At 66.8% G+C, this 57,671-nt stretch carries 40 protein-coding genes and 6 pseudogenes (1 of these 46 running past the window's edge); 18 read left to right on the top strand and 28 right to left on the bottom strand.

The window, feature by feature from the left end:
* Together FUT88_RS19645 and FUT88_RS19640 are read right to left on the bottom strand one after the other, a co-directional pair.
* A protein-coding gene (locus FUT88_RS19645) for a filamentous hemagglutinin N-terminal domain-containing protein (protein WP_147217626.1) crosses the window boundary here: on the bottom strand, positions 1 to 5,849 show its 5' portion. Its footprint begins 514 nt before the window's first position; 5,849 of the gene's 6,363 nt are visible here — the first part of the coding sequence; it begins with the start codon at positions 5,847 to 5,849; its stop codon lies off the left edge, out of view.
* Positions 5,850 to 5,861: 12 nt separating this feature from the next.
* Complete coding sequence (locus tag FUT88_RS19640; RefSeq protein WP_261797223.1) at positions 5,862 to 7,745, bottom strand: ShlB/FhaC/HecB family hemolysin secretion/activation protein; 1,884 nt, start codon at positions 7,743 to 7,745, stop codon at positions 5,862 to 5,864.
* 364 nt (positions 7,746 to 8,109) lie between these two features.
* Between FUT88_RS19640 and FUT88_RS19635 the strand changes: the two genes are divergently transcribed.
* Complete coding sequence (locus FUT88_RS19635) at positions 8,110 to 9,039, top strand: hypothetical protein (protein WP_147217624.1); 930 nt, start codon at positions 8,110 to 8,112, stop codon at positions 9,037 to 9,039.
* Positions 9,040 to 9,042: 3 nt separating this feature from the next.
* On the opposite strand, the pseudogene FUT88_RS19630 reads toward FUT88_RS19635, so the two are convergent.
* From FUT88_RS19630 to FUT88_RS19615, 4 genes and pseudogenes are all read right to left on the bottom strand, one after another.
* Positions 9,043 to 10,487, bottom strand: a pseudogene (locus FUT88_RS19630) (efflux transporter outer membrane subunit).
* Complete coding sequence (locus tag FUT88_RS19625; protein ID WP_147217622.1) at positions 10,484 to 11,785, bottom strand: efflux RND transporter periplasmic adaptor subunit; 1,302 nt, start codon at positions 11,783 to 11,785, stop codon at positions 10,484 to 10,486. The pseudogene FUT88_RS19630 and the gene FUT88_RS19625 overlap by 4 nt, the downstream one beginning before the upstream one ends.
* A complete protein-coding gene (locus FUT88_RS19620; RefSeq protein WP_147217620.1) occupies positions 11,778 to 14,984 on the bottom strand; it encodes an efflux RND transporter permease subunit in 3,207 nt (1,068 codons plus the stop codon). Before FUT88_RS19620 ends, FUT88_RS19625 begins: the two co-directional genes overlap by 8 nt.
* A 171-nt stretch (positions 14,985 to 15,155) precedes the next feature.
* Positions 15,156 to 15,629 (bottom strand): MarR family winged helix-turn-helix transcriptional regulator, encoded by a 474-nt coding sequence (locus tag FUT88_RS19615; RefSeq protein WP_147217618.1) that lies wholly within the window; start codon positions 15,627 to 15,629, stop codon positions 15,156 to 15,158.
* Positions 15,630 to 15,816: 187 nt separating this feature from the next.
* Between FUT88_RS19615 and FUT88_RS19610 the strand changes: the two genes are divergently transcribed.
* The 6 genes from FUT88_RS19610 (at position 15,817) to FUT88_RS19585 (ending at position 24,449) form a co-directional block, all read left to right on the top strand.
* A complete protein-coding gene (locus tag FUT88_RS19610; RefSeq protein ID WP_027679713.1) occupies positions 15,817 to 16,650 on the top strand; it encodes a p-hydroxycinnamoyl CoA hydratase/lyase in 834 nt (277 codons plus the stop codon).
* Positions 16,651 to 16,688: 38 nt separating this feature from the next.
* A complete protein-coding gene (locus FUT88_RS19605; RefSeq protein WP_147217616.1) occupies positions 16,689 to 18,152 on the top strand; it encodes an aldehyde dehydrogenase in 1,464 nt (487 codons plus the stop codon).
* A gap of 81 nt (positions 18,153 to 18,233) precedes the next feature.
* A complete protein-coding gene (locus FUT88_RS19600; RefSeq protein ID WP_147217632.1) occupies positions 18,234 to 20,138 on the top strand; it encodes a feruloyl-CoA synthase in 1,905 nt (634 codons plus the stop codon).
* Positions 20,139 to 20,198: 60 nt separating this feature from the next.
* The gene (locus tag FUT88_RS19595; protein ID WP_147217614.1) at positions 20,199 to 21,947 is read left to right on the top strand and encodes a tannase/feruloyl esterase family alpha/beta hydrolase; all 1,749 of its coding nucleotides are present in this window, start codon (positions 20,199 to 20,201) and stop codon (positions 21,945 to 21,947) included.
* 29 nt (positions 21,948 to 21,976) lie between these two features.
* Complete coding sequence (mhpT, locus tag FUT88_RS19590) at positions 21,977 to 23,197, top strand: 3-(3-hydroxy-phenyl)propionate transporter MhpT (RefSeq protein WP_147217612.1); 1,221 nt, start codon at positions 21,977 to 21,979, stop codon at positions 23,195 to 23,197.
* Positions 23,198 to 23,312: 115 nt separating this feature from the next.
* The gene (locus tag FUT88_RS19585) at positions 23,313 to 24,449 is read left to right on the top strand and encodes a porin (RefSeq protein ID WP_147217610.1); all 1,137 of its coding nucleotides are present in this window, start codon (positions 23,313 to 23,315) and stop codon (positions 24,447 to 24,449) included.
* Positions 24,450 to 24,470: 21 nt separating this feature from the next.
* Here FUT88_RS19585 and FUT88_RS19580 read toward each other — a convergent pair.
* Positions 24,471 to 25,159: pseudogene (locus FUT88_RS19580) on the bottom strand (SDR family oxidoreductase).
* A gap of 327 nt (positions 25,160 to 25,486) precedes the next feature.
* Between FUT88_RS19580 and FUT88_RS19575 the strand changes: the two are divergent.
* The 6 genes from FUT88_RS19575 to FUT88_RS19550 all read left to right on the top strand — a co-directional run bounded on the left by FUT88_RS19575 (position 25,487) and on the right by FUT88_RS19550 (position 30,553).
* Entirely contained in the window at positions 25,487 to 25,978 is a 492-nt protein-coding gene (locus FUT88_RS19575; protein WP_147217608.1) for a DUF421 domain-containing protein, read from the top strand.
* Positions 25,979 to 26,013: 35 nt separating this feature from the next.
* Positions 26,014 to 26,280, top strand: a complete 267-nt coding sequence (locus FUT88_RS19570; protein WP_147217606.1) for a hypothetical protein — start codon at positions 26,014 to 26,016, stop codon at positions 26,278 to 26,280.
* A gap of 7 nt (positions 26,281 to 26,287) precedes the next feature.
* The gene (locus tag FUT88_RS19565; RefSeq protein ID WP_147217604.1) at positions 26,288 to 27,559 is read left to right on the top strand and encodes an Nramp family divalent metal transporter; all 1,272 of its coding nucleotides are present in this window, start codon (positions 26,288 to 26,290) and stop codon (positions 27,557 to 27,559) included.
* Between the two features lie 96 nt (positions 27,560 to 27,655).
* Positions 27,656 to 28,927 carry a zinc-dependent alcohol dehydrogenase gene (locus tag FUT88_RS19560; protein WP_147217601.1) on the top strand — a complete coding sequence of 424 codons (1,272 nt, stop codon included), beginning with the start codon at positions 27,656 to 27,658 and terminating at the stop codon, positions 28,925 to 28,927.
* Positions 28,924 to 29,646 (top strand): PIG-L deacetylase family protein, encoded by a 723-nt coding sequence (locus FUT88_RS19555; RefSeq protein WP_147217599.1) that lies wholly within the window; start codon positions 28,924 to 28,926, stop codon positions 29,644 to 29,646. The genes FUT88_RS19560 and FUT88_RS19555 overlap by 4 nt, the downstream gene beginning before the upstream one ends.
* Positions 29,630 to 30,553, top strand: a complete 924-nt coding sequence (locus FUT88_RS19550) for a glycosyltransferase family 2 protein (protein ID WP_147217597.1) — start codon at positions 29,630 to 29,632, stop codon at positions 30,551 to 30,553. The genes FUT88_RS19555 and FUT88_RS19550 overlap by 17 nt, the downstream gene beginning before the upstream one ends.
* A gap of 25 nt (positions 30,554 to 30,578) precedes the next feature.
* Here FUT88_RS19550 and FUT88_RS19545 read toward each other — a convergent pair whose 3' ends face one another.
* The 13 genes and pseudogenes from FUT88_RS19545 to FUT88_RS26845 form a co-directional block, all read right to left on the bottom strand.
* Positions 30,579 to 31,601, bottom strand: a complete 1,023-nt coding sequence (locus FUT88_RS19545) for a UDP-glucuronic acid decarboxylase family protein (RefSeq protein ID WP_186829343.1) — start codon at positions 31,599 to 31,601, stop codon at positions 30,579 to 30,581.
* Positions 31,598 to 32,590, bottom strand: coding sequence for a glycosyltransferase (locus tag FUT88_RS19540; protein WP_147217595.1), 993 nt, complete (start codon positions 32,588 to 32,590; stop codon positions 31,598 to 31,600). The genes FUT88_RS19545 and FUT88_RS19540 overlap by 4 nt, the downstream gene beginning before the upstream one ends.
* Positions 32,587 to 33,123, bottom strand: coding sequence for a glycosyltransferase family 9 protein (locus tag FUT88_RS26860; RefSeq protein ID WP_261797222.1), 537 nt, complete (start codon positions 33,121 to 33,123; stop codon positions 32,587 to 32,589). The genes FUT88_RS19540 and FUT88_RS26860 overlap by 4 nt, the downstream gene beginning before the upstream one ends.
* A complete protein-coding gene (locus tag FUT88_RS26855) occupies positions 33,048 to 33,731 on the bottom strand; it encodes a glycosyltransferase family 9 protein (protein ID WP_261797221.1) in 684 nt (227 codons plus the stop codon). Before FUT88_RS26855 ends, FUT88_RS26860 begins: the two co-directional genes overlap by 76 nt.
* Positions 33,728 to 34,779: pseudogene (locus FUT88_RS19530) on the bottom strand (glycosyltransferase family 2 protein). The gene FUT88_RS26855 and the pseudogene FUT88_RS19530 overlap by 4 nt, the downstream one beginning before the upstream one ends.
* Positions 34,776 to 36,601: pseudogene (locus tag FUT88_RS19525) on the bottom strand (carbamoyltransferase). Before FUT88_RS19525 ends, FUT88_RS19530 begins: the two co-directional pseudogenes overlap by 4 nt.
* Before the next feature lie 48 nt (positions 36,602 to 36,649).
* Positions 36,650 to 37,861 (bottom strand): lipopolysaccharide heptosyltransferase II, encoded by a 1,212-nt coding sequence (gene waaF, locus FUT88_RS19520; RefSeq protein WP_147217593.1) that lies wholly within the window; start codon positions 37,859 to 37,861, stop codon positions 36,650 to 36,652.
* Positions 37,858 to 38,481 carry a D-glycero-alpha-D-manno-heptose-1,7-bisphosphate 7-phosphatase gene (locus FUT88_RS19515; RefSeq protein WP_147217591.1) on the bottom strand — a complete coding sequence of 208 codons (624 nt, stop codon included), beginning with the start codon at positions 38,479 to 38,481 and terminating at the stop codon, positions 37,858 to 37,860. The genes waaF and FUT88_RS19515 overlap by 4 nt, the downstream gene beginning before the upstream one ends.
* Positions 38,472 to 39,233 (bottom strand): SDR family oxidoreductase, encoded by a 762-nt coding sequence (locus FUT88_RS19510; RefSeq protein WP_147217589.1) that lies wholly within the window; start codon positions 39,231 to 39,233, stop codon positions 38,472 to 38,474. The genes FUT88_RS19515 and FUT88_RS19510 overlap by 10 nt, the downstream gene beginning before the upstream one ends.
* 35 nt (positions 39,234 to 39,268) lie before the next feature.
* Positions 39,269 to 40,582: a glycosyltransferase family 4 protein gene (locus FUT88_RS19505; RefSeq protein WP_147217587.1), complete on the bottom strand. Its 1,314-nt coding sequence runs from the start codon at positions 40,580 to 40,582 to the stop codon at positions 39,269 to 39,271.
* A 345-nt stretch (positions 40,583 to 40,927) separates the two neighbouring features.
* Positions 40,928 to 41,497: a hypothetical protein gene (locus FUT88_RS19500; RefSeq protein ID WP_147217585.1), complete on the bottom strand. Its 570-nt coding sequence runs from the start codon at positions 41,495 to 41,497 to the stop codon at positions 40,928 to 40,930.
* Between the two features lie 2 nt (positions 41,498 to 41,499).
* Positions 41,500 to 42,084, bottom strand: a complete 585-nt coding sequence (locus FUT88_RS26850) for a response regulator (protein ID WP_261797220.1) — start codon at positions 42,082 to 42,084, stop codon at positions 41,500 to 41,502.
* Between the two features lie 895 nt (positions 42,085 to 42,979).
* A pseudogene (locus tag FUT88_RS26845) lies at positions 42,980 to 44,314 on the bottom strand (ABC transporter transmembrane domain-containing protein); the annotation flags it as partial.
* 332 nt (positions 44,315 to 44,646) lie between these two features.
* Between FUT88_RS26845 and FUT88_RS19490 the strand changes: the two are divergent.
* The gene (locus FUT88_RS19490; protein ID WP_147217583.1) at positions 44,647 to 45,882 is read left to right on the top strand and encodes a cystathionine gamma-synthase family protein; all 1,236 of its coding nucleotides are present in this window, start codon (positions 44,647 to 44,649) and stop codon (positions 45,880 to 45,882) included.
* A 517-nt stretch (positions 45,883 to 46,399) separates the two neighbouring features.
* On the opposite strand, the gene FUT88_RS19485 is transcribed toward FUT88_RS19490, so the two are convergent.
* The 7 genes from FUT88_RS19485 to FUT88_RS19455 form a co-directional block, all read right to left on the bottom strand.
* Complete coding sequence (locus tag FUT88_RS19485) at positions 46,400 to 46,726, bottom strand: cytochrome C oxidase subunit IV family protein (protein WP_147217581.1); 327 nt, start codon at positions 46,724 to 46,726, stop codon at positions 46,400 to 46,402.
* 8 nt (positions 46,727 to 46,734) lie between these two features.
* Positions 46,735 to 47,433: a heme-copper oxidase subunit III family protein gene (locus FUT88_RS19480; RefSeq protein ID WP_147217579.1), complete on the bottom strand. Its 699-nt coding sequence runs from the start codon at positions 47,431 to 47,433 to the stop codon at positions 46,735 to 46,737.
* Positions 47,430 to 48,041, bottom strand: a complete 612-nt coding sequence (locus FUT88_RS19475) for a cytochrome c oxidase subunit 3 (RefSeq protein ID WP_147217577.1) — start codon at positions 48,039 to 48,041, stop codon at positions 47,430 to 47,432. Before FUT88_RS19475 ends, FUT88_RS19480 begins: the two co-directional genes overlap by 4 nt.
* Complete coding sequence (gene ctaD / locus FUT88_RS19470) at positions 48,038 to 49,834, bottom strand: cytochrome c oxidase subunit I (protein WP_147217575.1); 1,797 nt, start codon at positions 49,832 to 49,834, stop codon at positions 48,038 to 48,040. Before ctaD ends, FUT88_RS19475 begins: the two co-directional genes overlap by 4 nt.
* 12 nt (positions 49,835 to 49,846) lie before the next feature.
* Positions 49,847 to 51,004, bottom strand: a complete 1,158-nt coding sequence (locus FUT88_RS19465) for a cytochrome c oxidase subunit II (RefSeq protein WP_147217573.1) — start codon at positions 51,002 to 51,004, stop codon at positions 49,847 to 49,849.
* Between the two features lie 234 nt (positions 51,005 to 51,238).
* Entirely contained in the window at positions 51,239 to 51,751 is a 513-nt protein-coding gene (locus FUT88_RS19460) for a hypothetical protein (protein WP_147217571.1), read from the bottom strand.
* A gap of 97 nt (positions 51,752 to 51,848) precedes the next feature.
* On the bottom strand, positions 51,849 to 52,307 hold the full coding sequence (locus FUT88_RS19455) for a DUF3293 domain-containing protein (protein WP_147217570.1): 459 nt from the start codon (positions 52,305 to 52,307) through the stop codon (positions 51,849 to 51,851).
* 137 nt (positions 52,308 to 52,444) lie between these two features.
* Here FUT88_RS19455 and FUT88_RS19450 point away from each other — a divergent pair, with 137 nt between their 5' ends.
* Both FUT88_RS19450 and FUT88_RS19445 read left to right on the top strand, forming a co-directional pair.
* Positions 52,445 to 52,900 (top strand): universal stress protein, encoded by a 456-nt coding sequence (locus tag FUT88_RS19450; protein WP_147217568.1) that lies wholly within the window; start codon positions 52,445 to 52,447, stop codon positions 52,898 to 52,900.
* A 106-nt stretch (positions 52,901 to 53,006) separates the two neighbouring features.
* On the top strand, positions 53,007 to 53,705 hold the full coding sequence (locus FUT88_RS19445) for a YceH family protein (protein WP_147217567.1): 699 nt from the start codon (positions 53,007 to 53,009) through the stop codon (positions 53,703 to 53,705).
* Between the two features lie 48 nt (positions 53,706 to 53,753).
* Here the strand turns inward: FUT88_RS19445 and edd are convergent.
* A pseudogene (gene edd, locus FUT88_RS19440) lies at positions 53,754 to 55,582 on the bottom strand (phosphogluconate dehydratase).
* A 321-nt stretch (positions 55,583 to 55,903) separates the two neighbouring features.
* Between edd and zwf the strand changes: the two are divergent.
* Both zwf and FUT88_RS19430 read left to right on the top strand, forming a co-directional pair.
* Complete coding sequence (gene zwf / locus FUT88_RS19435; protein ID WP_147217566.1) at positions 55,904 to 57,373, top strand: glucose-6-phosphate dehydrogenase; 1,470 nt, start codon at positions 55,904 to 55,906, stop codon at positions 57,371 to 57,373.
* Positions 57,373 to 57,671: 6-phosphogluconolactonase (locus FUT88_RS19430; protein ID WP_186829342.1), on the top strand; the 299-nt coding region annotated here is incomplete at its 3' end. The genes zwf and FUT88_RS19430, both read left to right, overlap by 1 nt.

Below are 57,671 nucleotides of genomic sequence, written 5' to 3'. Positions count from 1 at the left end.
TTAATCTTCTTAGCGGCGGTGTCGACCGACCGCACCGCCGGATACACCGTGTCTTGCGTTTGCCAGCCGCTATCGGGAACAAATGAACCGGGGATATTCGTGGTGACGGTGGTGGGTCCTCCATCGGAGACCGTGAGGTTCGCGGTTTGGTACGCCGCTCCACACCCGCGCGCCATTGCGTATCCGTAGCCGTTCGCGCAGAACCAGTATTTCTCGCGTTTCTTCTTCACCTCTTCCGTGCTGCTCACCGGGTCGGTGGTGAACTGCACATTGGCGCGGCGGTTCTGCACATCCGCCGCGGCCACCTCAAGGTTCTGATCGGCCTCGATGGTGGAGCCCTCATTGACGACACTCTGCGTCTTGTTGACGAGCCGGCCGTTGCCATCGCGCATGCCGTCTGCAGCGATGTTCATGTTGCCCAGGCTGTAGAGCGTCGCCCCATTGGTGTTGGTGAGCGACTGCCGCGCGTACACGTTGAGTGTGTCCACTGCCGCTGCGATGGCGGCAGCGCCATCGTTGCTGATCTGGCGCGCCGATAGCGTGACCGCGTTGCCGATGATCGTGCCCGTATTGGCCAGCGTGTCGCTGGTGGTATTGACGGTGTTGCCCTCCAGGCGTCCGCTGTTGGCAATGATGCCGGCCGCGCTGAGCGTCGTGGTATCGGCGTTGAAGTGTCCGGCGTTGACGATGTGCGTCGCACCTGCGGTGAGGTTGCGCACTGCCAGCAGCTCGCCCTGGTTGCTGAACGTACCGGTGGTGTTGAAGGCCAGATCCCGATTTGCCTGGATTACGTTGCCTGCAACGTTGGTGTAATCGCCTTGCAACGCGATGGCTGCATCCTGTCCGGCGACGATGCGGCCCGCTCCGCCGACGGTTTGAGCATTCAGTGACAGATTGCCGTCCGACAGGATTCGCCCGCCGGTGTTCGTGAGCACGCCGGCCATCGCGGCCTGCACATTGCCGCCCGAGCGCGCCGTGTTGCCGATCTGCCCGCGCGTGTTGTCAAGCGTTGCCACGTTCAGCACGATGTTGCCCGACGCCTGGATTGCGCCATCGGTGTTGTTCAGCGCCGTGCCGGCCTGGTTGAGCGTCAGCCCCGTGCTGCCGACAAGCTTGCCGCCAGCGTTGCTCAGACTCTGGTCGATGTTCAGGTCGAGCGCCTGCCCCGCGAGCACCTGACCGCCCGCGGTGTTGGCCAGCCGATGCGCGGTGAGTGTCACTGCACCGTTGCCGCCCAGCGTGCCCATGCCGGCAACGCCGCCCGCATTGCTGTTCAGGATCTGCGCACCGCCGTCGACGTTGGTGTCCCCTGTGCCGGCGTTGGAGATGCGGCCGGCCGTGTTGTCGATGGAGGCGGCCCTGACGTCCAGCACGGCGGTGGCGCCGTTGGTCTCGATCCGGCCGCCGGTGTTGTCAAGTGCACCCGTGGCACGAGCTTGCACTGCACGGTTTGCCGAAAGCGTACCGCTCCGGTTGACCACGGAATTGGCGGACTGCACCGCCAGCATGTCGCCGGAGGACACGGTGCCATCGCTGTTGTCTACGTTGCCCGCCGCAACCGTGACCAGTCCATTGCCGGCGATGAGCCCGCGTGCGGTGTTCGACAGCGTTTGCGTGGCCGAAACCGTGAGCGCTTCGGTGCCGAGGTTCTGCACCGTGCCGCCCGCGTTGGACACCGTATTGGCGGAAACCGTGGTGCCGTGAGAAGCATCGATCAGCCCGCCATCATTTGTGAGCGCGCCGCCCGCGGTGGCTTGCAACGTGTCTGCCGACAGGGTTCCGGCGGTGTTGTCGAGGTCCGCGTCTGCACGCACCGTGGCTTGACCGATGGCGCTGACCATGCCGCCATGGTTGGCAAGCGACGCTGCATGCAGATCCAGCGTGCCATTGGTCTGCAGTTTGCCGTTGACGTTGGAAAGGGCGCCGGCCTGTACTTTGAACTGCCCAGTGCCGGCGTGGACGAGCGCGCCGCCGTCGTTCGTCAACGCAGCGGCGGTGACGTTGGCATTGGCGCCTGCGCTCTGCACCCGGCCGGCAGTGTTGTCGAGCGTGCCCGCTACGTTGATGGCTGTTTGCCCCGCCGCAGACACCACGCCGTCGCGGTTGACCAGGGATGCTGCATTCAGGCCGAGCGTACCGCTGCTTCGCAGCGTGCCGCCGGTGTTGTCCAGGGCTTGGGTGGCCTGCACGGTTGCCGCTGCACCGGAAGATATGACACCGCTCCGGTTGTCGATCGGCCCCGCCTGCAAGTCCAGGGTGCCGTTGGTCTGCAGTGCGCCGCCCGTGTTCGAGACGGCCCCTGCCTGGACGCTGAGCGTGCCTGTGCCGATATGGGCGATGGCACCTCCGTCGTTGGTGAACGTGGCGGCATGCAGGCTTGCATCGGTACCGGCGCTTTCCATGCGGCCACGGGTGTTGTCCAGTGCGCCTGTGATGTTGACGCTGCTTTGGCCGGCCGCAGATACCAGGCCATGCTGGTTGTTGAGCGACGCTGCGCGCAAGTCCAGCGCGCCGCCGGTTTGCAACACACCGCCCGTGCTATCCACCGCCTGGTCTACATGAACCGTAGCAGCGCCGGCGGCCGAAATGGTTCCAGCCTGATTGCCGAGCGCCGCGGACTGCAGATTAAGCGCGCCGTTGGTCTGCAACTTGCCGCCCGCGTTCGACAGCGTTCCGGTTTGTACATTCAGTGTGCCGCTGCCTACATGCGCCAGCTCACCGCCGTCGTTGGTGAGCGATCCGGCATTGACGGTGGCATCTGCGCCGCCGCTTTCCATGCGTCCGCCGGTGTTGTCGAGCGCGCCCATAACATTGATCGTGCTACGCCCTGCGGAAGAGACCAACCCCTGCTGGTTGCTGAGCGAGATGGCGAGCAGGTCGAGCTTGCCGCGGGTTTGCAGCGTGCCGCCGTTGTTGTTCAGAGCTTGGGCAATGCGCACGGTTGCCGGGCCGGAGGCCCACACCGTGCCAGCCTGGTTGCCAAACGATGTGGCCTGCAGATCCAGTGCGCCGTTGGTCTGCACCTTGCCGCCTGCATTGGACAGCATGCCGGTTTGCACGTTGAAGGTGCCAGCGCCGATATGGGCGAGCGTGCCACCGTCGTTGGTCAATGACGCGGCAGTGATGGTGGCATCGGCGCCCCCGCTTTCGATTCGGCCAGCTGCGTTGTCCAGTACATGCGTGGCTGCAACGGTTGCCTGGCCGCCCGCAGACACCAGACCACCCTGATTGGTAACGGTCCGCGCTTGCAGATCGAGCGCTCCATCGGTTTGCAGGGTGCCGTTGCTGTTGTCGAGCGTTTCATCGGCGAGCACATTCGCCTGCACGGCTGCAGAAACTGTCCCGCCCTGATTGCGGAGGGATGCGGCATGCAGATCCAGTCTCCCATTGGTCTGCAACGTACCGCCGGCATTGGAAAGCGCGCCGGTTTGAAGGCTCAGCGCGCCCGTGCCCACGTGGGCGAGCGCACCTCCGTCGTTGGTGAACGAGCCGGCGTTGATGAGCGCGTTGGCGCCAGCGCTTTCCACGCGGCCGGCCGTGTTGTCCAGCGCCCCGGCAACGTTGATCGTGCTCTGCCCGGCGGAAGACACCAGACCATGCTGGTTGACGAGTGAGCCCGCATGCATGTCGAGGCTGGCGTTGGTGCGCAGCGTGCCGCCGCTGTTATCCAGGGCCTGATCGGCCTGAATCGTTGCTTGCCCGATGGAGGAGATGACGCCGTGATTGCTGCCAGACACCGTGTGCAGGTCCAGCGTGCCGTTCGTCTGCAGCTTGCCACCGGTGTTCGACAGGGCGCCCGTGCGCACCGTCAACGCGCCGGTGCCCGCGTGAGCCACGGCACCTCCGTCGTTGGTGAGGGCCCCGGCAGTGATGCTGGCATTGGAGCCGGCGTTTTCCATGCGGCCGGACGTATTGTCCAAGGCGCCGGTCACGGCAATCGTGGTTTGCCCAGCGGCCGACACAAGGCCGTTCCCGTTTGTCAGGGTGCCCGCTTGCAGGTTGAGGCTGCCATCGGCATGCAGCGTGCCGCCCGTGCTGTCCAACGCCGAGTCTGCCCGCACGGTGGCATCTTGCGCAGCGGAAATCGTGCCGCCCTGGTTGGCCAACGTGGTCGCATGCAGGTCCAGCGCGCCATTGGTCTGCAACTTGCCATTGGCGTTCGATAGGGCACCCGTCTGCAGGCTCAGGGAACCGTTGCCTGCGTGGCCCAGCGTGCCGCCATCATTGACGAGAGATGCTGCGGTGACTGCGGTGTCCGTGGCGGCGGTTTCCAGTTTGCCGCCCGTGTTGTCGATGGTGCCCGATACGTTCACGCTGGTGGCGCCGCTACCGCTTTGCGACAGGGTACCGCCGCGGTTGGACAGCCCGCCAGCGGTAACTGCCAGCAGGCTGGCCGCAACCGTGCCGCCGTCGTTGCGGACCGTTCCGCCTGCACTGAACGTAGCGCTGCCGCCGGCTTGCAGATTGCCACCGGTGTGGTCGATGTCACCTTGCGTGGCCGTGGCATTCACGTTGGCGCCGGTACTCGTGCGCGCACCGGCAAGGCTCACGCTGGCGCCGGATACGTTGATGTCGCTGGTGGCGAAGTTCTGGCCGTTCAGGCTGGTCATGCCGGTGGCCGTGGCGTTGAGCGTCTTGCCCGCGTTGGCCGCGGCGCCGTTGGCGTCCACGCCCGCAGCCAGCGTGCCGGACGATTGCACCTGCTGGCCCGAGACGGAGACGTTGCCGAGCGCAGCCACCGTGCCCGCGTTTGTGGTCGCGCCGCCTGATGTGAGCTCCACGTTTTGCTGACCGTATAGCGTGCCAGTGTTAGCGACGCCTTGTGCACCGCCCACACGCAGCGCGCCGGTGGCATTGATGGTGCCGGCCAGCGTGACGCGACCAGCGCTGTCAATGGCCAGGTCACCGGCCTGCGCCGCGATGGTGCCTGCGCTGTTGACGCCCACGCCGGATTCCGTGCCGATCAGCTTGATCTTGCCGGCGTACAGGCCCCCGAGGTTGCCCACGTCGATGGCCACTGTCGGACGGTTGGCGTCGCTGGCGATCACCTGCACGCCCAGGTCGGCATAGTTGACGGTGTTGGTGCCGGCCACGACGTTCGCGTTGTTGGCCCACAGCTTGCCGTTGACCTGCACGGATCGCGCGATCAGATCCACCTGGTCCAGATTGCTGGCGTTCAGGCCATTGCCCTGGACCTGGATCGAGCCGCCCGTGACGCGAAACGCGTCAAGGCTGCCGCCGATGCCCATGATCGGTGTACCTGTGGTGAGCGTGAAGCGGTCGCTGTTGATCACGCCGCAGCCATCGCACGCCAGGCCGTTGGGGTTGGCGATTACCACCTGTGCGCGTTGCCCGGCCACCTCCAGATAGCCCCGCAGGCTCGACGCCTGGTTGCCAGTGACCTCGTTCAGGATGATGCGTGCCGAGCCGCCCGCGAGGTTCGGGTTGCCGGCAACGTAACCAGCCAACTGTGTCTGCGTGAGCGTTTGCGCGTTGTTGAGAATGGCGCCGCCCGGGCCGGTATTGAACTGCTGATACTGGTTGCGTGACACGCCTGCCGCAGACGGCGCCGTGATCTGCACGATGGGCGTCCCGTTAGCCGCCTGGTCGATGGTTGGACGGTGCGCGCCGGCGTTAGGATCTGCAACGATTTGCGCATACGGCGTCAGATGAAACGCACCCAGTACCGCCGCCACACTCACTGCCCCGGGTCGCAACCGGAACGTGCCAGACACGCCGCGTTCGCCGGTGCGTCCCTTGCCGTGCTGCGTTGAGGAAACGGTTTCCGCTACGGCCATCAATGCGCCGCGTACACGATTGAAAACAATACGATAGAGGTGCTTGTTCATGGGGAAACCGCGTCAGTATTGGTAGGTGAGCGAGAAACCGGCGGCCGGCGCGCGCGTAGTGAAACCTTCGGGCTTATGGAGCGCCCAGCCGAGGAACACGTCGTAGAAGAGGCCGCGGAACGGGCTGCCGCGCAGGCCGATGGCCGACCCCACCAGCGTTCTGCCCGCGAGTGCGTTGGCACTGGGGCCTGCGACTGTGCCCGCATCCAGGCCCACGTACACGCTGTGTCCGGAGTTGCCGATCGGCGCTTCGAGCTCGTTGCGCCAGTAGGCGCCGCGCTCGGCAGCCAGGGTGAGTTCGCCATCAAAGCCGCGCACGGTCCATCGGTTGCCGATGGAGAGAAAATCCGCAGCGAAGAGGGCACCCTTTGAGAATTGTCCGCGCACGGTGGCCGTGTAACGCAGTGGAAGGCCGTCCTTCGCCATCGTTGTGGGCAGCGGCAGCGTGAACGGCACCGTGAATACCGCATCGAGGGTGGTGATGCGGTAGAGGAACTTGTCGCGTTCGCCCGGGGCGCTCGGATCAAAGCGGTTCAGTTCGGATTGGCCGCCCATCCATGGCACACCAAAGCGCCATGCGGCGTTCAGGTCCAGCTGCGCGGGGCCGAAGTAGTGCTTGTGCAGCCAGCCGATCTCGCCAAAGGTCGTGGCGCGCTGCTGAACGCCAATTGCCGTGTCGTCGATATAGGCGTGGTTCCATCGGCGCACCAAACGCAGTTGCAGCGAGTTCTTCTGCACGCGATCGCGCTGGAAGAGGTACTGCGCGCGTACTTCCAAATTCTTGGAGTTGCCGGCAGAGACGAATGATTCGTTGGCCCCCGCGATCTGCTGGAAGTAGTTGTATGCGCCAGCCGACAGCGTGAAAGTCCAATATCCCCAAGGCACCGAATAGTAGGCATTGGCTCCCTTGGTGCCGCGGTCGTGCTCGTTGACGTTCAGGTCGTGCACCACCCCGACGTTGAGCAGATCGTTCAGGCCGAGCGGGTTATCCAATGCGGCGCTCACATTGCCTTGCAGCTTGCCGGAACTCTTTGAGCCGCTGTCGTCCACTGACGCGATGACCTTCCAGGGACGGCTCCGGGCGACCTTGATGACGACGTCGGATTCTCCGGGAAGCTCGCCGGGAACGATCTCCATATCGACATCTTGGGTCGTGACCCGCTTCATCTGCTCCAGTCCCTGCTCGAGGTCACGCAGGTTGAGCAGTTCACCAGCGCCCGTAGGGAAGGCACTGCGCCAGGTGCCCCAGATGGACTCATCCGCAAAGCGAATACGGCGAATTACGCCTGGAAAGAGGGCGATCTTTAGCGTGCCGCTGGACAGATCCTGCTCGGGTACTGCAACACGCGTGGTCGTGTATCCGCGCTCCAGCAGCATCCCCGAGGCGCGATGCACGATGAGGTTCAATCCCTTCGGGCCGATGCAGCGGCTGGCGTACGCGTCCAGTGCGTCTTGCAGGAACCGAAAAGGGTCCTGGGGGAGTTGGCTAGCGCCGATGGCACGTATTGCCCCAGGGAGCGCTGTGGGAACGAACACCGAAACGCGTTCGATCTTGAAGCAGGGTTGCTCCGCCGGCAGCGAGCTTGTTTTCAAGTCGGCGGCCGCACCGCGTTCCAGTGAAACGTTTGGCACGGCCTGCTGGCGAGCGCGCTCATTGGCGTCTTCGATGGCACGCTCACGTTGTAACTGGGTGTCCAACGGCGTGGTCCGCAATGGCTCCGCTGGCGTCTGAGCGAGCCCGAGCGCTGAGTATCCAGCCAGCATTCCGATCGCCATCCGGATGACATATGTGCCACAGCGGTGGGCCGGCGTGCGAACGAACGCCACGCTGCCGGCAGCGTTCTCCCTGATTCCCCAAACTTGCATTTTGTATTTTTCCGGGCACAGCACCACCATCCGAACGACATGAACCTGCGTTCGGGCAGAACGTTGCGACGGAGTCTAATGGATGACTGAGACGCGACCCCGGCGGTCTACACAATGTGACGAACGGGGGCGGCGCGGATTATAGGCATGGCGCGAATGGCGTCCCGCTTGAAATACGTCGATACAACAGTCACTAATTTGAAAGTCAGAATTAAAGGACGCTAATTTGACCGCAAAGCCTTACCGGTGTGGGATTTCAGGGCCCGTCAATCGAGTTCGTGCTGGGTCCCCTCTCTAGAGGGGGACGTGGGTTTGACCGCGATGACACAATCCTCAAAAAAGGGAATCGCTCGGATAGGATGCCGAAGCGATCGGCTCCATCAAAAGGAAATTCATGCAAGGAAGTTGGATTGCGATATCAGCGGCGCGCGCGCGGATGCATCGCCTGTACGGCGTGCGCGGCTGGCTCGTGACACTGCTGTGGCTGAACACGCTGCCGGCGCTGGCGATCGTGCTGGCGATGGGCATGATGCTCACGCTCGGCGACGCCAATGGCGGACCGGCGCGGGCGGCACCGGCGCTTGCTGGGCTCGTCTTTCCGCTGGGGCTCGTCACCGTGGCTTTCCTGCGCCTGCGCTGGTTTCCGATGGTGTGGCTCGGATACGGCGTGCTCCAGCTTCTGGCCACGCTGGCCATGAGCGGCGGAATCCACGCGTGGACGACACAAGCCTCCGGCGGCACGGCAGGGCGCATGCCGATCATGCTGTTGCTGGCGGCGGAGGTCCTGCTGCTCATCGGTACGGCAGCGTACATCTGGTTTTCGCGCCGCGTGCGCGTGACCTATCGGCATGAGGTGCGGCTGACCGATCCTGCTGCAGCGCCGGCTGTGTTCGACAAGCCCGCCCCCAATGAAACGCCCTCTGACGCCACCGATCACGCACGCGAACGCGCCGCCCTGCGGCGCGTTGCCCAGGAACTGAGTTCCGGCGTGCTAGACACCCGAACCTGGATGCACGTCATGCGGCATCACGCCGATGCCACCGACGGCACCCGCACGGCGGCCTATGTGCGTGCGCGCATGTCAGAGCTGTGTCCGCCGGCGCATGTGCATCCGCCGGTCGTGCGCACGTTGTCGACGGGGCTGGGCGCGCTGCTGGTCAGCCTGATCGCAGCGGGTGCGCTGATGGCGGCGGTGATTGCGCTGGCGCTGCGCGTGCCTGGCGAGGGCACCGAGCTGCTTGAACTGCTCGTTGCCGTGGCGCTCACGCTGAGCTGGCTCGGTGGCCTCTTTGTTGGCGCGGGCTTCCTGCGCCGCGTTGCCTGACGCCTATCGCGTGGCCATCGGCGCGGCTGCGGCCTGGTTCCAATCGCCGCCCACCGCCTTGACGAGGAACACGCTCGTCGTCATTTGCTGGCCCAGAATCTGCACCGCCGTGCGCTGGTTGTTCAACAGCGACTGCTGCGCGGTGATCACGTCCAACGACGTTGCCAAGCCGCCCTCATAGCGTGCGCTAGCAATGTCGTAGACCTTGCGGGCGCTTTCCACGGCATGGCGCGCCTGGCTTGCGGCACGGTCCAGCGATTGCAGCCCGGCCAGACCATCTTCGACTTCCTGCAGCGCGCCCAGCACCGTCTGGCGGTAGTTGGCGATCGCACCTTGGTAGGCCGCGTTGGCAATGTCCACACGCGCCCGCGTGCGGCCGGCGTCAAACACCGTCTGCGCGATCTGCGTGCCGAACGACCACAGCAGCGTCGGCGCAGAAAACAGCAGCGCCAGATCGCGGCTTTCCCAACCGGCGCCGCCGTTGAGCATCACGCTCGGGAAGAACGCAGCGCGTGCCACACCGACTTGCGCATTGGCGGCAGCGGCCCCGCGTTCAGCGCCGCCACGTCGGGCCGGCGTTCGATGACGTCGGACGGCAGCGCCACCGGAATCTGCGGCGCCGTGCCCTTGAGCGGCGTCGGCTCGATGTGAAAAGCGGGTGCAGGTGTGCCGACCAATGTGGCCAGCGCGTGCTCGTACTGCGCGCGTTGCTTGGTCAGCAGTTCGGCCTGCGTGGCGGTGCTGTCGACGAGCGCCTGTTGCTGCGCCAGGTCGAGCCCCGATGCCACGCCGTCCTGATGCCGTGAGGTGACGAAATCGAGCGCCTTGCGCTGCAGCGCCAGCCCTTCCTGCACCACGGCGATTTCCGCGTCGGTCTCGCGCAGGTTGTACCAGGTGGTGGCGACCTGCGCGGCCAGCAGCAGGCGGAAGTTCTCGACGTTGGCTCCGGCCTGCTCTTCGCTCGCCGCCGCGTTGGCGACGGTGTTGCGCACGCGGCCGAACAGATCGGCTTCGTAACTCGCGTCGGCGCGCAGCACGAAATCGCTCTGGATGGTCGACATGGTCGGGCTGGTGTACGACGAGAGCGGTCGCTCCGACGACGTGCGCGTGCGCGTGTCGTTGTTGGTGGCCGTGATGGTCGGCAGCAGGCTGGCGCGTGCCACGCGCGTCTGCGCCTGTGCCTGCTCCAGGTTCGACAGCGCGACCTTGAGCGACTGGTTGTGCGCCAGCGCCTGCGTGATCAGCCTGTCGAGCTGCGGATCGTTGAAGCGCTGCCACCACGGGCCTTTGGGCGTTGCATCGGCGGGCTGCGCGGCGCGCCACGGTGCTTCGGTCTGCCAGTGCGCCGGCACGTCCATGGCGGGGCGCTCGTAGGTCGGCGCGAGCGAGCAACCGGCCAGCGAGACGATCAGCGAGGCCGCCAGCGCGGTGGTGTGCAGCCGCGTCATGATGCGTGCGGCGCCGATGCCCCCGGTGCCGATGCGGGTGCGGGCGTGACGATGGTCACTGCCTCGCCTTGCTCGATCGAATCGGCCGGGTTCAGGATCAGCGCGTCCGTCGCCTTCAGGCCAGACACGATTTCCACCGTGCGGCCGTAGTCGCGCCCGATGGTGACGGGGCGCAGGTCGGCGCGGCCGTTTTCTGCGACGGCGATGCGCGGGCCTTCCTTGCGGAAGAGCAGCGTGTTCGTCGGCACGAGATAGGTGCCCTGCGCGTTGGCGCCCGCATCGTCGCCGGACGATTTGCCCTTGATGGCGACCTGCACATACGCACCCGGCAGCAGGCGGCCGTCCTTGTTGGGCAGCTGCACTTCCACCTGCATGGTGCGTGTGGCGGCGTCGATGGCGCCGGAGGCGCGCGCGATGGTGCCATGGAAGGTCTGGCCCGGCAACTCGGCCAGCGTCACGGCCACGTCCTGGCCGACCTTCACCTGCTGCGAATACGCCTGCGGCACATACAGGTAGATGCGCAGCGGATCGGTCTGCGCCAGCGTGAACAGCTCCCGGTTGGCGCCCGCATTGCCGGCGTTGACCAGCGTGCCGACGTCGACATTGCGCTTGGTCACCACGCCTGCAAACGGCGCCACCACGCGGCGGAAGCCTTGCAGCTCCTGCAAGCGGCGCACGTTGGCTTCGGCCGCGGCCAGGTCGGCCTGGGCCTGGTTGGCGGCGCTGGTGCGCTCGTCCAGTTCCTGTTGCGAGACGGCGTCTTTCTGGCGCAGGTTCTGCCAGCGCGTAAGCGAGGTCTGCGCCAGCGCCTTGCGTGCCGCAGCCTGGTTGCGCGTGGCCTGCGCCTGGTTCAGTTCCTGGTCGACTTCGGGCGTGTCGAGCAGCGCCAGCACTTCGCCCTTGTCGGCGTGGGCGCCGATGTCCTTGAACCAGCGCAGCACATAGCCGCTCGTGCGGGCATAGATGGGCGATTCAACGTAGCCCTGCAGCGTGCCCGGCAGCGTCAGCTCGCGGTTGGCGCTGGCCGGTTTGGGGGCGACGGTGGTGACGTAGCGACTGGTCTGCGCGTTCACCTGGCGCTCCAGCGCGTGCGCGTTGTAGTAGCGGCTGACCAGCGTGCGGGCAGCGCCCAGTGCCAGCAGAACCACGACGACGATCACGACCCAGCGTGCGCGGCGCATGGCGGGGCCGCGGTCCACCTGTTCAATCGGGTCGACGGTGACGACGTGGTGCGGCGGGCCGTCCGCAAGGTGGCCAGAATGCGCCCCGGAATGGGCACCGGATGTTTGCTCAGACATGTCCTTCGCTTCCCCGCAAATCGTGACTGCGCCGGGCGGCGCGCCGCTGCAATCTGTTGTGCACGCTGGCAAACACCACCGGAACAAAGAAAAGGGTCGAGACGGTTGCAAACAGCAGACCGCCGATCACCGCGCGCCCCAGCGGCGCGTTCTGTTCTGCGCCTTCGCCCAAGCCCAACGCCATGGGCACCATGCCGATGATCATCGCCAGCGCCGTCATCAGCACCGGGCGCAGGCGGGTGGCGCCGGCTTCCAGCGCGGCCTGCACCGGCGCAATGCCTTCGGCCAATCGCTCGCGCGCGAACGAGATCAACAGAATTGAATTGGCCGTCGCCACGCCCATCGTCATGATTGCCCCCGTGAGCGAGGGCACCGACAGCGTCGTCCCCGTCACGAACAGCATCCAGGCGATGCCCGCCAGCGCCGCGGGCAGTGCGGTCACGATGATGAGCGGGTCGATCCACGACTGGAAGTTCACCACGATCAGCAGGTACACCAGCACGATCGCCATGACGAGGCCGAGCCCCAAGCCGAGGAACGACGATTCCATTGTCTTCACCTGACCGCGCACCGTGACCTGCGCGCCGCGCGGCAGTTTCGGGCGGATATCGTCGACGGCCTTCTGCACTTCCTTGGCGACCGCGCCCAGGTCACGGCCCTGCACGGCGGCATAGACGTCCACCACCGGCGTGATGTCGTAGTGCGACACCACTTGCGGCTGCACCGCGGGGCTCACCTGCACGAGGTTGCCCAGCAACTGCGGGCCGCCTGCCTGTGCAGCGCCGCCGCGCGAGCTGGCCACCGGCGTGCGCAGCAGCGCGTCGAGCGAATCGACGCGGTACTGCGGGCTGGTGACGGCTACCTGGTACACCACACCGTTGATCGGGTTGAGCCAGAACGTGGGCGAGGTCTGGAAGCTTGAGCTGAGCGACACGAGCAGGTTCTGCGCCACGTCGCGCCCTTCCAGGCCGACCTGCTGGATGCGCGTGCGGTCCATGTTCAAGGCGAGCGTGGGCTGGTCGAAACGCTGGTGCACATGCGTATCCACCGCGCCAGGAATCTGCTTGATGCGGTTGGCCAGCATGCCCGCAAGCTGCTTGTTGGTGGCCACGTCGGCGCCGGAGAACTGCACGTCGATGGCCGACGGCAAACCAAAGTTCAGGATCTGGCTGACGATGTCTGCAGGCTGGAACGCGAATTCCACGCCCGGAAAGCGCTTCGGCAGTTCTTCGCGCAGGCGGCGGATGTATTCCGCGCTGGGTTTGCGCTCGCCCTCGTGCAGGGCAATCAGGATTTCACCGTCGAGCGTGCCGATGGTGCCCGCGTTGCTGTACGACAGATTGATCCCCGAGTTCGGCACGCCGAGGTTGTCGAGAATCGTCGACAGTTCCTGTTTGGGGATGATGTCGCGGATGGCTGTTTCCACCTCGTCGGCCAGCCGTGCGGTTTCTTCAATCCGCAGGCCCGACGGTGCGCGCATGTGCAGGCGGATCTGTCCGGCATCCACATCGGGGAAGAAGTCACGGCCCAGCACCAGGAACAGCGCGCACGACGCCACGCAGAAGCCCAGGAATGACAGCGCGAATACGCGGCGGCGCTCCAGCAGCCCGCCCAGGATGGCGGCGTAGTTGCCGCGCATGTGTTCGAACTGCGTGTTGAACGCCCGGTAGATGCGGCCGAACGTGCTCGGTTTTGCGTCGGCTTTCCCGGCGTCATGCGGGTGGCCGGTCATGAGCATCATCACCAGCGTCGGCACCAGCGTGCGCGAAAGCACGTATGACGCCAGCATGGCGAAGATTACCGCTTCGGCCATCGGCACGAACAGGTAACGCGCCACGCCCGTGAGGAAGAACATCGGCACGAACACGATGCAGATGCAGATTGTGGACACGAAGGCGGGCACGGCAATTTCGGCGGCGCCATCCAGGATGGCGGTGACGGGCGCCTTGCCTTCGTGCAGGTGGCGCTCGATGTTCTCGATGGTGACGGTGGCGTCGTCCACGAGAATCCCGACCGCCAGCGCCAGGCCGCCGAGCGTCATCAGATTGATGGTTTCGCCGATCAGGTGCAGCACGATGATCGACGAGAGAATCGACAGCGGAATCGACACTGCAATGATGGCCGTGCTGCGCCAGTTGCCGAGGAACAGCAGGATCATGGCCGCCGTCAGGCATGCGGCGATGATCGCCTCGCGGATCACGCCTTCAATGGCCGCCTTCACGAACAGCGACTGATCGAACAGGGGCGTGATCTTCAAGTCTTGAGGCAGCGCGGCGGCCGCGGCCGGCAGGAGCTTGTGGATGTTGTTGACGATATCGAGCGTCGATGCGCCGCCGTTCTTCAGGATGGACAGCAGCACCCCGCGCTGGCCGTCCTGACGCACCACATTCGTCTGCGGCGAGAAACCGTCGCGCACGTGGGCCACGTCGCCCAGGTACAGCGTGGCGCCGTTGCTGGCCCTTACCGGAATCGCATTGAGCGCGGCGATGCTGCCCGGCGTGCCGTTGAGCGTGACGCCGTATTCGGTGGCGTCGATCTTTTGCGTGCCGGCCGGCAGGATCAGGTTCTGCGCGCCTACCGCGTTGACGATGTCGACGGGCGTCAGGCCCTGCGCCAGCAGCTTCTGCGTATCGAGATCGACCGTGATCTGCCGGCTCTTGCCGCCATACGGAAACGGCACCGCGATGCCCGGCACCGTGATCAGGCGCGGGCGCAGGAAGTTCAGCGCCGCATCATTGAGTTCCTGCTCCGACAGCGTGTTGCTCGACAGGCCCAGTTGCAGGATCGGAATGCTCGACGCCGAATACTTGATCACCAGCGGCGGCGTGGTGCCCGGCGGCAACTGCCGCACCTGCGCCTGCGTGCTCGCCACGATCTGCGCGAGCGCGGTCTGGATGTTGGCGTTGGGCTGGAAGAAGACTTTGATGATCGACACGCCGCCCAACGATTGCGACTCGATGTGCTCGATGTCGTTGACGGTCGTCGTCAGGCTGCGCTCGGTGACGGAGACGATGCGGTCGGCCATCTCCTTCGCGGGCAGCCCGTTGTAGTTCCAGATGATGCTCGCGACCGGAATGTCGATTTCCGGGAAGATGTCCGTGGGCGTACGCATGAGCGTAAACGGCGTCGCCAGCAGGATCAGCAGGGCGAGGACGATGAACGTCAGCGGCCTTCGCAGCGCGAGTTGGACAATCCACATGGAGGCGTTTCAGAACCGCGGTGCGTTGATGGAGGGCGACGGTTGTTCGATCCGGCCCGACAGGCAGGGACCAGCCATTCTAGCGCCGGGGGCCGCCGATCAATATGTCGCTTTGATCTGACTTTATTACATTGCATAACGGCAACTGCCGTGGCAACTGAAGGGCCCCGCTCAGCGCAGATTGCGCCCGCATTGCAGCAGCAGATCGTGCAGCAATGCCGCGTGCGCAGCGTCGATTCCTTGCAGCATTTCCTGCTCGAGCCGGCTGACGGCCTCGTCGCACAGCGCCAGCAAGGCGAGCGCTTCGTCGGTCAACCCGAGCATGACGATGCGGCCGTGCGTTGGGTCGGGCGTGCGCGTCACCCAGCCGCGGGCTTCCATCGCCTTCACCACTTCATTGGCCGACTGCGGCGACATGAACGAGCGCTCCGCCAGTTGCGCGTTCGACAGGCTGCCGCGCGCGTGCAGCACAGACAGCGCCGTGAATTGCGGCACCGTCAGCCCGTGCGGGGCGAGCGCTTCGCCCAGGCGGCGCTTGACGATGCGATCGGTGCGGCCGATCAGGTAGGGCAGTCGTGCAGACGTTGCGGGTGCGCCGTCTTGTGCGGGCTGAGGTGTGTTGCGTTTGGTTCGTGTGGCCGCCATGGATGTGAGTGGGTGTGCACCTATGCAGATGCGCACATTCTGCTACGTGTCGTTCGGATCAGGGTTTACGGCAATGATAATCTCCTTGTTATATCAGGCTACCTGATATTAAATTGGCACCAAGCTGAGACGCGCCGCACACAAGACGGCGGGCATCTCAAGCAGCCGACAGATCAAGGAGACGGAAATGGCTGATTACCAAGGGCGCTGGCAAACCGTGGACGTAAAGGTGGACCAGGGCATTGCATGGGTGACGTTCAACCGCCCCGAGAAGCGCAATGCCATGAGCCCGACGCTCAACTCGGACATGATCCAGGTGCTCGAAGCGCTGGAGCTGGATGCCGATGCCAAGGTGCTGGTACTGACCGGCGCGGGCGATGCGTGGACGGCGGGCATGGATTTGAAGGAGTACTTCCGCGAAGTTGACGCCGGCCCGGAAATCCTGCAGGAGAAGATCCGGCGCGATGCCTGCCAGTGGCAATGGAAGCTGCTGCGCATGTATGCCAAGCCGACCATCGCGATGGTCAACGGCTGGTGCTTCGGCGGCGGGTTCTCGCCGCTGGTGGCGTGCGATCTGGCGATTGCGGCGGACGAGGCCACCTTCGGCCTGTCGGAAATCAACTGGGGCATTCCGCCGGGCAACCTCGTCAGCAAGGCGATGGCCGATACCGTGGGCCATCGCCAGGCGCTCTACTACATCATGACCGGTGAGACCTTCACCGGTCAGCAGGCTGCCGCCATGGGCCTCGTCAACGAGAGCGTGCCGCGTGCCCACCTGCGTGCGCGCACCGTGGCACTGGCCGAGAAGCTGCTGGAGAAGAACCCCGTGGTGCTGCGCGCCGCCAAGCACGGCTTCAAGCGCAGCCGCGAGCTGACATGGGAGCAGAACGAGGATTATCTGTACGCCAAGCTCGACCAGGCCACGCTGCGCGATCCGGAGGGCGGCCGCGAGCAGGGCCTCAAGCAGTTCCTGGACGACAAGTCGATCAAGCCAGGCCTGCAAGCCTACAAGCGCGCCTGATCTGGTCCGCTCACGCCAACGCCCCCGGAGACGAACCCATGCCTGAGGTGACTCAGCTTGTGACCCTGCTGATCGGCGGTGAAAGCCGGCCAGCTGCCAGCGGTGCCACCTTCGAGCGCCGCAATCCCGTCAACGACGCAGTCGCATCGCGCGCGGCGGCGGCCACGCTGGAAGATGCCGACGCCGCTGTGCAGGCTGCCGCTGATGCGTTCCCCGCGTGGGCGGCCTTGGCGCCGGGCGAGCGCCGCAAGCGGCTGCTCAAAGCGGCCGACTTGATGGACCAGCACACCGACGCCTTCATCCGCGCCGGCGCGGCGGAGACCGGCGCCAGCCCCAACTGGATCGGCTTCAACGTCATGCTGGCGGCCAACATGCTGCGCGAAGCTGCCTCCATGACCACGCAGATCGACGGCAGCGTCATCCCGTCGGACGTACCGGGCAACTTTGCGATGGCCGTGCGCCAGCCTTGCGGTGTGGTGCTCGGCATTGCACCGTGGAACGCGCCGGTGATCCTGGGCACGCGCGCGCTGGCCATGCCGCTGGCATGCGGCAACACGGTCGTGCTCAAGGCGTCGGAACTGTGCCCGGGCGTGCATCGGCTGATCGGCACCGTGCTGCAGGAGGCGGGCCTGGGCGATGGCGTGGTGAACGTGGTGACCAACGCGCCGGCCGATGCCGCCGAGGTGGTGGAGCGCCTGATCGCGCATCCGGCCGTGCGCCGCGTGAACTTCACGGGCTCGACGCATGTGGGGCGCATCATTGCGCAGCACGCGGCGCGGCACCTGAAGCCTGCGCTGCTGGAGCTGGGCGGCAAGGCGCCGGTGCTGGTGCTGGACGATGCCGACCTGGATGCCGCGGTGGACGCGATTGCGTTTGGCGCATTCTTCAACCAGGGGCAGATCTGCATGTCGACCGAACGCGTCATTGTCGATCGCAAGATTGCCGATGCCCTCGTCGACAAGCTGGCCGCCAAGGCGCGCACGCTGCGCGCAGGTGACCCGACTGACGCGACCGCGCAACTGGGCGCGATGGTGAGCGTAGATGCAGCCAGGCGCGTGCAGGCGCTGGTGGAAGATGCCCGCGCGCACGGCGCTGCGCTGCCCGTCGGCTTGCACATGGATGGCGCCATCGTGCAGCCGGCCATCGTGGATGGCGTGACGCCCGCCATGCGGCTGTACAACGAGGAATCGTTCGGCCCCGTGGTGACGGTGGCGCGCGTGGATGGCGATGAAGAGGCGATTCGCCTGGCCAATGACAGCGAATACGGTTTGTCGGCCGCCGTGTTCAGCCGCGATGTGTCGCGCGCGATGCGGGTTGCGCAGCGTATCGAATCGGGCATCTGCCACATCAACGGCCCCACCGTGCACGACGAGGCACAGATGCCGTTTGGCGGCGTGAAGAGCAGCGGCTACGGCCGGTTTGGCGGCAAGGCGTCGATTGCGGAATTTACCGAACTGCGCTGGATCACCTTGCAGAATACGCCGCGCCACTATCCGATTTAACCGATCTGAAGTTCGGCAGCCGCCCACCACAACCATAAAACGGGCGGCGCATTCAGGAGACAAGACGTGAATCACGTCGAAATGCAGGCTCAGGGCCCGCAGGTTCAAACCGGGCATCACACGCCGCCCCCGGCAGGTGTGCCCGATCACCCCTACAGGCAGGTTGCCGTGAGCGATGCGCCTGCGCGTTGCGAGATGGACGCGCGCGACCGCGGTGTCTGGCACGTGCGTAATACCGAAGCGCTGGCAGAACATCCGGCGCGCATGACCGACTGCCTGGTCGCGGGCGCGCAGCGCCACCCGGATCGCGTGCTGGCTGCACGTCGCGGGCCGGACGGCGCATGGATCAAGCTGACCTATCGCGAGATGCTGGAGCGCGCACGCGCCATTGGCCAGGCGCTGCTGGATCGCGGCGTCTCCACCGAGCGCCCGCTGGCGATCCTGTCCGGCAACGATCTTGAGCACTTGCAGCTGGCGCTGGGCGCCATGTGGGCGGGTGTGCCGTACGCGCCGGTGTCGCCGCCGTATGCATTGGTGTCGACGGATTTCGGCAAGCTGCGCCACGTGTTTGACGTGCTGACGCCGGGGCTCGTCTATGCCGCCGATGGCGCGGCCTTTGCCAACGCCATCAGCGCGGTGGTGCCGCCCGGCGTGGAGGTCATCACGCGCGACGGCGTATTGCCCGGGCGCAGCGCCACCGCCTTCGACACGCTGCTGCACACGCTCGTGACCACGGCAGACGCCGCGCAGGCCGCAACCGGCCCCGATACGCTGGTCAAGGTGCTGTTCACCTCGGGCTCGACGCGCGCGCCCAAGGCCGTGCCGACCACGCACCGCATGCTGTGCAGCAATCAGCAGATGCTGCGCCAGACCATTCCCGAATTCGCCAAGGAGCCGCCGGTGCTGGTGGATTGGCTGCCGTGGAACCACACGTTCGGCGGCAGCCACAACGTCGGCATCGTGCTCTACAACGGCGGCACGCTATACATCGACGACGGCCGGCCCGTGCCCGGCAAATTCGACGAGACCCTGCGCAACCTGCACGAGATCGCACCCACTGCGTATTTCAATGTGCCCAAGGGGTGGGAAGAACTCGCGCTGGCGCTGGAGCGGGACCCGGCGCTGCGCGAGACCTTCTTCTCCCGCGTGAAGCTCTACTTCTTTGGCGGTGCAGGACTGTCGCAAGAGGCCTGGGACCGGCTGGAGCGCGTGACCGGCCAGCACTGCGGCGAACGCATCCGCATCATGGCCGGCCTGGGCATGACAGAGACGTCGCCGTGCTGCCTGTTCACGACCCGGCCGATCATGCGTTCGGGCTATGTCGGCACGCCGGCGCCGGGCTGCGAACTCAAGCTCGTGCCCGTGGGCGACAAGCTGGAGGCGCGCTTTCGCGGGCCGCACGTCATGCGTGGCTACTGGCGCCTGGGGGAAGAGCCTGCCGCACCGGTCTTCGATGAAGACGGCTACTACTGCAGCGGCGACGCGCTGCGTTTCTACGACGCCGACCACCCCGAAAAAGGCCTCGTCTTCGATGGCCGCATCGCGGAGGACTTCAAGCTCAGCTCCGGCACGTTCGTCAGCGTGGGCCCATTGCGTGCACGTGTGATTGCCGCAGGCGCGCCGTATGTGCAGGACGTGGTGATTGCCGGCATGAACCGTGACGACATCGGCTTGCTGGTGTTCCCGCAGATGGAGCGATGCCGGCGGCTCTCTGGCCTGCCCGCCAGCGCCAGCACAGCCGAAGTGCTGGCCGCCCCTGCCGTGCGCGCCGCATTTGCCGCACTGCTGCACGAACTGAACGCCACGGCCACCGGCAGCGCGACGCGCGTGGCGCGGCTGCTGTTGCTCGACGTGCCGCCATCGCTTGACCGCGGCGAGGTCACCGACAAGGGCACGCTCAACCAGCGCGCCGTGCTGGCCCACCGTGCCGAGCAGGTCGACACGCTGTATCGCGATGGCGATCCCGCGGTGATCCGCGCGGGCTGATTCCAACGCAGCAATCCGACCAACCGGCAAAGACCGGTTCATCCACCCAGGAGGAGACTCATGAAGACCGTCATGTCACGGGGCATGGCGCTGGCCGCGCTCGCCCTCGCGCTGAGCTGCGCCGGCTGCAACGACGACAGCACAGGCGACGCTTCGTCGTCGCAAGCATCGCAGCTGCCGCAGCTTTCGCCTGCCACGGGGTTGAATCTCGCCGCCGCGTGCGAGAGCTTTGCCGACAAGCTGAGTTTTGCCAACACCAGCATCACCGCCATCTCGACCGTGGCCGCCGGCACGTTGAGCGTGGGCGGCAACGCCGTGCCCGAGCACTGCCTCATCACCGGCACCATGAACACGCGTGTGAGCCCGGTGGACGGCAAGACGTACGCCATCGGTTTCGAGATGCGTCTGCCCAAGGCATGGAACGGTCGCTTCTACTACCAGGCCAACGGCGGGCTGGATGGCGCGGTGGCCACGGCGCTGGGCGCGTTGGGCGGTGGTCCCGTCAGCAGTGCACTGGGCTCCGGGTTTGCCGTCATCAGTTCGGATGCGGGGCATAACGGCAGCCAGGTGCCGCTGTTCGGGCGCGACCCGCAGGCCCGCCTCGATTACGGCTACAACGCCGTTGCCACGCTCACGCCGATGGCCAAGTCGATGATCGCGCAGGTGTACGGCAAGGCGCCGGACCGCAGCTACTTTGGCGGGTGCTCCAACGGCGGGCGCCATGCGATGGTGGCCGCCGCGCGTTCGGCCAACGCGTATGACGGCATCCTGGCCGGCGACCCGGGCTTCCATCTGCCCAAGGCGGCCATCAACGAGGTGTACAGCGCCCAGCAACTGGCGACGGTGGCGACCGCCAACACCAGCGCGGGCTTTCCAGACATCACCACGTCCCTGTCCGCCGCGGAGCGCGCCATGGTGGCCAGCCACGTACTCGCCAAGTGCGACGCATTGGACGGCACGACCGACGGCATGATCAACAACCTCAAGGCGTGCCAGACCGCCTTCAGCCTCGCCAACGATGTGCCGACCTGCACCGGCGCCCGTGACGGCACCTGCCTGACCGCCGCGCAGAAAACCGTGATGGCCAACCTGTTTGCCGGCGCGCGCAACAGTGCGGGGCAGGCGTTGTACTCGGGCTTTTCGTTTGACGCCGGCATCAGCGGCAGCAACTGGGCGGCGTGGAAGCAAGGCAACTCGATCCAGCTGGATCCTGCAGCGCTGGCGTTCGTGTTTACGACCACGCCGCAGCCGGCGTCGGCCATCACGTCACTCACCGCGTATGGCCTGGCGTTCAACATGGACACCGACGCACCGAAGATCTTCGCCACAGACGCCACGTACACCGAATCCGCCTGGTCTTTCATGACGCCGCCGGATGAGACCAACCTCGGCACGCTCAAGGGGCGCGGCGCCAAGCTGATGGTCTATCACGGCACGAGCGACCCGGTGTTCTCGTCCGACGACACGACCGACTGGTACCAGCGCCTGGCCGCAGCCAACGGCGGCGATGCCAGCAACTTCGCGCGCTTCTATCCGGTGCCGGGCATGAATCACTGCGCGGGCGGGCCGACCGCCGACCAGTTCGACATGCTCACGCCGCTGGTGGCCTGGGTGGAGCGCGGCGTGGCGCCCGACAGCGTGGTCGCCACCGCACGCGGCCCCGCCAACGCCGTGCCGAATGCCGAAGTGCCCAGCGACTGGAATGCCGCCGGCCACGACCGCACGCGTCCGCTGTGCGCCTACCCGAAGATCGCGCGCTACACGGGCGCCGGCAACATCAACGACGCCTCGAGCTTCAGTTGCCAATGACGGCCGCCCAACATCCGGAAGGAGATGCCATGCAAACCACCACCACGACGTTGAGCCGGGAGACCGTTGGCGCCGGCGTCGCCATGACCCTTGGGCTGTGCTTCATCGTTGCGCTGCTTGAGGGGCTCGATCTGCAATCCATCGGCGTGGCTGCGCCGCGCATGGCGCGCGAGTTCGGCCTGTCGGTCGGGCAGATGGGCCTCGCATTTAGCGCCGGCACGTTTGGCCTGTTGCCGGGCGCCATGCTGGGCGGCCGGCTGGCTGATCGCATCGGCCGCAAGCGCGTGCTGATCCTGGCGACGGCGCTGTTCGGCATCTTTTCGATCGCCACCGCGCACGTGTGGGATTTCAACAGCCTGCTGATGATTCGCGTGGCCACCGGCATCGGCCTGGGGGCCGCCATGCCCAACCTGATCGCGCTGTGTGCCGAAGCGGTACCCGCACGCCTGCGCAACACCGCCGTGAGCGTTATGTATTGCGGCATCCCGTTTGGCGGTGCCATCGCCGCGGTGGTCGGCATGTTGAGCGCCGGCGATTCCGGCTGGCGCCATATCTTCTACGTGGGCGGCTTCGGCCCGCTCGTCGTGGTGCCGCTGCTGCTGACGCTGCAGGAATCGCGCCGGTTCGACAGCGCGCAGCGGGGCGCCATCCAGCCGCCGCCGGTGTCATGGGCGCTGTTTGGCGAGCGTCGCCTGGCGGCCACGCTGTTCCTGTGGGTCAGCTATTTCTTCACGCTGATCGTGCTGTATTTCCTGCTCAACTGGCTGCCCTCCCTGATGGCCGCACAGGGACTGAGCCGGCCGCAGGTTGGCATGGTGCAGATCCTGTTCAACATCGGCGGCGGTGCCGGCGCGCTGGGCATTGGCATGTTGATGGATGCGGCGCGCCCGCGCTGGGTAGTGTCGGGCATGTATGTCGGCATCATCGCGGCGTTGTCGTTGCTGGCTGCGGCGGGCGGCATGGCATCGATGTCGGCCGGCGCCTTCATGGCGGGGCTGTTCGTGATCGGCGCGCAGTCGGTGCTGTATGCGTTGGCGGCGGCGTACTACCCGACCGTCGTGCGCGGCACCGGCGTGGGCGCTGCGGTGGCGGTGGGCCGGTTGGGCTCGATCGCCGGGCCGCTGCTGGCCGGTCAACTGCTGGCGATGGGGCAGCACGCCACCACCATCATTGGCGCCAGCATCCCGGTCACCATCATCGCGGCGCTGGCTGCGCTGCTGCTGCTCAAGCGGCCGCGCGTGCAGGACTGACATAGCGGTTGTTCTTTCTCGCGCCGTCGGCCCGATGGCGCCTTCCACGCATACCAAACCGCCGGCCTGCCAGACATGGGGGGCGGGACCGGCTCGACCCTAGGAGGGGCCCCACATGCAAACCACCACCTTGCGCACGCACTGTCTCGTGCTGGCCGCTGCCACGTGCGCGCTCGCCAGCGGCGCGGCCAATGCGCAGAGCGTCACGCTCTACGGCCTCATCGATACCGGCATCGAATACGTGAGCCATGCCAATACCAATGGCAACGGCCTCACGCGCATTCCGTCGGTCACGGGCACGCTGCCCTCGCGCTGGGGCTTGCGCGGCGCTGAAGACCTGGGCAACGGCATGAAGGCCGTGTTCACGCTGGAAAGCGGCTTCAACACCGACACCGGCACTTCCGGCCAGGGCGGTCGCCTGTTCGGCCGGCAGGCGTGGGTCGGGCTGGCGAGCGATTACGGCACCGTCACGCTGGGTCGGCAGTACAGCATGGTGTTTCTGTCGCTGGCCGATGCAGACATCCTCGGCCCCAGCCAGTACGCCATCGGCTCACTCGATGCGTACATTCCAAACGCGCGCACGGACAACACCATCGCCTACAAAGGCACCTTCAGCGGCCTGACGGTGGGTGCCACGTATTCGTTCGGGCGCGATGCTGCGGGCGGTGTGCCGGCCTCCGGAACCTGCGCGGGCGAGGTGGCGGGCAATGCATCGGCGTGCCGTGCCATGTCGGCCATGGTCAAGTACGACGCGGCCACCTTTGGCGTGGCCGGCGCTTATGAAGAGCAACGCGGCGGCACCGGCGCCACCGCATCGTTCTTCAACGGCAGTGCGCCCATCGCGCTTACCGATGCGGGCGACAAAGACCGCCGCATCGTCGCCAACGGCTATGTGAAGCTCGGCAACGCCAAGCTCGGCGTGGGCTGGATCGGTCGCCACGTGCAGGCCGTTGCCGGCGACGTCCGTTCCAACCTCTACTTCGTCAACGGCAGCTATCCGCTCACGGGCGCGCTGACGCTGGATGCCGGTCTGATCCGCCTCGTCAATGCCGACCAGAGCCGCAGCGCGACGATGGCCGTGCTGCGCGGCGTCTATTCGCTCTCGAAGCGCACGGCGCTGTATGCGCAGACCGGCTATCTGTGGAACAGCGCCAACGCGCAGTATTCCGTCAGCGGCGGCGGGGGTGGGACCACGCCGGGCAAGGGTGTGAACCAGCTCGGCGCGATGGTCGGGATGCGCACGGCGTTTTGATGCAGCCGGGGGGCGGTACCGTCACCCGTTGACGATCTCCCCCCCATTCGGATGCAGCGTCTGCCCGGTCATGTAGCTCGCATCGGCAGACGCCAAAAAGATGTAGCACGGCGCCACTTCATCCGGCTGGCGGCCCGGCCCAGCGGCTCGTTGCTGCCGAATTTGGCGACGTGCTCGGCGTCGAAGGTGGACGGGATCAGCGGTGTCCAGATCGGCCCCGGCGCCACGGCATTCACCAGGATGCCCTTCTCGGCCACCTGCTGCGCCAGTGATCGCGTAAACGCGACGATTGCGCCCTTGGTGGCGGCGTAGTCCACCAGGTGGCCGCTGCCGCGAAACGCCGTGACCGAGGTGGTCGTGATGATGCGCGCGCCTTCATGCAGGTGCGGCAGCGCGGCACGGATCAGATAGAACATCGCGAAGACGTTCGTGCGGAACGTGCGCTCGAGCTGCACAGCGTCGATGTCGGCCAGGCTTTGCTGGGGGTGCTGTTCTGCCGCATTGCTCACCACGATGTCGATCTTGCCGAAGGTGGCCACCGCCTGCGTGACCACCGCGCGGGCATGCGCTTCGTCGCCCAGGTCGCCGGCAATGGCTTCGCAGCGGCGGCCAGTCGCGCGGACGAGGCGGCAGGTCTGGTTGGCGTCGTCGTGTTCGTCCAGATAGGCGATCAGCACATCGGCGCCTTCCTTTGCAAAGCCGATGGCCACCGCGCGGCCGATGCCGCTGTCGCCGCCGGTGACGATGGCGACCTTGTCGGCAAGCTTGCCGCTGCCGAAGTAATTTTCCATCTCGGCGCGCGGGCGCGGCGTCATGTCGCTCTCGGTGCCGGGCTGGCGGTCCTGGTGCTGTGGTGGTTGTTGCTGTGGCTGGTCGGGCATGGTGCGCTCGCTATGACAGTGTGGATACACCGGCTTTCAGCACGCGGCATGCCATCGCTTTCAACCTCGCGCGAGGTGCGGTCGGGGGCGCATGCGTTGCGGCACGCCGCTTGCTGCCGTGGTGGAAAACACTTCACATCCACCCCGGGAGGCGCCATGGACACGCTGCTGTTCCTCTTTGGCGAAGGCAAGGATCTCAACCCGTTACAAACCGCGATGCGTGCAGTGGTGGTGTTCGCCATCGGGCTGGCGCTGGTTCGCCTGTCGGGCCGCCGCTCGTTCGGCCAGCGTGCGCCGTTCGATTTCGTTGTTGCGGTGTTGCTGGGCGCCACGCTGAGCCGCGCTATCGTCGGCGCATCGCCTTTTTTGGCGACGGTGTCGGCTTCGCTCGCACTGGTGGCGGTGCACCGTCTGCTGGGGTGGGCATGCGTGCGGCTACCCAAGCTCGATCGGCTCATCGCCGGCCGCGAACGCGAGATCTATCGGGAAGGGTGCTTCGACCAAGGCCAGATGGATGCCGCGCTCATCACCGTGGGTGATGTGCATGAGAGCGTGCGCCAGACCCTCGGCTCGCGCACGCTGGACGATGTGGAGGCCGCCATTCTGGAGCGCAACGGGCAGGTCAGCCTGATCCGCAAGCGCCGCTGATTTTTCACACCTGCACACGTACACCGGAGGCAACCATGCGAGACAGGCAAGAGAAGGAAAACCGCGACGCCGAACAGCGTCAGGCCGACTGGGAACAGGCCGAGTCGCACCGCAAGCCGGGCGATCGGCCGGCCAATGCGGAAGCCGGCCGCACAGGCAGCACGGCACCGAAGCCGCAGAGCAAGCACGACACGCTGCGCCGCATGCGCCAAGGCGAAGTGCCGCCGGGCATCACGCGCGACAAGCTGCACGACCCCGGGGAGCAGACGCCGGACGCGCCCTCGACTGACAACCGGAGCTGAGCCCAGCGTGCCCGCAGCTGACGACACCCCGTGGTACCGCCGGCTGGGGCCCGGCTTCATCACTGGCGCGGCAGATGACGACCCCAGCGGGATCGCCACGTACGCGCAGGCCGGTGCGCAGATGGGTACCGGCATGCTCTGGACGCTGCTGCTGACGCTGCCGCTGATGATTTCCATCCAACTGGTCAGTGCGCGCCTGGGGCGCGTGTCCGGCCGGGGCGTGGTGGCCAATATCCGGCAGCATCACTCGCCGTGGCTGGCGTATGCATTCGTGGCGCTGGTCACGGTGGCCAACATCATCAACGTCGGGGCCGATATTGCTGCCATGGGCGACAGCGTGCGGCTGCTCCTGGGCGGCTCGACCGCGTGGTATGCGTGCCTGTTTGCCGTCTTCACGCTCGTGCTGCAAGTCTGGATGCCGTATCGCCGCTATGCGCGCTATCTGCAGTGGACCGCGCTGTCGCTGCTGGCGTACGTGGCCACGGCATTTGTCGTGAAGGTGGACTGGGCGCATGCGCTGCACGACACCGTGGTCCCGCAGCTGCATTGGTCGAAGGACTATGCGATGACGCTCGTCGCAGTGTTCGGCACCACCATCAGCCCGTATCTGTTTGTCTGGCAGGCCGCAGGGGAGGTGGAAGAAACCCGCCTGGCTGAAGACGAAGCGCCGCTCAAGAAGGCGCCGTGGCAGGCGAAGGACCAGTTCGCTCGCATCCGCATCGACACGACGGTCGGGATGGTGGTGTCGGCATTGATTGCCTTCTGCATCATGCTGACGGCCGCTTACGCGCTGCACACGCATGGCGTCACGAAAATCGAAACCTGTGCGCAGGCCGCCGAAGCGCTCAAGCCGGTGGCTGGCCGCTTTGCGCAGACGTTGTTTGCCGTGGGCGTGATCGGCACGGGGCTGCTTGCGGTGCCGGTGCTGGCGGGCTCCGCTGCCTATGCCGCCGCGGAGGCCTTCAAGTGGCACAGCAGCCTTGAAGCGAAGGTGCACCGCGCGCCTAAGTTCTACCTGTTCCTCACGCTGGTGATGGCGGCGGCCACGGTGATGGTGTTTCTGCCCATCGAGCCGTTCAAGCTGCTGTATTGGGCCGCGGTGCTCAATGGCGTGGCCGCCACGCCTGTCATGGTGATGCTGCAGCTGATGTCGCGCCGCAAGGCGGTGATGGGGCCGTTCCGCAGTTCCCCGCTGCTGCATGGCACGGCCTGGCTGGCGACGCTGAGCATGTGCACCAGTACCTTGCTGTTCTTCGTGCTGGCCGCGCGAGGGTCCTGACAGGCCGCCGGGTTGCCGCGCAGGCACCGGGGTTGCGTGTCTTGGGCGAAACCGCGCAACAAGTGCGGTGTCCTGTTCACCAACCAGGGGTCAATCATGAAAGCTGTCGTATTTCACGGCATCGGCGACATTCGTCTGGAAGACGTGCCCGAGCCGACACTGCGCGAGCCCACCGACGCCATCGTGCGCCTCACGGCCAGCGCCATCTGCGGGACGGATCTGCACTTCGTACGCGGCACCATGGCCGATGTGAAGGAGGGGCGCATCCTCGGCCACGAAGGTGTAGGCGTGGTGGAAGCACTCGGCGACGACGTGCGCAACTTGTCGGTCGGCGATCGGGTGGTGATTCCGTCCACCATTGCATGCGGCGCGTGCGCATATTGCCGTGCCGGCTATACCGCGCAATGTGATGTGGCGAATCCGCACGGGCATCTGGCCGGCACGTCGTTCTACGGCGGCCCGGAGGAAGCCGGCGGCTTCGACGGCCTGCAGGCCGAAAAGGCGCGTGTACCGTTTGCGCACGTCAACCTCGTCAAGCTGCCCGACGAGGTGTCGGACGACCAGGCCATTCTGCTGTCGGACATTTTCCCCACCGGCTACTTCGGCGCCGATCTGGCCAACATCAAGCCGGGCCATACCGTTGCCGTGTTCGGCGCAGGGCCGGTCGGGCAGTTTGTGATCGCCTCCGCCAAGCTGATGGGCGCGGGGCGCATCTTTGCGGTGGACCACCTGGCGGACCGACTCGACATGGCGCGCGCCCAAGGCGCCGAGGTGATCGACTTCGAACGTGAAGACCCCGTGCAGGCGTTGCGCCGGCTCACCGGCGGCATTGGCGTGGATTGTGCGATCGACGCCGTGGGCGTGGACGCCCAGCATGCCGACCACGGCCCTGCCCGGCCCGACGACAAGACGGCCGAAGCGTTTGCCGCCGAGCGCAAAGCCACCACCCCGCAAGCACGCGGCACGGGTGCCGTTTCCGATGCCAACGAGAACGCACCGTGGCAAGCCGGCGATGCGCCCTCGCAAGCGCTGCGCTGGGCCGTCGAAGGCCTTGCCAAGGCGGGCACGCTGTCGATCATCGGCGTGTACCCGCCCAACGACACGACGTTCCCGATCGGCATGGCGATGAACAAGAACCTCACCATCCGCATGGGCAACTGCAACCACCGGCGCTATCTGCCCAAGCTCGTGGAATTGGTGCGCACGGGCGCCATCGATCCGGCGGCCGTGCTGTCTGTGCGCGAGCCGATGGCGGCGGCGCTCGATGCCTACCGCGCCTTTGACACGCGTGAACCCGGCTGGATGAAGGTCAAGCTGGACCCGCAAGCCACTGACGGCGCTCGCACGCCCGGCGCCTCACGGGCATGAGCCGGGCGCTGCACGATCGCGTCGCCAGCCTCGGGCCGGTGCTGGTGATCTCGCCGCACTTTGACGACGCGATTTTCTCGTGCGGTGCGTTGCTCGCGGCGCATCACGGCAGCCGCACGGTCACGGTGTTTGGTGGCGCGCCGGAAACACCGGTCTCAACGACCTGGGACCAGGAGGCGGGCTTTGCCGATTCCACCCAGGCTGTGGCGGCGCGCAGGCTGGAGGATGCGCAGGCGCACGCGCAGGTCAGCGCTACGGTGCATCACCTCGGTTTTTGCGACAGCCAGTACGGGCAGACGCCCACCGTGGCCGAACTGGAGCGAGCGCTCTACCGGCTGGTGGAAAGGCGCGCGGCAGACGCGGTGTTCGTGCCGCTGGGGCTGTTCCACAGCGACCACGTCCTCGTGCACGAAGCGGCGTTGCTGCTGCTGCGCAAGCTGCCGCAACGGCTCTGGATCGGCTATGAGGATGCGCTGTACCGGCGGGGGCGCGGTGCCGTGCAGGACCGCATCGTTGCACTGGCCGCGCAGGACATTGTGGCCACGCCGGTGTCGCCCGTCACGGCCGTCGATGGTCGCCAGAAGCGCCGCGCCGTGGCCTGCTACGCCAGCCAGTTGCGCGCGTTCGGCCCCGGCGGCGTGGAAGACCTGCACCAGCCCGAACGTTTCTGGCTGCTGGAACCCAAGCAAGGAGAACCCGATCATGCAACCGTTGGATGACGCCCGCAGGGCGCAGGCACCGTGTTCCATCGTCGTGCTGACGTACAACCGCGCAGCCACCGTCCTCGAGACGCTGGGCAAGCTGGTGGCGCTGGAGGAGCCGTGGCCGATCGTGGTGGTGGACAACGGCTCCACCGACGGCACCGCCGACCAGATCGCCGCGCGCTTTCCCGACGTCGCCGTCGTGCGCGCGCCGCGCAACTACGGCGCAGCCGGTCGCAACTTTGGCGTGGCCAGCATCGATACGCCTTACGTTGCCTTCTGCGATGACGACACCGCGTGGCTGCCGGGCTCCGTGGCACGTGCGGTCGACGTGCTGCAGCGGTATCCGTCGGTGGGCGTGGTGGCGGCGCACGTGGTGGTCGGCCCGACGCGCCGCGACGACACTGCGTGCGAGCCCATGGCCACCAGCACGTTGCCTTCCGATGGACTGCCTGGCCCCGCGCTGCTCGGCTTCATGGCCGGCGCTTGCGTGGCGCGCACGCGTGCCTTTACCGAGGCCGGCGGCTACCGGCGCGACCTCTTTATCGGCGGTGAAGAAAGCGTGCTGGCGCTCGACCTGGTCGACGCGGGCTGGCGTATCGTCTACTGCCGCGAGGTGGTCACGCACCACAACCCATCGCCGGTGCGTGATGTGAAGCAGCGCCGTGCACTGCTCGCGCGCAACGAGATGCTGAGTGCGTGGCTGCGGTTGCCGCTCGACCTGGCCTGGCGGGTCACGGGCCGCGCCATCCGCGCGATGGCCGAACAGGGCGTGCTTGCCGAGGCGTTGCCGGCCGCGCTGGTGCGCCTGCCGCGCGCATTGCTGCGCCGGCATACCGTGCAGCCGACCACCGTGGCGCTGTGGCGGCAGATGGACGCCGACCGCCAGCGCCGCCGCGCCATCCCCACACTGTCGATCGGCTAGCCCGGTGGCCGTGCCGGCCGGAAGCTCAGGCCGGCACGGGCATCGGCGCAAGGAAGAACTGCTGCCGGAAATATTCGACCGTACGCGCCAGCCCCACTTCAAGCGCGGTGCGCGGCTCCCACCCGAGCACCTCGCGGGCCAGCGTGATGTCGGGGCAGCGCTGCGTCGGGTCGTCCTGCGGCAGCGGGTGGAAGACGAGTTCCGACGTCGAGCGTGTGCAAGCCACAATCTGCCGCGCGATATCGAGCATGCTCATCTCCACCGGGTTGCCCACGTTGACCGGTCCCGAAAAATCCGGCGGCGTGTTCATCAAGCGCACCAGTGCGTCGATGAGATCGTCCACGTAGCAGAAGGCGCGCGTCTGGCGGCCATCGCCGTAGAGCGTGATCGGGTCGCCGGCCAGGGCCTGCATGATGAAGTTGGAGACAACGCGCCCGTCGTTCGGGTGCATGCGCGGGCCGTAGGTGTTGAAGATGCGCGCGACCTTGACGTCCAGGCCATGCTGGCGGCGGTAGTCCATGAACAGGGTCTCGGCGCAGCGCTTGCCTTCGTCGTAGCACGAGCGCACGCCGATCGGGTTGACGTTGCCCCAGTAGCGCTCGGTTTGCGGATGCTCATGCGGGTCGCCGTACACCTCGCTGGTGGAGGCTTGCAGGATGCGCGCGCCCACGCGCTTGGCCAGCCCCAGCATGTTGATCGCACCGTGCACGCTCGTCTTGGTGGTCTGCACCGGGTCGTGCTGGTAATGGATCGGTGAGGCCGGGCAGGCCAGGTTGTAGATATCGTCCACCTCCACATACAGCGGGAAAGTCACGTCGTGGCGCAGCACCTCGAAGCGCGGGTGGCCCAGCAGGTGGGCGATGTTGCGCTTGGTGCCGGTGTAGAAGTTGTCAACGCACAGCACATCGTGCCCGTCGCGCAGCAGGTGGTCGCACAGGTGCGAGCCGAGAAAGCCGGCGCCGCCCGTGACCAGCACGCGGCGCTGGTCGCGCCAATGGTGGTGCGGCTCGGGATGGCCGGGGTGGTGTGCGTCTCCGTGGTGTCTCATGCCGCCTCCTTCCTGTTTTCCATGACGGTGGCAAACGCGTCCAGCCAATCGGCGACGAAGCGGTCGATGCCGAAACGCGTGCGAGCCGTCTCGCGCGCTGCGTCGCCCCAGCGGCGGGCCAGGGCCGGATCGCGCAGCAGCGTCTGCATGACGCCTGCCAGTGCATCGGGGCTGGTATCGACGTAGCCGTTGTGGCCGTTGCGAATGACCGTGCTCATCTCCGTGGTGGCCAGGCCGACGATCGGCATGCCGATGGTCATCGCTTCCACCACGGCCAGGCCCAGGCTGGTGTAGCGGATCGGGTTGAAGAAGAAGCGGTAGCGCGCGCAGAAGGTGGGCAGGTCGAGGTTGCCGACTTCGCCGATCCCGCCCGCGGCTTCCGCCCCCATGCCGACCAGATCAAGCGGCACGTGCTGGCGCAGCGACTGGAACACGTCGGCACCCAGCCGCCGCCCGCGCTTGTGCAGATGATTCACGACCACGATGCCGCGCTCGAGCTCGCCGGTGTAGGTCGCCGGCACGGGCAAGTGCACGCCGTGTTCGATCACGCGTGCGGGCGTGATGCCGCTGTCCCACATCAACGCGTTGAACGGCGTCACATGCACCAGCAGCACGTTGGGGTCTTGCACCCAGTGCAGCGTGTTGGTGGGGTGTTCCTGCGGCGGATCGTGTTCGAGATAGATCGTGGGCAACGCCCGCTGCGCGGCACTGAGGACCGAGAGGCGATCGTTTTCCCAATGCGCGCGCGATTGGTACAGCACCGCATCGAAGTGCTGCCCGGCAACGGCGTCGAACGGGACTTCGTGCACGTTGTCACCCCAGGGCAGCGCGCCGACCTTGCCCGCGTTACCGGGCGGCACGCGGCCCGAGGCATCGGGCGGCCGCGTCACAAGATAGAAGTCGTGCGGCACCTGCGACAAGTAGTACAGGTAGTTGCCGTGCACGTGCCACGTCAGGATGCGCAGGCGTTGTCGCGTGGGGTGGGTCATGAGGTGGAATTCTCGATCGTGTGCGATGCGTTTCGGGACTCGGCAGCCTGGGGCGCGTAAGAGGCGCGCAGGTGGACGTCGGGGTCGAACAGCGCGGCATACGCGGCGTCCAGCACCTGACGCGCCGGCACATCGCGCGCGCATTCATGCCCGGTGGGGCACGTCCAATGCATGCACGGCCGGCACGGCGGGTCCGCGGCCAGCACGCGGTGCAGCGTGCGGTCTGCCGGCGCCCAGCGTTCCACGTCGCTGCCGCAGGCAATGACGAGACTGGGCGCGCGCACCGCCGCCGCCACGTGCGACACGCCGGTGTCGTTGCAGATGAGCAGGCGCGACAGCCGCAGCAGTGCCGCGAGCCCGCCAAGCGAGGTTTGCCCCACCACAGAGGCCGCACGCTGGCGCATGTGGCTGCGGACTTCTTCGGCGAGTGCCGCCTCCGATGCCGCACCGGTGATCACTACATGAAACCCGCTGACGATGAGCGTGTCGGCCACTGCCGCGAAGCGCTCCGGCCACCAGCGCCGCGTGGGCATGCGCGCGCCCGGGTGCAGGCAGACAAGGCGGTCGCGGTCCAGGGCTTGATGGCGCAGGAGCGCAAGCGCTCGGCATAGTCTTCGCGCAGGAGCGGAAAGTCCGGTGTGGCCGGCACCGCCGGCGCCCCCAGGTGATTGAGCAACGCCAGCAGGCGTTGCGCCTCGGGCAACTGCGTCGGCCACGGGAGCAGCCCTGCGTTGGCCTGTCGCGCGATCGCCCCGCTGGGCTGAAACCCGAACACATGGTGCGCACCAAACTGGCGGACCACCTCCGTCGATTGCGGCCCGCTGCCGTGCAGCTGGATGGCGACATCCAGGCAGCGTGCCCGCATGCCGGCATAGAACGCGTGTGTCGCTTCTGCATCGGCCGGCCCGGCTTCCGGAAAGCCGTCGCCGCCCGGAAAGGCGACAAAGTCGTCCAGCAGATCGGCATAGCGCTGTTGGAACTGGCGCGCCCATGGCAGGCCCACCAGCGTGATGTGCGCCTGGGGTGCAGCGGCCCGCAGCGCGCGCAGGGCCGGCACGGCACACAGCATGTCGCCGAGTTGCAAGGCGCGAAAGACGGCGATGCGGCGTGCGCCGCGCAGGAGTTCAGCAGCGGGCGTCATAGGAACCAGACCCGGAAATGCCATGCACCGCGCAAGCGCCAGTACAGCGCCAGGGGCGGAATGGCGATGGATGTCCAAAACATTTCCAGCACATGCCGCGCGGTGTGTGCGGTGCCGCGCAGCCGCATGGCCGTGAAGCGCAGCGTGAGCGCCAGCCAGACCAGGGCGGCTGCAGCAGCCACCCACGGCAAGTGCGCGGCCAGCGCGGCCACTGCAACCACCACGGCCGCCCCCACACCGTAGTAATGCCACGGCGGCACCGGCCGGATGCGCGTGCGGTAAAGCCGGGGATGCTTCTTGTAGAGCAGCGCGTCGTAAAACACCTTGCGCTGCTGCGACACGCTCACGCCCCAGGGCGCTGGCCGCACGGGTGGTGCATCAGTGCGCGCGGCGCCTGCACGATGCGCCCGCCTGCATCGAGAATGCGGAACTGCAGATCGGAGTCTTCCCGCCACGCCAGCCGGAAGCGCTCGTCAAAGCCGCCGACGCGCTCCAGCATCGCGCGCCGTACAAAGCAGTTGGCGGTGACGAATTCGGCGCGGGTGAGGCCGCTGGCGTCGCGCTCGTAGTCCGTCGGACGCTCCGGCAACGGCATGCGGACTGCGCCGGTGGCGGCGTCGGGCGGGCCGCCGTTCTCAGCACCGGCAACGCCCTCGGCCGTGGTCATGATGCGCCAGCCTTCCGCCAGCCACGTGGGCGCCGGAATGGTGTCGTCGTCGGTGAAGGCGATGATGTCGCCGGTGGCGGCGCGCCAGCCGCGGTTGCGTGCGGCGGCGGGGCCTTGCGTTTCGCGCACGGGCACGTACTGCACGCGCCAGCCGGGGGCCGCAGCGGCAAAGCCGTCCACGACCGCGCGGGTGGCGTCGTCCGGGCCGTCGTCTGCCACGACCAGTTCCAGGCGGTGCGCGTCGAACGTCTGCGCCCGCAGGCCGTCCAGGCAGCGTTGCAGCATCTGCGGGCGTCGCCATGTGGCAATCACGACGGACATGGCGGGCGCCCCTTGCACGGGCGTGACCGACGACACGTCAAACGGCATCGGCTGGTTCATGCGACCCCCGCCAGGCCGGGCACGCGCCGCAGCCCGTCGACATTGCGCACGGCACCGTCTCCCTGGGTCTGCGATTGCTCCGGGCGCAGGGCCGTCTTGCGCAGCAGGAACGGCCCGATCACCAGCGCGTCGAGCGGCGATGTCCAGAACGATTCCACCGCATCGCGCGGGCTGCACACCATGGGCTCGCCGCGCGTGTTGAACGACGTGTTGACCAGGATCGGCACACCGGTGCGACGCTCGAACGCGCCAGCAGGTCGTAATACAGCGGATGCTGGCGGCGGTTGACGGTCTGCACGCGCGCGGTGCCGTCGACGTGGCGCACCGCCGGGATCTGCTTGGCCCGGTCTTCGCGCACGTCGAAGATGAACAGCATGAACGGCGCGACCTGTGCACCGACAAACCAGTCGGCGGCGCGCTCTTCCATCACCACCGGGGCGACGGGGCGGAAGTCTTCGCGGTCCTTGATCTCGTTCAGCCGCGCCTGCATGTCGGCGGGGATGGGCGAAGCGAGGATGGACCGCGCACCGAGCGCGCGCGGGCCGAACTCCATGCGCCCCTGGAACCAGCCGATCACCTGGCCCTGCGCCAGCAGCTCGGCGGTCTGCTCGGCAATGTTGTCCAGACGCTCGAACGGCAGCTTCGACCACGTCAGGAACTGCTCGATCTCTTCATCGGCATACGACGGGCCGAGATAGGCGTGGTCCATCTTCCACAGGCGCTGCTTGTTGCCGCGCGCCTGGTAATCCGTCCACAGCGCGGCGCCAAGCGACGTGCCGGCATCGCCGGCCGCTGGCTGCACCCAGACGTTTTCGAACGGGCCGCGGTCGCGGATGCGCGCGTTCATCACGCAGTTGAGCGCCACGCCGCCGGCCATGGCCAGGTTGCGCGCGCCGGTGGCCTGGTGCAGCCACTGGCTCATCGTCAGCACCGTCTCTTCCAGCACCTGCTGGAGCGAACGCGCGATGTCAAAGTGGCGCGGTTCCATCGGGCCGCCACGCTGGCGTGGCGGGCCGAAGCGCTCTTCCAGGCGCAGCGGTGCCACGGTGTAGCGGCCGTCCGGGTCAACGCGCACCATTTCGTGGAATGCGTCGACATAGCGGGGCTCCCCGTATGACGCCAGCGCCATCACCTTGTATTCGTCGGACGAACGCAGAAAACCGAGGTAGTCCGTCACCTCTTCATAAAGCAAGCCGAGGGAATGCGGCAGGTCCACCTGCTGCAGGCGTGTGTATTCGCCGTTGCGGAAGAGGCCGTAGGACGTGGTCGCGCGCTCGCCGCGTCCGTCCATCGTGAGCACGGCACAGTCGTCGTAGGGCGCCGCCAGGAAAGCACTGGCCTCGTGGGCCAGGTGGTGCTCCACAAACGACCAGCGGAACGGTCCGGTGTGCTTCACGTTGGCGAAGCGCGCCTGCAGATGATGCGGCGCACCGTCGGCCAGCTGGCGCGGGGCGTTCAGCACGTACGAGAGAAACAATGGGTCCCACGGCGCGGCGCCGGGCGGCAGATCCAGCTGCGCCGACGGCTGCAGCGGCAGCGCGATATGGGTCTGCGCCTGCAGGTCGGTCAGCAGGGCCGGGTCGAGGGAGTAGGCGACGTGGTCCACGCGCGCCAGGTCGATACCGGCTTCGGCCAGGCAGTAATCGATGGCGTGATACGGCAGCTGCCAGGTGGAAAAGGGCACCGGCCGCTTGGCGTGCTTGACGTGCGTGAAGCGTTCATCTTCAGCGGCGGCAATCACCACACCGTCACGCACCAGCGTGGCGGAGGAGTCGTGATACGCCGCGTTGATGCCGAGGGTGTAGAGCGGTTTGGCTTCCATGCGGGGGCTCCGTCAATCGGTTCAGTCAATACAAGTCATGGGCGGCGCTCAGGCCACCGGCGTGGGCGCGTTCGAGACAGACGACGCAGCCATCGCAGCGCCGGGCCATAACGCCTGCGCGACGCGCGACGATTGCCACAGCGGGTGCGCGGCCGCCACCACTTCCTCTTCCGTCACGCCGGTCAGGCAAGCCTGATGGCCGAGCGGGCACACGCTGCGGTAGCAATAGCGGCACGGCACCTGGTGCGAGAGCACTGCGTGCGGCACGGCCCAAGGCGTGTGCTGTGGATTGGTCAGCGCGTAGAGATCGACCACCGGCGTCTGCGTGGCCGCAGCCAGATGCACCGGGCCGCTGTTGTTGGAGACGAGCAGCGCTGCGCCCTCAATGAGCGCCGCCAGCTCACCCAGCGTGAGTGCCCCGGCCAGGTTCATGACGCGCTGCCCGGCAATCAGCCCCGGCAGGCACACCTGCTGCACCAGTTCGGCCTCGGTGGGCGCACCCGTCACCAGCACCGGGCAGCCATAGCGGTTTGCCAGCGTGCAGGCGATATGCGCAAAGCGATCGGGCGGATAGCGCCGCGACGCCGCCGTCGCACCCGGATGCAGGACGATCCACGGTGCATCGGTGGTGATGCCGCGCTCGGCCAGCTTGGCGCGCACGGCATCGCGGTCCGCCGCGCGTACGTTGAAGCGCAGCCTGTGCGGCAGATGCGCGGCCACATCGGTCACGTGCTGCACGAGGTCCAACTGGCGGCGCACCTCGTGGCGCACGTCGCCGGGCGCGGTGGCGGCAATGCGCGCATCGGGGTCGGCAATCCAGTCGGTCAACAGCGCGTACGGGTTCTCGCGGCAATGCGCGAGGCGCAGCGGAATGCCCGCCAGAAAGCACAGCATGGCGGCCGGCAGCGGATTCTGCGTGTGCACGGTAAAGATGACGGCCGCGTCGAATGCGCCGTCGCGCAGCGTGTCGACCAGCGCGCGCGTCTGGTCGGCGTCGGCCGCGTTGGCGTGCTTGGCCCACGGCACATCGCAGACGATCACGTCGTCGATGTCGGACAGGTGCGGTGCGGCCGTGGCGCCGGAGCGCGACGTCAGCAACGTGAGATGACGGCTCGCACGGCGCGTCTGCTGATCGGCCTTGAGCGCGTGAAAGGCGGGCGTGGTCATCACCACGTCGCCCAGGTTGTCGGGCCGCACACACAGGATGCGGCTCGCGTTGGCCCACACGGCGCGGCGCTCGGGAATGCCGGCTGCGATCATGCGACGGCCCTCAGGTATTGCGCGCGGGGCGCGTGCCGCGCCTGCTGGGCAATGACGATGGCAGCCGCCTCGTCAAAGCGCCCGACGATGTAGTCCGGTACGCGCAACGGGCCCGGCTGCCACAGCGTTTCGTTGCCATTGGCGATCAGGATCGTCTGGCAGCCCGCGCGCCGGCCGGCCTCCACATCGTTGAGGATGTCGCCGATCATCCACGAGCCTTCCAGCGCAACGCCGTGCGCGGCGGCGGCCTCGCGCAACATGCCATCGCGGGGCTTGCGGCAGGTGCAACCGGCGCTGCCATCGGCGGTCGGCGCATGCGGGCAGAAGTAGAAGCCGCTGAGCGTGGCACCGTGCAGCGCAAACAGCTCGCCGAGCCGCCGGGCCACACCTTCCAGTGCATCCTCGGGAAAGTAGCCCAGCGCCACGCCGGGCTGGTTGCTCACCACGATGAGCGGCAGGCCGGCGGCGGCCAGCATGCGCAGACCCTCGCCCGCCCCGGGTGCCAATGCCATGCGCGCCGGGTCGACGTTGTAGGGCACGTCTTCCAGCAGCGTGCCGTCCTTGTCGAGAAAGACGGCGGGGCTCGGTCGCGGCCGCAAGGGCGCGCGCATCAGGGCCATGACGTCTCCCGCATCGGCAGCACCATCACTTCCGGGATGACCGTCTCGGGCGGCTGCAGCAGCACGAAGCGCACGGCGGCGGCCACGTTGGCCGGGTCCTGCAGGTTGTTCACGTCAATGTCGGGAAAGCGGTCCAGCAGGAACGGCGTGCGCATGCCCCCGGCAATCACGGCAGAGACCTTGATGCCGTGCGGGCGCAGCTCGGCATGCAGCGCATGTGACAAGCCCAGCAGCCCCCACTTGGTGGCGTGGTAGACCGACGCATTCGGCCACGCGCGCCGCGACGCGGTGGAGGCGATGTTGACGATGGCGCCGCTCGCGTGCTTGCGCATCAGCACGCTGGCGTGCTTGGCCAGCAGGAACGGGCCGCGCAGGTTGGTGCGCACCACGCGGTCCCAGTCTTCGACGTTCAGTTCGTCAATGGGCAGCGTGATATCGATGGCTGCGTTGTTGATGACGGCATCCACGCGGCCAAAGCGGTCGACCACTTCATCGAGCGCGCTGCGCACGGCGGCTTCGTCGCCCACGTCCAGCGCAATGGCGTGCGACTGGCTGCCCTCGGCGATCAGCTCGGCGGCGGTGCGGTCAGCGGTGCCGGCATCGTGGTCGGTGGCGACCACCGTTGCCCCTTCGGCAGAGAGCACACGGCTGATGGCGGCGCCCAGCCCGCGCCCCGCGCCGGTCACGATGATGACCTGGTCGCGCAGCGTTGGCGTGGTGTTGTGGGTCGAGTTCAAATCGGTCTGGGTCATGGCGGCGTGATGAGGGAAGGGTGGAAAAAAACGGGTCAGGCCGCGAGCCCCGCCAGCGCCGCAGCGTTGGCGCTGGGCACGGCATCGGTCATGCGGCCCATGGCGCGGGCGTGGGTGTCGATGGCCTTGAGGTAGGCACGCTCGAGTTGGCCGGCCACGCCCAGCCACGTGTAGAGCATGCGGGCGCGTACCAGACCGGCTTGCCCCAGCTCGCGGCACAGCTCGGGCTGCTCGATCAGCTGCAGCAGGCGCGCGGCCAGCGCTTGCGGGTCTTTGGGCGGGACGAGGAAACCGGTGCGCTCGTGCCGCACGGTCGAGCGGATGCCGCCCACGTCTGCGCCGATCACCGCGCGCCCGCACGCCATGGCCTCCACCGGCGTGATGCCGAACGGCTCGTACCAGGGCGTGCTGACGAAGACATCGCAGGCGCTGTACCAGGTGCGCAGATCGGCCCGGCCGCGCTTGCCGACAAAGGTGGTCTGCGCGCTCACACCGGCGCGCTCGGCAATGGCCTGCAGGCGGCCGAGTTCCGGCGTGGCGGCCACGTCCGGCACGACGGTATTGCCGCCCACCACGTATAGGCGCACGCGCTGGCGCGCTTCGGCCGGCAGCTTGCCGATGGCCTCGATGACGTTGTCCACGCCCTTGCGCGCCACCATGCGGCCCAGCTGCAGCACGACAAACGCATCGGCCGGCACGCCCAGGCGGCGTCGCGCTTCGGCGCGGTCGATGGGGGCGAATTCCGCGGCGTCAAAGCCGCACGGCACCACGTCGATCTGCTCGGGCCGCGCACGGTACAGCGTTTCCAGGTCAGCCTGATCCTGTGGGCATTCGGCGATGACGCGGTCGGCGCGTTGCACCAGCGTCTCTTCGATCGCGAAGCGCGCATCGGGAAAGCCGTCGGCGCTGCCCTGGTGCAGCCGGCGCACGCGGCCCAGCGCGTGAAAGGTCATGACCAGCGGCAGGTGCAACCGCGTTGATGCCGCCAGCGATGCCAGGCCCGACATGAAGAAGTTGGCATGAATGACGTCGTAACCCTCGCCGCTGGCCTGGGCGCGCGCACAGTGGTTCAACAAGTGGCGGCCAAAGGCATGCATGTGCGGCAGCAGGGCTTCCTTGGGCAGCACGGCGGCCGGTCCGGCCGGCACGTGGACGACACGGCATCCGTTGTCGAATGGCACGATCTCCGGGTCCCACGGCCGCTCGCGGCGCGTGAAGACATCGACACGATGGCCCAGCCGTGCAAGCTGGCGCGCGACATGGCGCACGTAGACGTTCTGTCCGCCGCAGTCGACACCGCCCAAGTCGGCGAGTGGCGATGCGTGTTCACTGACCATGGCGATGCGCATGTCGTTTCTCCTCTTATCGTCGCGGCCTGTGTGGTGAGGTGTTCGGAAGCCACGTGCGAAGACCCTCAGCAGCCGGCGTGCCATGGCGCGCAACCTTGTGTCGCAGGGCGTTCCAATGAGGAGAGATGAGCCGGGCCCGGGAAGCGCGTTTCGCTTGTCCGGACAAGCGTTTGCGGGATGTGAAGCTCGGAGTGGCGCGCCGGTCGTGCACGCAGTGCACCCGCCGTGGCGCCGCGCGCTTCAACGTGCGGCTGTTGGGGGACCGCGCAATTCTTACGCGGCGTACAAGGAGAAACGGCGCGACGACGGCATCACGCCTGTCGCGCCGCGCGTCAAGGGAGGGTGTCAGGCGAGCCGCAGCGTGCCGCCGGTGGCGGCCGCAGCCTGTTTGGCGATGGCGCGCAGGCACGCCGCCACCACCTGCGCAAAGGCTTCGTCATAGAACGGCAGTGCGCCGCTCACGCCGACCACGATGCCGTCGAGCACGGCGCTGCCCCACAGGTTGGTGTCGCCCGCGCGCAGCACGTGCGGGCGCAAGGCCTGCAGCGCGTGCGTGTTCATGCCGTGCTGCCACGCCAGCCGTGCCTTGGCACGCGCGTAAGCGGCGTAGTCCGCATCCCATTGCGTGCGATCGCCCACCGAGTATTCGTAGAGCACGGCTTCATCAAAGGCGCACTCGGCAGGCGAGCGTGCCGGGTCCATCACCACGATATGCAGGAAGCCGCTGTCGCCCACTTCCTGCGGGCGCGTCATCGCCTGCGTGATGAGCGGCAGTGCCATCTCCACGGCACGGCGGGCGGCGTCTGCGCCGGCAAAGTGCGAGGTGGGCTGTTGCGATTGTTTCTGCGGTGCCTGCGGCTGCTGAGGTTGCAGCGTTTCCTGCGCGGAGGCGGAAGGATCGAAATCGGCCAGCATGTTTATGGGGACTCCTGGGCTGATTGGAGGGAAACGGAGGCGTGCGACTCACGCGCGGGCGCGCGTCGCGCGCGGATGACGCTGAGGATGGCGGTGACGAGTTCGCCGTGTTCGGTGGGCTTGGCCAGGTGCAGCTGGAAGCCGGCCAGCAGGGCCCGCGTGCGGTCTTCCGGGCGGTCGTACCCGGAGAGCGCGACGGCGGGCAGCCGGGCATCGAGCGGCATGTCGCGCTCGCTCTCCAGCAGGCGCACGTTGCGCAGCAGGGCGTAGCCGTCTTCGTCGTCACCGAGCGCGATGTCGGAGACCAGCACATCGGGCCACGAGTTGCTTGGCGCCGCGCGCAGGGCCGCGAGTGCCGGCTTGGCGGCCCCATACGCGGTGACAGTGGCGCCATAGTCTTCCAATAGCAGCTGCAGGATTTCGCGGGCGTCTTCCTGGTCGTCGACGATGAGCACGTGCACGCCGGACAGCGCATCCGGCGGCGGAAGCGCGGTGCACTCGGCCCGCGGCGCCTGCTGCGGCGGGGCGGATGCGGCCTCGCCCGGCGCAACCGCGAGCGGGGCCACCGCGCGGATCGGGAAGTCCATCACATACGTGGTGCCGTCGCCGTGGGGCAGCGGCAGACGGCAAAGCGCCGCCGTGCTGTTCCACCACCGAGCGGATCCACAACGGGTCAAGCGTGGCTGCAGGCGTGGCGGCCGTGTCCTGCGCGGTCGCCGCCAGCGCGGTGTCGAACGCGCGCGGCTCCTGCCGCAACGGCGCAAGCGGCTCCACTGGGTCCAGCACGTCGAAGGGCGCGGGCGCCGGCGGGGTGGTCGTTGGCCCAAAGGCCGACAACGCAGCGTCGGGCTCCATCTCTGCGGGTGTGTGCGACGCGGTGGGAATGGCTGCCGCCGCCACCGCCGGTATGGCAATCGTGTCGGTCACGCGCAGCTGCGCCATCCCTTCCACGCGCTCCAGCACGATCTCGATGCGGCTGCCCGGATGGCTGGCCAGCACGGCGTGGCTCAGCACATCGCCCACGATGCCTTGCAGGCGGCTCGGGTCGCCCGTGATGCTCGGGGTTTCCGAGCGGATGACGGAATACACGGTGATGCGGCGTGCATCGATCGCCTCGCGCAGGCCGTCGAGCACGCTCACCACCAGGGCCACGAGGTTGATCGGCTGCTGTGCAAGCCGGTGCTGGGCCTGCTCCAGGTCGGACTGCTGGCGTTGCAGCGTCCAGAGCTGGGCGTAGACGCCGTTGGCCGCCAGCAGGTCGGTATGGCGGCCGCGCTCGACAATGCGGCCCTTTTCCAGCACGACGATTTCGTGTGCGTCCACCACCGTGGAAAGCCGGTGCGCAATCACCAGCGTCGTGCGGTGTGCCGAGAGGCGATCCAGCTCGCGCTGGATCGCGCGTTCCGAGCGCGTATCCAGGGCGGAGGTCGCCTCGTCGAAGATCAGGATCGACGGGTTCTTCAGCAGCGCCCGCGCAATGGCAATGCGCTGTTTTTCACCGCCCGAGAGCTTCAGCCCGCGCTCGCCCACCATGGTCTGGTAGCCCTCGGGCAGCGCGGCGATGAAGTCGTGCACATAGGCCGCGCGCGCTGCCTCGATCACCTCGGCCATCGTCGCGCCTTCGCGCCCGTAGGCAATGTTGTAGGCAATGGTGTCGTTGAAGAGGATGGTGTCTTGCGGGACGATGCCGATCGCGCGGCGCACGCTGTCTTGCGTGACCACGCGCAGGTCTTGCCCGTCGATGGACACGCGCCCCGCCCACGGGTCGTAAAAGCGCAGCAGCAGCCGCGCCAGCGTCGACTTGCCCGAGCCGCTGCCGCCCACCACCGCCACCGTGTGCCCGGCCGGAATGTGCAGCGACAGGTCATGCAGGATGGGCCGCGTGTTCTCGTAGCCGAAATCCACGTGGTCGAACTGCACGTCGCCCTGCGTCACGCGCAGCGGCGCGCCGTTGGGCAGGTCCACCACGTCGGCCCGCTGTTCAAGCAGTTGGAACAGGCGCTCGGCGTTGATGGCGGCGTCTTTCGCCTCGCGGAACATGAAGCCCAGCGCGTTGAGCGGCAGGCACACCTGGATGATGTACGCATTGATCAGCACGAGATCGCCCACCGATAGCACGCCGCGCGTCACGTCCTGCCCGGCCAGCAGCATGACGGTCGCTACGCCTGCCGCGATGACACCGCTTTGCGACACGTGCAGTAGTGACAACGCGCGCTGGTTGGCGACTGCCGTCTCGATGCGCTGGCGCAGGATGTCGCGGTAGCGGTGGGCCTCGAAGCGCTCGCTGGTATACACCTTCACGGCTTCGTGATTGAGCATGCTGTCGAGCAGCCGGCTGCCGGCCATCGAGTCGAACTCGTTCATCTGCCGCTGCAGGCGCACGCGGCGTCGCGTGAGCAGCACGGTGGCGGTGCAATAGGCCGCAAACGTGGCCAGGATGGTGACGAGATACCACCCGCTGTAGCGGCTCATCATGATGATGAGCACGGAGCCGATCTCCACCATGGTCGGCAGGATCGTGAACAGCGCGACACCCAGCAGGAACTCGATGCCGGTGGTGCCGCGCTCCACATCGCGGATCAGCCCGCCCGTCTGCCGGCTTGCATGAAAGCGCGGCCCGAGCTGATGCAGGTGCTCGAACGCCTGCGCCATGAAGCCCGCCACCGTGGGCTGCGACACGCGCGAGAACACCATGTCGCGCAGCTCGCCGAACAGCGTGCCGCCAAAGCGCAGCACCGCGTAGGCCAGCAGCAGGAAGGCGGGAAATACACGCGCGCGCGTGGCATCGCCAAAGCCGTCGACGATCCACTTGAGCACGATCGGCACGCCCACCGCGCACAGCTTGGCCAGCACCAGCAGCCCCACGGCCACCAGCACGCGCTTGCGGTAGCGCCAGATGGCGCGCCACAGCGCGCCCACGATCCGCTGCTGCAGGCTCGATGCCTCAGCAGGATGGGGAGGAGGGGAGGATGCAGGAGATGGGCTCGTCACCAGGCATGGAATCCGGTCGGTCTTGCAACGCGAGGTGCGACGCAAGCCACGTTCCACGCCCGCCCGGCTTCCGGCGCCCAGGTGGCCCCGGAATCGCGCGATAATGCGTGACTTTCCTGCCGTTTCCTGCTGTTTCCTGCCTTTCTGCTGCCCCCGCCATGACCGGACTGACCACCGCCCTCCTGCACGCCGACCGCGAAGCCGGCGTCGAGCACTACGCCATCCACAAGCCGCTGCACACGTCCACCACGTACGGTTATACCGATACGCGCGAGCTGATCGACGTGTTCCAGGGCAAGCCCGGCTACACCTACGCCCGCCAGGGCAACCCGACCACGGCCGCACTCGAGGCCAAGATCGCGATGATGGAAGCCGGCGTGGCCACCGCATGCTTTGCCACCGGCATGGCGGCCATCATGGCGGTGTTTTCGACCCTGCTGCGCGCGGGCGACCACGTGGTCTCCAGCGCCTTCCTGTTCGGCAACACCAACAGCGTGTTCGAAACGCTGCGCAACCTGGGCGTGGACGTGACGTTCGTCGATGCCACGTCGGCCCAGGCCGTGGCCGATGCGGTGCAGCCGAATACGCGCCTTGTCTTCGTGGAGACCATTGCCAACCCGCGCACGCAAGTGGCCGATCTGAAGGGCATTGGCGATATCTGCAAGGCGCGCGGCCTGATTTACGTGGTCGACGGCACGATGACGTCCCCATGGCTGTTCCGCGCGCGCGAGGCACAGGCGAGCCTCGTGGTGCATTCGCTGTCGAAGTACATCGGCGGGCACGGCAACGCGCTGGGCGGCGCGGTGGTGGATACGGGCCTGTTCGACTGGGCGGCCTATCCGAACATCTATCCGGCCTACCGCAAGGCCAAGCCGGAAATGCAGGGCATCCAGCAGATCCGCAAGAAGGGCCTGCGCGACCAGGGCGCCACGTTGATTGCCGATGCCGCGCACCGCATTGCCGTGGGCGCCGAAACGATGGCCCTGCGTGTCGACCGCACCTGCAGCAACGCGCTGGCGCTGGCCCGTACGCTGGCCGCGCACCCGAAGGTGGCACGCGTGTACTACCCCGGCCTGCCGGAGCACCCCGAGCACGCCCGCGCCACCGAGCTGTTCCGCCACTACGGCGGCCTGCTGAGCTTCGAGCTGGTGGACGGCGCTGATTACGTCGACATGCTCGACCACCTGCGCTACGCCGTGCGCGCCACGCACCTGGGCGATACGCGCACGCTGGTGATTCCGGTGGCGCCCACCATCTACTGGGAAATGGGCGCCGAGCGCCGCGCGTCGATGGGCATTGCCGATTCGCTGGTTCGCGTGTCGGTCGGCATTGAGGATGAAGCTGACCTGCTGGCCGATTTCACGCAGGCGCTGGACGCGATCCATCTCGGCTAAATTTCATCGCCCTGGCAACGCGGCGGCCCTGGGCAGGGCTGCCCGCGCGCCTGCGAGTGTTGGAGCATCGCGCTCCACGGTTGAACACTCGAACTCCACCCTCGGAGGGTGGTACTTCAGGCACAAACACTGGCGCTCCACCGTGCGAGGGTCGAACGTGACGCTTTGAGGCCCGAACGCCACCGTCACAGGGTCGTGCCCCAATGTCAAACACACGATTGCCGTGCTCGGAGGCTGGCGTTTCAGCCTCGGAGGCTCGAACGCCACTGTCCGAGGCTCACGCTCCGCCCAAAAACATTCGACCTATCCGCACTCCGAGGCCCGTGCTCCGCCGTCGGAGGGTCACGCTCGACGGTTTTAGGCTGGCGTTCCACGGTCTGAGGGTGGAACGCGACAGTCCGAGGTCGAAATTTTGGACATCAGACTGCGGAGCGCCACGGTTTGAGGTCCATGCTCCGCCCTCCGGGGGCCGGATGCGAGCCTCGCCGGGCCGTGCTCGGCCCGCCCAGCCCGGGGCTCAATGGAAGAACAGCATGCGCGTGCCAAAGGTGTGATGCGCTTCCGCCGCCATCAGCACCATCAGCACGAGCAACGCCAGCGGCGGCAGCAGGATCGCGTACACCAGGGCCAGCCGCTCCCACATCATGTGCATGAACACGGAGACGATCAGCCCGGCCTTGGCGAGCATGAACACGATGATCAGCGTCCAGCGCATCAGCCCCTGCACGTGGAAATAATCGACCAGGTACGACATCGTGCTCAGCACGAACAAAAGGCCCCAGATCTTCAGGTAGATACCGATGGGGTGCTGTTGCCCGTGGGCAGAGGGTTCCGTGTGGTCCATGACAGGCCTCACCACAGGTAGAACAACGCAAAGATGAACACCCAGACGAGATCGACGAAGTGCCAGTAGAGGCCCGCGATCTCCACGATCTGGAAGTTGCCGTGTTCGGCAAAACCCGGCTGCAGGATCTTGCGCGCGACCAGCAACAGGTAGATCACGCCGCACGTCACGTGAAAGCCGTGGAAGCCGGTGATCATGAAAAAGCACGCGCCAAACTGCGCCGCGCCCAGCGGATTGCCCCACGGCCGGATGCCTTCGTGCACGATCAGCTTGGTCCACTCGAACGCCTGCATCGACACGAACGCCGCGCCCAGGATGGCGGTTGCCAGCATGAGCAGCGCCGCCCGCTTTGCCTCGCGCCGGTAGCCGAAGTTCACCGCCATGGCCATGGTGCCGCTGCTGCTGATGAGCACGAACGTCATGATGGCGATCAGCAGGAGCGGCACTTCCACGCCGCCCACCGACAGCCCGAACACCTTGGACGCGTCGGGCCACGGCACGGTGGTCGACATGCGCACCGTCATGTAGCCGACCAGGAAGCTGCTGAAGACGAACGTGTCCGACAGCAGGAATATCCACATCATGGCCTTGCCCCACGGCACCTTGAAGGTCTCGCGGTCGGCCGACCAGTCGTTGACGATGCCGGGCCAGCCTTTGGCGGCGTCTGCCGAGACTGCCGGGTCCGTTGGAAGCGTGGAGTGGCTCATGGCGTGGCTCCATACAGCGGCCCGCAGATGGCGCTGACGAATGCGGGCGTGATCCACCACATCGCGGCCAGCAGCACGAGCCACACGGCCAGCAGGAAGTGCCAGTACGTCGCGCAGAGGGAAACGGCCAGCCGGGTGCGATCGGCGTTCCTGCGCAGGCGCGCGACCGTCACCGCCCAGACGACGAGGCCACCGATGACATGCGCCGCATGCAGGCCCGTGAACACATACAGAAAGCTGTTGGACGGGTTGACCGCCACGCCTTGCCCGGTGGCCGACAGTTGCTGCCACGCCGCCCATTGGCCGAACACGAACAGCGCGGCAAGGGCGCCACCGGCCAGCAGCCAGGGCGTGCGGCGCGCGTCGGTGCGCCTTGCCCCTTCCATGGCGACGCTCGCCAGCGCCAGCACGCCGGTGTTCCACCACAGCAGCGCCGGGTGCGGAACCGGCATCCAGTCCGGCTCGCGCATGCGCATGGCATAGGCGAGGACCAGCAGCGAGAACAGCGTCGTCACCACGGCCATGAAGACGCGCAGGCCAATGCGCCCGGCGTGCGGCGGCAATGCAGGCGATGTGTCGGGCGCGAATTGGCGGGGCAGGGTCGTCATGTGCGCACCCCGCTGGCGTGGAGGGGAATTGCCGGCTGCGCCTCCACCTCCGCTCCCATGTCGGAGGCGCCGGTGGGCGGTTCGTTCTGCGGCACGAAGTCATCCGCGCGGCCGGGCGGGCTGTACTCGTATGCCCACCGATAGACCACCGGCAGCGTCGGCCCCCAGTTGCCGTGCCCGGGCGGTGTCTGCGGCGTCTGCCATTCGAGCGTGGTGGCCCGCCACGGGTTGGCCTCGGCCTTCCTGCCGCGCACGAGGCTCCACGCCAGGTTGAAGAGGAACAGCAGCTGCGCCAAGCCCACGATGATGGCGATGACGGTGATGAACGTATTCAGCGTCTGCGCGGACGGCGGGATGAAGCTGTAACCCTCATATGCGTAGTACCGGCGCGGCATGCCGAGCACACCCAGGTAGTGCATCGGAAAGTAGATCAGGTACGTGCCGACGAAGGTGATCCAGAAATGCGCGCGGCCGAGCGTGTCGTTCAGCATGCGGCCCGTCACTTTCGGGTACCAGTGATAGAGCCCGCCGAACACCACCAGGATCGGCGACACGCCCATCACCATGTGGAAGTGCGCGACGACGAAGTACGTGTTGGACAGCGGAATGTCCACGCTGACGTTGCCGAGGAACAGCCCCGTCAGGCCGCCGATGACGAACGTGCTGATGAAGCCGATGGCAAACAGCATCGGTACGGTCAGGTGGATGTCGCCGCGCCAGAGCGTGAGCACCCAGTTGTAGACCTTGAGCGCGGTCGGGATGGCGATGATCAGCGTGGTGGTGGCAAAGAAGAAGCCGAAGTACGGGTTCATGCCCGACACGAACATGTGGTGCGCCCAGACGACGAACGACAGCACACCGATGATCAGGATGGCCCACACCATCATCCGGTAGCCGAAGATGTTCTTGCGCGCGTGCGTGCTGATGAGATCGGACACGATGCCGAAGGCAGGCAGCGCGACGATGTAGACCTCGGGGTGGCCGAAGAACCAGAACAGGTGCTGGAACAGCAGCGGGCTGCCGCCGGCATGCTGGAGTGTTTGTCCCATCGACACCACCGCCGGCATGAAGAAGCTGGTGCCCAGCGTCTTGTCGAGCAGCATCATGATGGCCGACACGAACAGCGCCGGAAACGCCAGCAGCGCCAACACCGTCGCCGTAAAGATGCCCCACACCGTGAGCGGCATGCGCATGAGCGTCATGCCACGCGTGCGCGCCTGCAGCGTGGTGGTCACGTAGTTGAGCCCGCCCATGGTGGCGGCCACGATAAAGATGGCGAGCGACACCAGCATCAGCACGATGCCCCATTCGGTGCCCGGCGTGCCGGGCAGGATGGCCTGCGGCGGATACAGCGTCCAGCCCGCGCCCGTGGGCCCGCCCGGTACGAAGAAGCTCGCCACCAGCACCAGCACGGCCAGCAGGTAGACCCAGTAGCTGAGCATGTTCAGGAACGGAAACACCATGTCGCGCGCGCCCAGCATCAGCGGGATCAGGTAGTTGCCGAAGCCGCCCAGGAACAGCGCCGTCAGCAGGTAGATCACCATGATCATTCCGTGCATGGTGACGAACTGGTAGTAGTGGTTGGCGTCGATGAAGGCGAACCTGCCCGGAAAGCCCAGCTGGAGGCGCATCAGGTTCGACAGCACGAGCCCCACCAGCCCGATGGCGATGGCCGTGAGCGCGTACTGCACCGCGATGACCTTGTGGTCCTGGCTCCAGACGTAGCGCGTCCAGAAGCTCTGCGGTGCGTGATCGTGGCCGGTGGACGCGGGGTCGGTGTGTGCGTAGGACATGGCGTCTCCTCGCTACGGTTTTGCCGTGGTCGATGCGGCATCGCCACCTTGCGCCTGGATGTACGCAACCAGCGCTGCGAGTTCCTGCTCGCTCAGGTCGAACGACGGCATGATCGGCGCGAAGCCTTTGACTACGCGCGCCTTCGGGTCGCGGATGAACGCACGCAGGTACGCCTCGTCGACGTGTGCGGTGCTGCCGTCGGCCATGGTTTCAGTCTTGCCGTAGAGCCCTTTCCACGTGGGGCCGACGCGCGGGCTGCCGTCGACGCTGTGGCAGGCAACGCAGCCCTTGGACTGGGCGAGCGTCTGGCCCTGCTCGGCCAATGCCTGGGCGCTTCCGCCAGCGGCGGCGGGGGCTGCCTGCACCTTGGCCTTCTGGCGCTGCTCGAAGGTGGTCTGCTGCGCGAGCCAGCGTGCGAACGACGCTTCGTCTTCCACGACCACCACCCCGCGCATGTTGGCGTGTCCGATGCCGCAGAGCTGCGCGCACAGGATGTCGTAACGCCCCGCCTTGGTGGGCGTGAACCAGAACGTGGTGATCATGCCCGGCACCATGTTCATGCGGGCGCGGAACGGCGGCACGTAAAAGTCGTGCAGCACATCGCGCGAGCGCGCCAGCACCTGGATCGGGCGATTGATCGGCAGGTGCAGCTCAGGCGTTTCGATCAGGTAGTTGTCGCGGCCGTTCGGGTCAGCCGGGTTCAAGCCGAACGGGTTGTCGTTGCTCATGTAGCGCACGTCGGTCGTGCCGAGCTTGCCGCCGGGGCCGGCAAAGCGGAAGCGCCATTGCCACTGCTGGCCGAGTACTTCCATCTGCAGGGCGTTCGGTGGCGGGCGGACGTAATCCGCATAGACGAAGAGGCCCGGCGCGAGGAGCGCCGCCACACCCACGGTGGTGATACCGATCAGCCACCATTCCAGGCGCTTGTTGTGCGGCTCGTAGGCGGCCCGCTGGTTGGGCTGGCCGTTGCGATGGCGATAGCGCAGGAGCGCTGCCACGACGAAGAGATTGATGGCGACAAACAGCACGCCGGTGATGACGATGGTGATCGTCAGCGTGTCGTCCATGCGCACCCAGTTGGAGGCGATCGGGGTGATCCACCACGGGCTGGCAAAGTGAAACCCCACCGCCAGCACGACGATCAGCACGAGCGCAATCGCAAGGGCCATGGGCACCTCCCGGCGAGGGACTCCCTCAACACGCTAAAGACAGGCTAGGTCGCGCACCCCGATCGTGCAAGGCAACGTAAGGACGAGGCGCACCACGCATATGGATTGCGCCGACGCGCCGTCTGCATGCTGCGCCGCAATGCAAAACGGCCGCCTCCGGCATGGGTTGCCCGAGGCGGCCGCCTCCTGATGGCGCTGCTCAGCTTGCGGCGCCGCAGGAAAAAGGCGGGTGTGTCAGTGCATGGGTTTGGGCATGGGCCGCTCGAGCATGCCGTACGTGATCGCCGTCACGACGCCAAACAGCAGGTTGGCAAGCAACGGCCCCGAGCCGCGCTCCGACACGAACCACGGGAACACGGCCGTCATGCCGTAGAAGTTGACTACGTACGCCACGATCCCGAAGACCACGCCAATGGCCGCGAGCATGCCGGGGCTGGAGTCGAAGTGGAACGGCGCGATGATGGCCGCGAGGATCATCCCCATCAGGGCGCCCAGCACGAAGTGCAGCACGAGCGCTGTTCCCACGATGCTGAAGCTGAACAGGGACATCTCTTCCAGCGCGCCGCGACCCATGATCATGGCGGCGATCTTGTGGGTCGGGCGCCAGGGGCTTTCATTGAGCACCATGGTCGACCAGAAGAACTCCAGCACGATGACCAGCGCGCCGCCCACGATGCCGGCCACGCTGGCGGCCAGCCAGTCGGGCATCCGGCGCTCCCAATGATGCGATTGCATGTGCAGTTCCATACGAACCTCCTGCTGATGTATCTACGCCGGCACTTAGGAATCGGAAGCGCCACTTGCGGTGCTGCAAAGCGCTGTGCGCCAAGTGCCCTGTGCAGAATCAGTCTGGCAGATACGGGTGCCAACGCAAGGTACAAAAACCATGCGCATCGCACAGCACGACGGCGTTCTGCTCGAACGTGAGCATCAGCGTGTCGGCGATGGCGGGGTCTTCGATGAACACGAACAGGCTCGGCTCGGGCGGCCACGTGTCCGCCGCGGCATCTTCGGGCGGGCCGCCTTCGCCATCGAGCCAGGGCATGCCGCGCGCGATGGCCCAGGCGAGCAGTTCTGCCTGGCGCGCAGCGTTTTCCTCGGCGGACACCGGGCGCGAGAACGGCTGATGTGCCGTCACGAAGACGGCCCACGGCGCATCGGCTTGCGCGAGCAATGCCGCCACACACGGGTTGATGGCATCGACGCGCAGCAGCACGTCGCCTTCCGGCGTGCTGACGCGATACCGCGCGCTGCGATAAGCGGCAATCAGTTCAGGCGTAGGGGCGGGCGGATGGCGGTGCATTGTTGCGTCGCATGGTCGCGGCCATCTGATCTGGCGCAACGCAAAAGGGCCGTGGATGTCACAGAATAGTGCGTAGGCGGCCATGTTGCTGCCCCGGCACAGTATTCCGACAACCACTCCCCTGCGAGGCTCGAACCATGTACAAGAAGATCCTGGTCGCCATTGATGGCAGCGAAACCAGCAAGCTGGCCCTGGCCGAGGCCGTGCGCCTGGCCAAGGCATTCCAGAGCACCGTCCGCGCCGTCTATATCGTCGACAGCCCGGCCATGCTCTTCGACGTCGGCTATTACGACCCGACCGAGCTGCGCAAGTCGTTTATCCAGGCCGGCACCGCGTTGCTTGCCGACACCGCCGCAGCGCTGACTTCTGCCGGTTTGCAGCAGGAAACGGTGCTGGTGGAAACCCAAAGCGTGGGCGAGGACGTAGCGGCCGCCCTGCAAGGTGAAGCGGTGCGCAGCGGCGCCGATGTGGTGGTGATCGGCACGCACGGCCGCCGTGGGCTGGCGCATGCGATGTTGGGCAGCGTGGCCGAAAAGTTCATCCGCCAGGCAACCACGCCGGTGTTGCTGGTGCGCGGTCCTGCCAAGGGCTGAGCTTCGCTTGTTGTTGCGCAGGCAGGGCCGCTTGCCTGCGCGCGGCGGATATGATGTCGGCGTTCGAATTTGCCCCAACCCACAGCGTATCCGCCGCCGTCCCATCATGAATATCCAATCCGACGCTCCGCAGCGTCGCGCCATCCGTACCCTGACCGCGCTTGAAGGGCGCGTGTTGGGCGTCCTGGTCGAGAAGCAGCACACGGTGCCCGACACCTATCCGCTCACGCTGAACGCGCTGGCGGCCGGCTGCAACCAGAAGACCGCCCGCGCGCCGGTCATGTCCGTGACTGAAGCCGAGATCCTCACCGCCATCGACGGGTTGAAATCGCTAAGCCTGGTCATGGAAGGCAGCAGCAGCCGTGTGCCGCGTTTCGAGCACAACATGAACCGCGTGCTGGGCGTGCCGAGCCAATCGGTCGCGTTGCTCACCGTGTTGCTGCTGCGTGGCCCGCAGACGGCAGCCGAGCTGCGATTGAACGCGGCGCGGTTCCACGCCTTTGCAGACATCTCATCCGTTGAAGCGTTTCTCGATGAGCTGGCAGAGCACGATCCGCCCTATGTGGTGAAGCTGCCGCGCATGCCCGGCGAGCGTGAAAGCCGCTGGATGCACTTGCTGTGCGGTGAAGTTGCGCAGGCGGACATTCGGCAGGGCGGCGCCGTTGACGAGTCCATCGCGCCGTCCGAATTCGAGGCGCTGAAAGCGGAGCAGAAACAGTTGGCCGACAAGGTGGCCAGGCTTCAAGCGCTGGTCGAGCAGATGGCCGGTGAGCTGGGCATCTCGATCGACAAGTCGATGCTGTAAACGCAATCGGCCCCGGTGCAACGCCGGGGCCGATTGATCGTCTTCGGTTTACGCGCCGGCCGATACGAACAGCGTGCAGGCGCCTTCTTCCGCTGCCGACACATTGCGGCGGAAGCCCGAGAACAAGTCCCGCCCGACGCCTGCGTGGTAGTGCGACAGATCGGGCGCGGTGACCTGGCGGGCATTCCACTCTGCCTCCGGCACGCGCACTTGCAGCGTGCCCGCTTCCGCATCCAGCACGACGATATCGCCATCGCGCACACGTGCCAGCGGCCCGCCGTTGAGCGCTTCCGGGGTGATGTGGATGGCGGCCGGCACCTTGCCCGACGCACCCGACATGCGGCCGTCCGTCACCAGCGCGACCTTGAAGCCGCGCTCCTGCAGCACCGACAGCGTCGGCGTGAGCTTGTGCAGCTCGGGCATGCCGTTGGCGGCCGGGCCCTGATACGGCAGCACGGCCACGAAATCGCGTTCCAGTTCGCCGGCCTTGAACGCGTTGATCAGATCGTCCTGCGCGAGGAAGACGCGTGCCGGCGCTTCCACAAAACGATGTTCCGGCTTGACCGCCGACACCTTGATGACCGAGCGCCCGATGTTGCCGTCGAGCACCCGCAGGCCGCCGTCCGACGAGAACGGCTCGGCCACGCCGCGCACGATGTTGGTATCGAGCGAGGCGGCGGCGCCATCGCGCCAGACCAGCTTGTCGCCTTCCAGGAAGGGCTCTTGCGCATGACGGCGCAGGCCCTTGCCCATGATCGTCGTCACATCGTCGTGCAGCAGGCCGGCGTCGAGGAGTTCGCGAATCACGATGGACAGACCGCCCGCGGCCTGGAATTCGTTCACGTCGGCCTTGCCGTTCGGGTAGACCCGCGCCAGCAGCGGAATCACGCCCGACAGATCGTTGAAGTCGTCCCACGTGAGCAGGATGCCGGCCGCACGCGCCATCGCCACCAGGTGCAGCGTGTGGTTGGTCGAGCCGCCCGTGGCCAGCAGGCCGACGATGCCGTTGACGAACGCGCGCTCATCCAGCACGTCGGCAATGGGGGTGTACTGGTCGCCGCTGAAGACGAGCTTGAGCGCCTGGCGCGCCGACTCACGCGTGAGCGCTTCGCGCAGCGGCGTGTTCGGGTTGATGAAGGCGGTGCCCGGCAGGTGCAGGCCCATGACCTCCATCAGCATCTGGTTGGAGTTGGCCGTGCCGTAGAACGTGCACGTGCCCGGGCCGTGGTACGACTTGGATTCGGCTTCCAGCAGGTCGGCGCGCGAGAGCTTGCCTTCGGCGTACAGCTGGCGGGTGCGCGCCTTTTCATCATTGCTGATGCCGGTGGTCATCGGGCGGCCGGCACGAACACGGCGGGCAGGTGGCCGAACGACAGCGCGCCGATCACCAGCCCCGGCACGATCTTGTCGCACACGCCCAGGTACAGCGCCGCGTCGAACATCTGGTGCGACAGCGCCACGGCCGTCGACAGGGCAATCGTGTCGCGCGAGAACAGCGACAGCTCCATCCCGTCCTGCCCCTGCGTCACGCCATCGCACATGGCCGGCACGCCGCCGGCAAACTGCGCGGTGCCGCCGGCCTCCAGCGCAGCCTGCTTGAGCCACGCCGGAAACGCCTCCAGCGGCTGATGCGCCGACAGCATGTCGTTGTAGGCGGAGACAATCCCCAGGTTCGGCCGCTCCAGCGCTTTCAGGCGGATCTTCGCTTCGCCCGGCATGGCCGCAAAACCGTGGGCGAGGTTCGTACACGAGAGCAGCGTACGCTCGACCTTGCGGCCGGCATTCTTGCGGGTCACGTCCAGATAGGCCTGGCGGGGGCTGCGGCTGCGGTCGATGATGCGTTGGGTGACGGCGGCCAAAGTGCGGTGCAGGGCCATGCGGGTTCTCCTGGAGGGGGTAGGTCCGGGCGGGACGGAATGCTGTAATTTTCCTACAAATGGGCCGGATGTGGTGCAGGGTTTTCCACAGGTACCGCATCCGACGCAGCGCCGGTAACACGGCCGAGCACGCGAATTGCGTGCCAGAAGGCGCGCGGGAGGCCATGCTTCGGCGCAAAAGATTTGCCGGAAACGCTTGCCGGGGCAGTTTCACGAACGTCTTGCTCGCGATGTAGTAATACTACAAAATGAGCTGAAAAGACGTGGCTTTGCTAGTCAGCTAGGCTAGCCTAATCGATGGCTCACACACAGGAGATGACGATGTCGGTGCCCGCATTCGACATGGTGTTGTTCGGCGGTACGGGCGATCTTGCCCGCCGCAAGCTGATTCCGGCCTTGTTCGATGCGCATCAGGGCGGCGAACTGCACCCGCGCGGGCGGATCTTCGCCATCGGCACGCAGCCGCTGGAGACAGCTGGCTACCTGGCGTTGCTGGAGCGCGAAACGCGCCCGACCATGCGCCTGTATTCCGGAGCGCCCGTCTCCGACGACGCCTGGGCCTCGTTTGCCGAGCGCATCGTCTACCAGCAGGTCGACGCCCGCAAACCCGAACAGTTCGACGGGCTGGCCGCCGCGCTGGGTGAAGACCGGGCGCCAGTGACGGTGTGCTATCTGGCGACGGCGCCGGGCTTCTTCATCGACATCTGCAAGCAGCTCGCCCGCGTCGGGCTGAATACGCCCAATGTGCGGTTGGTGCTGGAAAAGCCGCTGGGCACGGATCTCGCGTCAAACGAGCGCATCAACTCCGCCGTGGCCGAGTTCTTTGCCGAAGACCAGATCTACCGGATCGACCATTACCTCGGGAAAGAATCCGTCCAGAACCTGATGGCGATCCGCTTCGGCAACGCGCTGTTCGAGCCGCTGTGGCGCCGCGAGTGGATCAAGGACGTGCAGATCACGATTGCCGAGCAGCTTGGCGTGGAAAAGCGCGGCGATTTCTACGACGGCGTCGGTGCGCTGCGCGACATGGTGCAGAACCACCTGCTGCAACTGCTATGTATCGTCGCCATGGAGCCGCCGTCGAGCCTGTCGCAAGACGCCATCCGCGACGAAAAGCTGAAGATCTTGAAAGCGCTCAAGCCGATCCCGCTGCAAGAGGTGCCTGAGAAGACCGTGCGCGGCCAGTATCAGGAAGGCGCCATCGCCGGGCAGCCGGTGCAGGGCTATCTGCATGAGCAGGGCATTCCGCCCGACAGCCGCACGGAAACCTTCGTCGCCATCAAGGCCGAGATTGCCAACTGGCGCTGGGCCGGCGTGCCGTTCTACCTGCGCACCGGCAAGCGCATGCCGCAGCGGTTGGCGGAGATCGTCGTACGTTTCCACGATGTGCCGCACGCGCTGTTTCCCAAGCCGCTGATCCAGTTTCCGGAAAACCGTCTCGTCATCCGCCTGCAGCCGGAAGAGAGCATCCGCCTGCAGTTCCTGACCAAGACGCCGGGTGCGGCGCTGGGCCTGCAGCCGTCCACGCTGGACCTGGACTTTACCGACCACGGCGGCGTGCGCCATGCCGGCGCGTATGAGCGTCTGCTGATGGACGCCGTCAACGGCAAGCTCGGCCTGTTCGTGCGCCGCGATGAACAGGCCGAAGCCTGGCGCTGGGTCGAGCCGATCATCGAAGCGTGGAACGAAGCACGCATTCCGCCCAAGGGCTACACCGCGGGCAGCTGGGGCCCCGCGGCATCGAGCGCGCTGCTCTCGCGCGACAACGCCGCCTGGCACGAGGAGATGTAATGGCGATGCGCTGGCACGCAGTTCCGGACGCCGCCGCGCAGGTGCAAGCGCTGGCTGCGGCCATTGCCAACACGCTCACGCATGTGATCGAGGAACAGGGCAGTGCGTGCCTGGCTGTGTCCGGGGGGCGTTCGCCCATTGCGCTGTTTGCTGCCTTGCGCGTGTTGCCGCTGCGCTGGGCCGACGTGTCGATCACCCTGGTCGACGAGCGTGCGGTGCCGCCCGGGCATGCCGACAGCAACGCGCGGCTCGTGCGCGAGCACCTTTTGCAGGATGCGGCGGCAGCGGCGCGTTTCTT

Source organism: Ralstonia sp. TCR112 (assembly GCF_007997035.1).
GTDB classification, from domain to species: domain Bacteria; phylum Pseudomonadota; class Gammaproteobacteria; order Burkholderiales; family Burkholderiaceae; genus Ralstonia; species Ralstonia edaphi.
Note: the sequence above shows the minus strand (reverse complement) of the source record. Positions and strands in the feature narration are given on the sequence as shown.

Bases quoted from the DNA above. Each gene is read 5' to 3' on its own strand.
- FUT88_RS19505 (WP_147217587.1), bottom strand. From the start codon at position 40,582: ATGCGCATCGCCATGGTCAGTGAACACGCATCGCCACTCGCCGACTTG.
- FUT88_RS19455 (WP_147217570.1), bottom strand. From the start codon at position 52,307: ATGCACCGCCATCCGCCCGCCCCTACGCCTGAACTGATTGCCGCTTAT.
- FUT88_RS19610 (WP_027679713.1), top strand. From the start codon at position 15,817: ATGGCTGATTACCAAGGGCGCTGGCAAACCGTGGACGTAAAGGTGGAC.
- FUT88_RS19550 (WP_147217597.1), top strand. From the start codon at position 29,630: ATGCAACCGTTGGATGACGCCCGCAGGGCGCAGGCACCGTGTTCCATC.
- FUT88_RS19605 (WP_147217616.1), top strand. From the start codon at position 16,689: ATGCCTGAGGTGACTCAGCTTGTGACCCTGCTGATCGGCGGTGAAAGC.
- FUT88_RS19600 (WP_147217632.1), top strand. From the start codon at position 18,234: ATGCAGGCTCAGGGCCCGCAGGTTCAAACCGGGCATCACACGCCGCCC.
- FUT88_RS19545 (WP_186829343.1), bottom strand. From the start codon at position 31,601: ATGAGACACCACGGAGACGCACACCACCCCGGCCATCCCGAGCCGCAC.
- FUT88_RS19620 (WP_147217620.1), bottom strand. From the start codon at position 14,984: ATGTGGATTGTCCAACTCGCGCTGCGAAGGCCGCTGACGTTCATCGTC.
- FUT88_RS19460 (WP_147217571.1), bottom strand. From the start codon at position 51,751: ATGGAACTGCACATGCAATCGCATCATTGGGAGCGCCGGATGCCCGAC.
- FUT88_RS19510 (WP_147217589.1), bottom strand. From the start codon at position 39,233: ATGACCCAGACCGATTTGAACTCGACCCACAACACCACGCCAACGCTG.
- FUT88_RS19445 (WP_147217567.1), top strand. From the start codon at position 53,007: ATGAATATCCAATCCGACGCTCCGCAGCGTCGCGCCATCCGTACCCTG.
- FUT88_RS19640 (WP_261797223.1), bottom strand. From the start codon at position 7,745: ATGGTGGTGCTGTGCCCGGAAAAATACAAAATGCAAGTTTGGGGAATC.
- FUT88_RS19515 (WP_147217591.1), bottom strand. From the start codon at position 38,481: ATGGCCCTGATGCGCGCGCCCTTGCGGCCGCGACCGAGCCCCGCCGTC.
- FUT88_RS19625 (WP_147217622.1), bottom strand. From the start codon at position 11,785: ATGTCTGAGCAAACATCCGGTGCCCATTCCGGGGCGCATTCTGGCCAC.
- FUT88_RS19575 (WP_147217608.1), top strand. From the start codon at position 25,487: ATGGACACGCTGCTGTTCCTCTTTGGCGAAGGCAAGGATCTCAACCCG.
- FUT88_RS19560 (WP_147217601.1), top strand. From the start codon at position 27,656: ATGAAAGCTGTCGTATTTCACGGCATCGGCGACATTCGTCTGGAAGAC.
- FUT88_RS19570 (WP_147217606.1), top strand. From the start codon at position 26,014: ATGCGAGACAGGCAAGAGAAGGAAAACCGCGACGCCGAACAGCGTCAG.
- FUT88_RS26855 (WP_261797221.1), bottom strand. From the start codon at position 33,731: ATGACGCCCGCTGCTGAACTCCTGCGCGGCGCACGCCGCATCGCCGTC.
- FUT88_RS19500 (WP_147217585.1), bottom strand. From the start codon at position 41,497: ATGCTGGCCGATTTCGATCCTTCCGCCTCCGCGCAGGAAACGCTGCAA.
- FUT88_RS19450 (WP_147217568.1), top strand. From the start codon at position 52,445: ATGTACAAGAAGATCCTGGTCGCCATTGATGGCAGCGAAACCAGCAAG.
- FUT88_RS19490 (WP_147217583.1), top strand. From the start codon at position 44,647: ATGACCGGACTGACCACCGCCCTCCTGCACGCCGACCGCGAAGCCGGC.
- FUT88_RS26860 (WP_261797222.1), bottom strand. From the start codon at position 33,123: ATGCCCACGCGGCGCTGGTGGCCGGAGCGCTTCGCGGCAGTGGCCGAC.
- FUT88_RS19465 (WP_147217573.1), bottom strand. From the start codon at position 51,004: ATGGCCCTTGCGATTGCGCTCGTGCTGATCGTCGTGCTGGCGGTGGGG.
- zwf (WP_147217566.1), top strand. From the start codon at position 55,904: ATGTCGGTGCCCGCATTCGACATGGTGTTGTTCGGCGGTACGGGCGAT.
- ctaD (WP_147217575.1), bottom strand. From the start codon at position 49,834: ATGTCCTACGCACACACCGACCCCGCGTCCACCGGCCACGATCACGCA.
- mhpT (WP_147217612.1), top strand. From the start codon at position 21,977: ATGCAAACCACCACCACGACGTTGAGCCGGGAGACCGTTGGCGCCGGC.
- FUT88_RS26850 (WP_261797220.1), bottom strand. From the start codon at position 42,084: ATGGACTTCCCGATCCGCGCGGTGGCCCCGCTCGCGGTTGCGCCGGGC.
- FUT88_RS19615 (WP_147217618.1), bottom strand. From the start codon at position 15,629: ATGGCGGCCACACGAACCAAACGCAACACACCTCAGCCCGCACAAGAC.
- FUT88_RS19635 (WP_147217624.1), top strand. From the start codon at position 8,110: ATGCAAGGAAGTTGGATTGCGATATCAGCGGCGCGCGCGCGGATGCAT.
- FUT88_RS19485 (WP_147217581.1), bottom strand. From the start codon at position 46,726: ATGGACCACACGGAACCCTCTGCCCACGGGCAACAGCACCCCATCGGT.
- FUT88_RS19585 (WP_147217610.1), top strand. From the start codon at position 23,313: ATGCAAACCACCACCTTGCGCACGCACTGTCTCGTGCTGGCCGCTGCC.
- FUT88_RS19555 (WP_147217599.1), top strand. From the start codon at position 28,924: ATGAGCCGGGCGCTGCACGATCGCGTCGCCAGCCTCGGGCCGGTGCTG.
- waaF (WP_147217593.1), bottom strand. From the start codon at position 37,861: ATGATCGCAGCCGGCATTCCCGAGCGCCGCGCCGTGTGGGCCAACGCG.
- FUT88_RS19540 (WP_147217595.1), bottom strand. From the start codon at position 32,590: ATGACCCACCCCACGCGACAACGCCTGCGCATCCTGACGTGGCACGTG.
- FUT88_RS19480 (WP_147217579.1), bottom strand. From the start codon at position 47,433: ATGAGCCACTCCACGCTTCCAACGGACCCGGCAGTCTCGGCAGACGCC.
- FUT88_RS19475 (WP_147217577.1), bottom strand. From the start codon at position 48,041: ATGACGACCCTGCCCCGCCAATTCGCGCCCGACACATCGCCTGCATTG.
- FUT88_RS19595 (WP_147217614.1), top strand. From the start codon at position 20,199: ATGAAGACCGTCATGTCACGGGGCATGGCGCTGGCCGCGCTCGCCCTC.